The following is a 57,671-nucleotide window of genomic DNA, read 5'->3' on the forward strand; positions in this document are numbered from 1 at the left end:
GTTTATACCCATTAAACCCGTCGGCTTTTCAGGAAACGAACTCACTATCGAGGTTCCCAGTCAGTTTTTTTACGAATGGATAGAAGAAAACTACTCATCGTACCTTAAACAGGCCCTCAAGGATGTCATCGGTCCTGATGCCAAGCGCATGTACTCGATCGTGATGGACAAGTCACAGGGCCAGCCGGTCACTATTGAACTGCCTCACCAGAATTCCGTTCCGGAACAATGTCTCCCGATAAAACAGGAATCTGCCTCTACAGCGGCAGCCCGCCAGGATTTCGAAAGAAACCTTATGCGTTTCGAAACTCACCTGAACACAAAATACACCTTCGATACGCTCATTAGAGGCGATTGCAACTCTCTGGCTTTCGCAGCATCCAAATCCGTTGCCAAGCATCCGGGCGAAAATGCTTTTAACCCGCTTGTTATCTATGGCGGCGTCGGTCTTGGAAAAACACATATGATCCAGGCAATCGGAAACAGCGTCAGATCCAACTGCCTCTCGGAAAAGGTACTGTATGTATCAAGTGAAAAATTTGCAATCGATTTTGTCAATGCCATTCAGAACGGAAAAATTCAGGAGTTTTCAGCGTTTTACCGTACCATCGACGTATTGATAATCGACGATATCCAGTTTTTTGCCGGTAAAGAGAAAACACAGGAGGAGATATTTCACATCTTCAATACGCTTCACCAATCAAACAAGCAGATTATTCTTTCTGCGGATCGACCGATCAAGGAAATAAAAGGAATTGAGGATCGATTGATATCTCGCTTCAACTGGGGACTGTCAGCAGACATACAACCGCCGGATTATGAAACGCGTAAGGCCATCATTCTCAGCAAATTACACCAGAGTGGAGTAAATCTGGATGATACGGTCATTGAGTTCATAGCAACAAATGTAACTGAAAACGTCAGGGAACTTGAAGGATGTATCGTCAAACTTCTTGCCGCTCAATCTCTCGACCATCAGGAAATCGATCTGCAGTTCACTAAATCGACCCTTAAAGACATTATCCGGCATACTACCAAACAACTGACTCTCGATACGATAGAAAAGGCTGTATGCTCTTTCTATAATATTACTCCAAATGATCTGAAAGGTAAATCGAAAAAGAAGGAGATAGCCGCAGGAAGACAGATGGCCATGTATCTGGCAAAACTCCTTACAGACTCTTCACTGAAAACGATCGGACTTCATTTCGGAGGCCGGGACCACTCAACGGTCATTCATGCGCTCAATACCATTGAAAAACGCGCCGAAGGCGTAAGCGATGAAAGAAAAAAAATTGAAGAACTGAAAAAAAGGATTGAGATTCTCTCCATGTAATCCACCGAGACCGTGTATAACCTGTTGAAAACATGTTAAGCGCACCTTGGCAAACCGCCACTTATCAACACACTATTGAAACGTCCTACAACCATTCACAATCGACGAACAGAAACCATCCATTCAATACACAGGTTACCAACAGCGATTTCAATCTGATTTATTCCGATAAATCCATAAAATATAATATAATAACGGATCCGGACAGTGACTTGTCAAGAAATCCACAGGACATACAACAACAACAACACATTTTAAATAAAAAATAGATAAAGAGTAAGATGATGCAATTCACCTCAACAATACGTCACCTGCAGGATGGCGTCGGAAAGGTATCCCTGGCAATTCCCGCAAAGACAATCGATCCAAGGTATGACAATGTCCATTTAAGCATCGAAAACGGTAAGCTAACACTTTTCGCTACGGACGGTGAAATTTCTGTAACCGCAATGTGCGGTGTAGAAACGACCGATTCCGGCAATATCGGAATAAAGGCAAAAACACTTCAGGAATTTCTCAGGAGCATGTATGATACCCCTGTAACATTTACGATAAATCGTCAGGAGATCAGCGATCATGGAATGGTTTCAATTAAGACCGATAAGGGACGTTATACAATACCATGCATGTTTGAGAACAAACAGGAAAAAAACGAAAAGGCATATGACATAACGCTTGAGCTGAAAACGTCGGAATTACTTGACCTTATTCATAAAACGATATTCGCCTGCAGTGTCGACGGCATGAGGCCAGCAATGATGGGCGTGCTCTTCGAAATAGAAGAAAACAGAATTACGGGCGTGGCAACAGACGGGCACAGACTCGTACGCTGCAGAAAACCTATTGATACTCAGGTGCAGGAAAAACAGAAAATTGTCGTACCAGCACGAGTTCTTTCAATTCTTCAGAAACTTGCACAATCAGATATCGTGACGATGTCCATCGATGAAGAACGACGTTCTGTCAGATTCAGCATGGAAAACGTAGTACTCGACGCTGCCCTTATCGTTGAGCCCTATCCCAATTATGAAGCCGTCATACCTGTTGAACATGACAAGAAAATGCTGGCCGAAAGGACAGATATTTACGATTCTGTTCGAAGAGTGGGGAGATTTTCAAGCATCGGTGATATAAAAGTTGAAGTCGAGGGAGAAAAAACAATAATTATGGCTGAAAATACCAATGAGGGGGAATCAGCTCAGGAGGAAATCAGCTGTAATTTTACAGGTGATCCTATCATTATAGGATTCAATGCCAAATTCATAGAAGCGGCGTTATCACATATTGACGAAAAGGAGATTGTTATAGAGATGAAAAGTCCTACAACTGCAGTAATTTTCAAACCCTCAGAACAAAAGGAACAGGAAGACCTGATCATTCTTGTCATGCCTGTTCGCATCAATAATTGACAGGAGATCGTCGTTCTTGATAATACGGCAGATACAGTTTGTACAATTCAGGAATCATACCGCCCTCGCATTCGAACCGGAAAATGGCATTAATCTGGTTTTCGGTTCGAATGGTACCGGTAAAACATCTATTCTCGAAGGTATTCATTACTGCTGTCTTACAAAAGGCTTTATAAGTAGTTACGACATGGAATGCGTAACATCCGGGTCATCTTTTTTTCTTGTTCGCGGGAAATTTGAAGCTGATAACAAATCCGAAATAAGCGTAAAAATTACTTACAGCAAGGATTACGGCAAGCAAGTGAGTGTCAATGGTACGAATATATCTTCTTTTTCAGATCATATAGGTACCTTACCCTGCCTGACGTTTTCTCCTGCAGATACCTCTATCGTTAACGGTGCTCCATCAGAAAGAAGACGAATGCTCGATAACGCAATTTGTCAGACAGATTCAATATACCTCGATTCCCTCATTCATTACCGACGTCTGCTGCAGCAGAGAAACGCACTATTAACAACAAGAGACAATCAACTGAAGGATTATTCGATGCTCGATGTTCTGACGGAACAGCTCGCCGAGAAAGCCGTTCTTATAGTTCAGAAAAGGCAGGCTTTTCTGCTGAGTATCATGCCTGAACTGCTAAGGATGCATGGTATAATATCAGGTGGAGAATATCCGTCGATAACATACAGGTGTTCTTTTTATAATGGTGATACCGCTGATTTGATGAAAGAAAAGATGTATTATCAATTTCTGAAGTACCTTAAAGAAAGAAGAAATGAGGAAATAACAAGGGGTCAGACAGCAGCAGGACCTCACAGAGACGATATTCACTTTTTCATGAAAGAAAAAGACGTAAAAAAGTATGCTTCGCAGGGACAGAAAAGAACGTTTATTATTTCGTTGAAACTGGCTCTTTACGAGTACTTTAAAGAAAAAAAAGAAGAAAAACCAATTTGCCTCTTCGATGATATTTTCAGCGAACTTGATAAAGAACGGGCTGGGGCATTATTATCCATTATGAAACAGTGCGGACAGACTATTATTACATCAACTGAAAGGCTGAAGGATTCATGTATTAATGCTGTAAATATTCATGACCTTTCACCGAGGGAAAAACTTCGTGAAGAGTAAATCACCAAGAAGGCTCGATGCCATAGTCAATGAGGTATGCAGAGGACTTGGTATGGAAGATGAAAGGACACAGTACAGGGTATTGAAAATATGGAGTGAAATTGCAGGAGACATTATAGATGACATAACAGTGGCAGAGAGACTCACTGAAGGCCGATTATATATACGGGTTAAAAATTCCGCATGGAGAATGGAATTGAATTTCAGAAAAAAAGAACTCGCAGAAAAAATGAATAAAATTCTGGGCAAGGAAAAGATACAGGATATTATTTTCAGATGAAGTTTCCGGCGCCGTCTGAACCAGGTTACTTCATGGAAATCAACAGCGCCGGAAAAAAAGAAAAGCAGATTGACTAAATGTTACAGCTCAACTGATACATCTCTATCATTCTGTCTGCAAACGATTTACCAAATGTTATGCATTCTTCAAATTCAGGCTCATGAGGCTGGAATTTGATTCTCACGTTTTTATCGAAAACATTCAGTTTAAGAAGAGAAAAGTTTGTTTCGATCATCTTCACACCCTCACCGCTCCAACCGAAAGAACCGAATGCAGCAGCAAGTTTGCCTTTGTCGCGTATGGGGTTGATAGCAGCGAACAGCTGGTAGATCTGCGGCAATATGTTCTGATTGATAGTTGGAGAACCAACGATGATTCCTGAACAATGGGCTATCTTATCTTCGAGTTTTGAAAAATGAATATTTTCAACGTCACATATATCTATCGTGAAATCACACGACTGTCGAAGTCCATCGGCAATTTTGTGGGCAAGTAGAGCTGTGTTTTCATAAGCAGATACGTACGCTATGAGAATATTCTTCTCGTTCGGAAGAGCGATTGCATTAGATGCGTAACGATGAGAAAGATCAACGTATTTTTTCCAGTGAGTGCGAAGAATCGGCCCATGACCAGGACAGATCACCTGTATATCAAGAGGTTTGATCTTATCGATGGCCTGCAGCATATATTTACTGAATGGCCTTAGAATTGCATCGAAATAATAGGTGAAAGCGTCATCGAAATCACCTACAAGATCGTCGTACATCTCCTCATGGGAGAAATGAGAACCGAAAGAATCGCAGGTGAACAGAACACGGTCTTCTTCAAGCCAGGTATATATGGTATCGGGCCAATGAAGGTTTGGAGCGCCGATGAAATGCAGAGTCTTGTTGCCCAGGTCAAGGGAATCGCCATTTTTGACCACAAGATGCCTGAAGTCATGACCAGTCTGATCGCGCAGGAACTTGATTGCATTTCCACTACCCACCACAGTAGCATTCGGAGCAACGCTCAGAAGGTTATGAACGTTGCCTGAATGATCTGGTTCCGTATGATCAACAATAATGTAATCGATTTCTGAAGGATCTGTAACCTGTTTTAATTTATCAAGATAAGATGGCCAGAACTTGGCTTTTGTCGTTTCGACTACGGTCTTTTTATCAGCATTTATGAAATAGGAGTTGTATGTTGTTCCATACTTCGTTTCCATGACAATGTCGAAAGTGATAAGACCCGGATCAAGTACACCAATCCATGTTACGTCATCCGTAACAGCAAGTATTCTATTATCGCTCATAAAGTAGTATTTGAATGTTTTGAAAAAGTCAAAATATCATAAACAAAATACATAATACACCTGCACATAGTTCCATAAAATGAAAAAGAGCATTCAGGTTATCAAATCATTATTGAATACGTCTGATGAGGTAATACGCGTTTCCTTTATCAGTTCAATACCTTCAGGAGAAAAAGCAAAAAGAGTGTCGGCAGAAAAGATCGTACTGAAATCCTGGGGTTTGAAAAACGGAAGAAACTTCTGACAGTATTCATCGAGTCTTTTAAGATAAAAAGCTGTATTGTCGTCCGGTTTTTCTGGATCCCAATCAGAAGCAAGGCGTCCTTTGTCGATAAATGAAGATGAATTGCCGGAACCGCTTATATAGTAGGTGATCCTGTCGCCCTTCGAAAAAGGATTGCCCGATTTAAGAGCAAGTTCATATGTAACAGATTTTGAACGTTTTCCGGTTCTGACATCTTCAAGATACTGTTCAAGCGATGATTTCAGGGTTTCGGTTCTCGAAAACTCTGTGATGTCCAATCTGTGATCCTGTATTTTATGACGATATTCCATAAACAGATCATGAATACCACTGATATCTTCAGAAAGAAGTTTCTTGAAACCCTGTTTAATGAAATCCCTTCCGAATTTTTCACCGCTTCTGCTCGTAAGGGAAGATCCTTTAATGGTCATGACGCCATCATAATCAAGAAGAGCATAATTTTTCTTCAGGTACGAAATCATTTTTTTAAATCTTCCGTCATAACCGATATTGATGCCTTCAGGCATATGTGAAGATACTTCGCTGACCAGTTTTCTCTCTTCCTCTTCGCTGCATATAAGTGCCGGAGGAATAAAAAGAATACCGTCTGTATCAACTTCAATGACACGACTCCCGCGAGATTCGAACTCGGCAATCATTTTTTTCGCGATACTCTGCCCTGTAGAGGTTACCCTGTCTGCTTCTGAATAATCATTGAATATTCCGCCCTGAAAGCCAAGGTAACCGTACATGGCGTTGATAAGAATTTTGAAAGAAGATTGCATAGCATCATAATTTCCACAAAGAGCGGAGCTGCCATTATTTTTGTGCAACACGCTGAGTTCTTTTGCTCTGAAGCGGAGGTCTTTAAGATCATGAAGAACTACGGGAAAAACCCGAAGAGAGTCGCTTTTAGGGCATATATTGAAAGATAGCATGATAGAAGGATAAAGGGACTCAACGTCAGCATACACAACTGGTCCGAGAATACCCTTGAGAAAAACTTCCGTATATCCTCCCATGAACTGCTGCCCGGATGAGGGTTTAGGAATGGAATGTTTCTGACGTAGATATTCACGAACGAACAGCGATTCGATTTTTGCTGCCGGTCCGATCCGCGATGTCATTCCATACGTGTAGGGAATCATCTGAGTTGTATAGAAATTGCTTCCCGAAAGTATACCGGAAAGATCTCGCGTTTCGATTACATCGTCAAGCGCATAGTCAAGCAGTTTTTCATAGTCATTATCCCAGGTGGATGCGATATCCTTGTAATCTATATAGGTTCTTTCCTGAGCGGCAATACCGAAATGTCTGGCAACTGCTTTCAGTCCGTAACTCTGCATGGAACGTCTCGATACGTCAAAATTCTGAACAAGAAAAAGAGTATCGACAACATGACGTCCAGGAATATCGAAATAAGGAAAATCGATTGTACGTTCAGCAAAACGGATGCTTGATGGATAGCTTCTCGGAATCATGCCATCCCTTCCTATGGAGAACGATACTCCATGATGCTCGCAACGACGCTGCAGATAGGGAAGATCGAAACTGAAGATATTATGACCTTCTATGACATCAGGATTCCTGAGGGTAATTGTTTTGACGACACGCTCCAGAAGATCTTTTTCTGAACTTGTTTTTGAATGCAGCGCCTCTTTCCAGCCAAAGTTGTCAGAAAGGGATACAATGATGATTTCATCGGAATATCTATCCTGCTTGTCATTGCCGCGGTTATCAGGCCTGTAATATGTTTCAATATCAAGCTGAAGTCGATGCAGATCTTCGAAGAGCATCCCCTTGAAAAGGGTTTTGCCTGTCTGTAGTAAATATTGTGATACACCGTCACCTTTATTGTATGTAAGAGGGCTGTTTCCTGAAAGATCTGTTCCGGCTCTGTCTTTTGATTCCGAGTCTGATTTCGTATTGATGAAGTCGAGAGCGGAACGATACATTTTCCAGCTGTCGAAAATAGCGAGATATTGATAGAAGTTGGAGCCATGAAGTTTCACAAGCCAGAACTTCTTCTGGTTTTCCGGAACAAAGCCGTCAAGAACGGCGCCATCAGAAAGAAAGAAGAATGGATAAAATGGATCGTCGCGAAAATGCACGGAATCACCGTTACGGAAAAACAGTCTGATATGGCTGTCCGAGCGCTGATAAGCGCCAACTATGCACTCCTCTTTATCTTTCCCGAAAAGGAGCGTGTTATCGATGATGTCATGAATTAGATTGTCCATGAACAAATACAGATGAAAATGAAATGATAACTGCGATGTTTCACGTGAAACATAACAGATGGGTCAGCGACCAAGTTTTACCATCAGCACTGAAATATCGGCGGGTGAAACGCCAAGTATTCTTGATGCCTGGCCAATAGTTTCAGGACGGTGTTTCAACAACTTTTCCCTGCCTTCGCTTGAAAGGCCGTGAACGGATTCGAAAGGAAATGCCGGTGGTATATGCAGGGACTCCATGCGGGATATTCTTTCGGAAAGAAGCATGTCCCGTTTCAGGTAACCCTCGTATTTAATATCGATCTCAACCTGTTCGAATACAAGCGGATCAGAAGAAAAACAAAACATCATTTCTTTGAACAGCGGAGAGCATCCGAAAAGAAGACAGAAGTTTATTCCGTGTCTTTTCAGGAGCGTTGAGGCGGAAAGTGAAGAATTAATTGTCTGAATGCCATGCTTGGCAAGATGATCGTTTATGATATCAGGAGAAAAAGAGAACGATGAGGCGGCTTTTTTTACTTGTTCGATTGCATCGGATTTTCTTGAGCAGGCATACATGGCAGAATCCGAAACAAGACCGGCGTCATGGCCTAACTTGCTGAGACGGAGATCCGCATTATCGTGTCGGAGATGGAGGCGATGCTCCGCAGATGAGGTGAACATTCTGTACGGTTCATCCGTTTCCTTGGTGATCAGATCATCTATAAGCACACCTATATATGCATCAGAACGTTTAAGAAGCAGCGGGTCGCGGTTTCTGAGTTTAAGTGATGCGTTGATTCCGGCCATAAGACCTTGAGCAGCTGCTTCCTCATAGCCCGAAGTGCCGTTTATCTGTCCGGCGAAATAAAGATTTTCAACAATTTTCGTTTCAAGCGTTCTTCCGATCTGATAGGGGAAGAAATAATCATATTCTATTGCATAGCCCGGACGTATAATTCTGACTTCTTCAAGACCGGGGATGGTCTGCAGCGCATTCTTCTGAATATCTTCAGGAAGAGATGTGGAAAAGCCGTTAACATACATTTCATTGGTATCGTATCCTTCCGGTTCAAGAAAGATGTGATGATTGTCCTTGTGTGAAAAACGGTTGATTTTGTCCTCTATGGACGGACAGTAACGAGGACCTGTGCCCTGAACCTTTCCGGTAAAGAGTGGTGATCGGTCGAAACCTGTCCTGAGTATGGCGTGCGTTTCGGGAGTTGTTCTGGTAAGATAACAGCTGAGCTGATTGATTGAGGAAAGCGACCCGGTAGAAAAAGAAAATGGAACGGGATCTGAATCTCCGTATTGTTCTTCAACGCGCGAATAATCGACGCTTCTTTTATCGATACGGGGAGGAGTGCCTGTTTTAAGACGCCCATATCTGAACCCCATATCGGAAAGATTTTCAGTAAGACCATGGACAGGCGGTTCTGCAATGGTTCTGCCGCCAGGATAATGAGTCATTCCAATGTGGATAAGACCATTGAGAAAAGTACCGCAGGTAAGAATAACTGCTTTCGAACGGATACATGTACCTGTTGAAATATATACACCTTCAGCTTTCCCTCGGATGGCGTGAATCGCCGTAACAGTGTCCTGAAGAAGGTCGATATTTCGTTCAAGTTCGATGACCTTTCGCATATAGAGCGAGTAGCGTGTTCGATCTGCCTGGGCTCTGGGTGATCGCATCGCAGGGCCTTTGCTCGTATTGAGCATGCGAAACTGGATTCCTGTATTATCGATAGCTTTACCCATTTCTCCCCCCAGAGCATCGATTTCTCTCGTTATCTGGCCTTTGGCAACACCACCGATAGCGGGGTTGCATGACATTCTTGCCAGTGCGGTAAGATCGGAACTGACGAGCAGGCAAGACAATCCTGATCTTGCCGCCGCAAGTGCGGCTTCGCAGCCGGCATGTCCTCCGCCTGCAATAATAATATCATACATGAAGAGTGCCTTTGTGTTTCACGTGAAACATAACTGGTTTATGCAATAAGCTGATAGTTCTCCGTTTGAAAGAAATCAGGCGCATTCCTGCTGAGTAAATAATATGATGGCGTATATATATAGTAATGAGTACTGTTCGTGCCATTGTTTATTGAACAGTATACGCTGATTGTCTCAATACACGGAGGGAATTGTTATTATTAAAGTACAATAACGATTTCGGATCAATCAGATCGGATTTGCGGCAATAAAAATATTTGCATCGATGCAGAGAATTTTATATAATCATATAGTTATATAAATGTAAGGCTTCCGGATTAGATGGAATAAATTAACCTGATTTTTTTGATCATTCTATGAATAGAAGAGCGTTTCTCGAACGAACCGCAGCGGTTGCTTTGCTCGCCTTCTTGCGGCCAGCTGATGTCATGGCAACATGGAACGTCAGGAATTTTCAGCAGGTTCCCCTTGAAAAGGCTTTGATGGATGTTCTTGGCACGAAAGATCTGGTGCGGACTGGAAGAATCACTATTACAGCTCCTGCTGCAGCCTCAGATGCATCGGCGGTGCCTGTTGAAATAGATTCCGATATAAAAGGTGATGCGATCTATCTTTTTGTGGAAAAGAATATAACTCCTCTTGTTTTCAGTTGTTCGCTGCATGAAGGAGCTCTTGCTTATTTCTCTCTTAATGTGAAAATGAAAGAAAGTTCACTGCTTTATGCGGTGGTAAGGGAAAGCGGCAAATACTATATGGCTTCGGTGCAAGTAAATGTATCGGCGGAAGCCTGCTGAAGTCTTGTTATCAACAATACGTGGTACAGCAATATGAGAGTTCTCGCAACAGAAAGTGCCGGAATCGTTTCGGTAAAAATGATCATTCCTCACCCGAACGAGTCCGGTACTCGAAAGGATGATTCTGGTAACGTAGTTCCTGCCTATTTCGTAAAAGAGGGCAGTGTAATGCTCAACGGAAAGCCTCTGCTTGATCTGCAGCTCGGCCCGTCAGTTTCTAAAGATCCATTTATTCAGTTCAGATTTGCGGGGAAAAAGGGAGATAAACTCGCACTCCGCTTTATTGACAGCAGCAATCAGGAGTTTTCGTCTGAAGTCTCCGTTGTCTGATTTTCAGATGCACGATTGCCTTCATGCTGCCGGATATTCAAGCAGTACCTTTTCCAATTCTATCAATAAGGAGAATATTATCATGCAGGTTACCATCAGATCGTTGCTGACCGCCTGTCTTGTATTTTCAGTCCTGCTCTTTGCGGGAACTGATGCCTCTGCTGCGGCAAAAAAGGTTCAGAAGAAGAAAACGGCCGAAGTTTGTGTCGTCGATCCCCGGGGAGAGATTCTGGCGTTATCGTGCGCATCATGTCACGGAACAGATGGAAAAAGCGTCGGCATAATACCATCATTTTACGGCAAATCGCCTGAGTACCTTGAAGCTGCACTAAAAGATTTCAAATCGGGAACCCGCTATTCAACCGTAATGATCAGGCATGCGAAGGGGTATACCGATGAGGAGATCAGGCTTATAGCAGAATATTTCGGAACAGTATGGCAGAACAACAAATAACGGGGGAACAGGAAAATGAATCATAACATTTCGCGCAGAGACTTCAATAAACTGCTTGTTTCCGGCGTTGCCGGTTCTGCTCTGGGAATTTTCGGCATGGCAAAGCCTGCATTCGCTGCCCAGACCCGTATTGTTGTTATTGGCGGCGGATTCGGTGGGGCATCGGCTGCAAAATATCTTAAAAAGCTGGATCCTTCGCTTTCAGTCACACTTATCGAGCCAAAAGCGACCTTCTACACCTGTCCATTCAGCAATTGGGTACTCGGCGGGCTGAAAAATATGGAGGATATCGGTCAGACATACGCGCTGCTCAGGAGCAAATACGGCGTCAATGTGATTGCCGATCTGGCTACCGGCATCGATGCGGTAAAAAGCACCGTTACGCTCAAGAGCGGGAAGGTTATCAATTACGACCGTCTGATAGTATCTCCCGGTATCGATTTCAAATACGGAGCAATAGAGGGTTACAGCGAAAGCGTTGCGAACTCTTCAATGCCGCATGCCTATGAAGCCGGACCTCAGACGGTTCTTCTCCAAAAACAGCTGCTTGCCATGAAGGACGGCGGCAGGGTGCTTATATGTCCACCGGGAAATCCGTTCAGATGTCCTCCCGGACCCTATGAGAGGGCAAGCCTCATTGCGCATTACCTGAAAGAGAAAAAACCGAAATCCAAGATCCTGATCCTTGACGCAAAAGACAAATTTTCGAAGCAGGGGCTTTTCAAGAAAGGATGGGACAGGCTCTATCCCGGAATGATCGAGTGGCGTTCTTCTGTTACAGGAGGCAAGATCACCAAAGTAGATGCGGCTTCGAAAAGCGTTACGACCGATTTCGGTGTCGAGAAAGGCGACGTCATCAATCTCATTCCTCCGCAGCAGGCAGGCAAAATCGCATTCGATGCAGGTTTGACCGATGCTTCCGGATGGTGTCCCGTTAATCCGATAACGTTCGAGTCAACCATTCATCCGGGAATTCACGTTATCGGCGATGCCGTTATTGCGGGCGCAATGCCGAAATCCGGTTTTGCCGCAAGCAGTCAGGGAAAAGTGGTTGCCGCCTCGATTATCCGGTTATGCCAGGGTAAGGTTCCTGCGCCGCCTTCGCTCGTCAATACCTGCTACAGCCTTATCGGTCCCGGTTACGGCGTTTCGGTAGCCGGCGTGTACAAGCTGACATCTGCAGGTATAGTGGAAATCCCCGGATCCGGTGGTCTTACTCCCATGGACGCCGATGACGATCATCTCAATGAGGAAGCGATGTTTGCTCGCGGCTGGTACAATAATATCGTTCAGGACATCTGGGGATAGCGTTCGTTTTATCCTGAAAAAGCCCGGCTCGCACCGGGCTTTTTTATTGCCTGCTGCGTAATGTGCATTCAATGGTGAAGGGTGCGGGAGGGACGATTGTTAATCACTACCCCGTTTTATATATTGGCTGAATTATTTACATCGCGCGAAAAGATATATCTCATAATGAAAAACAAGCCCTTCAATCTTTTTCTGATTGTTCTGGTAACCGTTGTTTCTCTATGGTCGCTCTGGCCGACCTGGAAAGACTACTCGCTCTCAAAACAGCTCGACAGCTATGCCTCGGCCGAAGACAGCCTGAAATTCAGTCTGAGCCACCGCGAAGAAATTGAAAATGCCCGTAAAAAAAGCCTCAAGCTCGGTCTTGATCTCAAAGGAGGCATGCATCTGGTTATGGAAGTCGACCAGGTAGATCTATTCGAGCAGAAGGCATGGAACAAGGATGCGAAATTCAATGAAATAATGGAGAGGGTTCGTCGGGGAGCCGCATCGAGCAATGCAAATGTTATCGATCTGATCGTCTCGGAATTCAGGAAAGAAAATATCCGCCTGAGCCGTTATTTTTACGATATACGGAACAGTGACAGCGAAATAACCGACAAACTCCGCAAAGAATCGGAAGATGCTCTGACAAGAGCAAGGGAGATTATCCGTAACCGTATCGATCAGTACGGCGTTGCGGAGCCGGTCATCACGACACAGGGCAACCGGAGGCTCATTATCGAGCTTGCAGGTATCGCCGACGAAAACAGAGTCAGAAACCTGCTTAAGGGGACAGCAAAACTTGAATTCAAGCTCTTGCGCGAACCTGACGTGCTCATCAGGGTGCTTGACAAGCTGAATTCATCGCTCGTTGCCCAACGGGCGCTTTCTTCCGATGTGCCCGATACCTCGGGGGCCGCACCTCAGGCGGTTTCGCAGAACGGATCGGGAGGACCGCTTAACGACGTGCTGACGGTCATGGACAATGGCAGCGTTTACGTTCGTGAAGATTCACGAGATTTCGTCACAAAGCTATTCAGGCGGAGCGATATCAAGGCTCTTGTGCCTCAGGACAGCGAACTGCTGCTTGCCGCCAGGCCCGATCAGCTGCAGGACGGACAGAACTACTATCCGGTCTTTCTTCTCAGGAAAACTGCTGAACTGACCGGCGGCGTCATTACCGAGGCCAAAGCCACCTTCAGCGCCGAGGGCGCTCAGCCTGAGGTGCTCATGGAGATGAACTCGGAGGGAACGGCCAAGTGGGCGCGTATTACCGGAGCCAATATCGGCAAACGCATCGCTATCGTTCTTGATGGCGCGGTCTACAGCGCTCCTGTGGTACAGTCGAAAATTCCGAACGGCAATTCGGTAATCAACGGAATCGAGAGCGTCGAAGAGGCAAAAGACCTTGAAATCGTTCTTAAGGCAGGAGCATTGCCCGCTCCTGTCCGTATCATCGAGGAGCGGACGGTAGGCCCTTCGCTCGGAGCCGATTACATCAGGGCCGGAATGTTTTCTCTGATATCGGGTTTTCTTGCCGTGTCCATGTTCATGCTTGTCTATTACAGGATGGCCGGTGTTGCCGCTAATGCGGCCGTTGTGCTCAATATTCTCGTTGTGCTGTCGGTGCTTGCCGGATTCAGTGCGTCGCTTTCTTTACCGGGTATTGCCGGCATCGTCCTGACCATCGGTATGGCTGTCGATGCCAACGTGCTTATCTACGAACGTATCAGAGAGGAACTCGCAGAAGGCAAATCTATCGTTTCGGCAGTGACTGCCGGTTACGACAAGGCGTTCTCGTCAATACTCGACTCGCATGTCACCACGCTGGCGTCGGCATATCTGCTCTATACCTTCGGTATCGGCCCCATACAGGGTTTTGCCGTTACGCTGATGATCGGTACTGCAGCCAGTCTCTTCACTGCCATAGTGGTGACAAAGGAGATTTTCTTTTTCATGCTTTCGAAAAACATGCTTTCTGCCAGAAGTTTCGGTTAAACAATCAATGTTTCGCTATTCATGAGGATTTTTCACAAAACGACTATCGACTTCCTTAAATACCGTAAGATCGCCTATGGTATATCCGTCGTTCTAATTGTCGCCGGTATGGTATCGCTTCTTTTCAAGGGACTCAACTACGGCATCGATTTCCGGGGCGGTTCGGAAGTTGTCGTAAGGTTTGAAAAAGACATCGACGTAAGCAGGGTAAGGGGGGTGCTCAAGGAGGCTGGCGTTTCAGGAACGCTGAAACAGTACGGCATGGATCGTTCGTTTTTGCTCAGCACCGTCTTCAGCGGCGAAACCAACGAGCTGAAGTCGCTGATCGACAACGCAGTAAGGGACAGATTGCCTGACAACGCGCATGAAATCGTGCGTATTGAATCCGTCGGACCCACTATCGCATCCGATCTTAAGTGGGCGGCGCTCAAGGCGCTGCTTGCAGCTCTTGCGGCCATTCTGCTCTATGTAGGCATCCGGTTCGAGTTTAAGTTCGCGACGGCGGGCGTCATAGCGATTTTTCATGACGTGCTCATAGTACTGGGACTGTTCAGTATTCTGGGAGGCATATTTTCGTTTATGCCCCTCGAAATGGATCAGAGCATCATTGCCGCGTTCCTGACGGTTGCCGGTTATTCCATCACCGATACGGTTGTCGTTTACGACCGTATCAGGGAGCGTATCCGTGGCCGCAAGCCTTCGGAGTATGAGGAAATTATCAACCAGAGCCTGAACCAGACGCTCAGCAGAACGATCATCACCTCCGGAACAACGTTGCTGACGGTTCTCGTTCTTTTCATATTTGCCGGTCCTGCAATCCGGGGATTCGCTTTCGCTGTTTTTGCCGGTATTCTGATTGGTACCTACTCGTCCGTTTTTGTGGCGGCTCCGATCGTCTACGACTGGCTGCGAGTGACGAAATCGACGGTGAAGCTCAGAGGCGGCAGCGCTTCGTAGGAAAGGCGCACAGACAAGAAAACAATATCAAGCAAGAGGAGTGTTCAGCATGAAAAAAGTGATGGTGTCGGTTTATACATTTTTGTTCTTATGCGCGGTCGGTCTTTCCCCTGTATCGGCAAAAACTGTCGATCGCATTGTTGCCGTTGTAGGCAGCGAGGTCGTTTTCAGTTCCGAACTCGACGAAAGGGTTATGATGACCCGTATGCAGTTTCCTGAACTGAAAGACGACGGAAGCCTGCGCGGGAAAGTGCTGAATTCCATTATAGACCAGAAAGTCATCCTTGCGAAAGCGAGGATAGACAGCACCGGCATCGACGAAAGCGCGCTCGATGGCCTTGTTGCCGAGAGGATGAAGCTGCTTGCATCCCGATTTTCTTCAAAAGAGGAAATGGAGTCTAGATTCGGCAAGAGTTCTCTCATGATCCGTAAGGAACTTCGCCAGGAAATCAAAAACCAGCAGCTAGTCGAATCGCTCCGAAGAAAGAAACTCTCCGGCGTTTCCGTGACCCATGAGGAAACGATTGCGTTTTATGATGCCAATAAAGAAAGGCTTCCGATCGTTCCCGAAGGCGTTTCCGTATCGCAGATTTTAAGGTACCCGGATGTTACTGCGGAGAGCAGGGCTCGATCGAAAGCGTTGATCGAAAACGTGCAGGCTGAACTGAAAGGAGGCGCGGATTTCGCCGCCCTTGCAAAAAAATATTCCCAGGACCCTGGTTCAGCGCCTCTTGGCGGCGATCTCGGGTTCGTTCAGAGGGGAGAGTTGATCCAGAGTTTTGAGGATGCTGCATATGCGCTGAAGGAGGGCCAGGTGTCGGGGATTGTCGAAACCCGTTACGGATTTCATCTTATACAGCTGCTGGACCGCGAGGTCAATTCCCTGCATGTTCGTCATATCCTCATCGGATTCGACCGTTCGAAGAGCGATGAGGCCGGAACGATCTCCCTGCTGCGTTCGATCAGGTCCGACGTGCTTTCAGGCAAAGCTCCGTTTGCCGACATGGCCAGAAAGTATTCAGAGGATCCGGTTTCGGCGAAGCTTGGGGGAGCCGTTCTTTCGTCAGCTTCAATGAAAACCGTATTTCCTCTTTCTACGCTCCGTTCGCCGCTAAAGGAGATTATCGGTACTCTTAAAAAGAGCGGAGACATCAGTGAGCCGGTAAAGATCGAGCCTCCTCAGGGAGAGCCGTTTTATGCGATATTCCAGCTGAACGACAAAATTTCAGCACACCGGCTCAATCCTGCGCAGGACTATGTCCAGCTTGAATCGCTGGCGCTCGAAAGCAAGAAACAGCAGGTTTACGAGGCCTGGGTACAGGAGTTGCGCAGGGAGATAACCATCCGGAAATCAGACATCTAATCTCCGGACGTATCTCGCGTTTTTTTCAATGAATTCTCTTCTGGGCTCTACCTTGTCGCCCATCAGCGTGGAAAATATCTGATCCGCTTCGCGGGCATTTTCCACGCTGACCTGCAGAAGCGATCGATGGGCTGGATCCATTGTCGTGCTCCAGAGCTGTTCGGGGTTCATTTCTCCGAGGCCTTTGTAGCGCTGAATATTCACATTGGCTTTTCCCTTCTGCATTTTCTTCATCGCTTCGATTATGCCGTTCCGTTCGTCGTCATCCCACGCATATTGCTGGTCCTTGCCGGATTTGACGAGGTAGAGCGGTGGCTGTGCGATGAATACTTTTCCGGCTTCAATCAGCGAACGCATATAGCGGAAGAAAAATGTCAGCAGCAGCGTTCTTATATGGGCGCCGTCAACATCTGCATCGGTCATGATGATGATTTTTCCGTAACGCAGCTTTTCGGCGGAGAACTCCTCCTCTCCGAAACTTGTGCCGAGGGCGAGGATAATAGTCTTTATCTCCTCGTTTTCCAGCATTTTATGCAGACGCGCCTTCTCGACATTGAGGATTTTTCCCTTGAGCGGCAGGATGGCCTGGAAACTGCGGTCCCTGCCCTGCTTTGCGCTGCCGCCTGCTGAATCGCCTTCGACGATGTAAAGCTCGCAGTGCTCTGGATCGTTTATCGAGCAGTCTGCAAGTTTTCCTGGTAGGCCGGAGCTCTCAAGAACCGACTTGCGCCGGGTGAGTTCCTTTGCTTTTCTGGCGGCTTCGCGAGAGAGAGCTGCCCCCTTGACTTTCTCGATAATGAGCTTCAGTACGTTGGGATTGCTTTCAATGAACTCTGCGAGCTGTTCGTTGACGATGCTCTCCACGATGCTCTGAGTTTCGGAATTGCCGAGTTTCGTTTTTGTCTGTCCCTCGAACTGCGGTTCTGCAACCTTGACAGAGATAACAGCGGTCAGACCCTCCTTGAAATCGTCGCCGGTAAGGGTGATTTTCAGGTTTTTCAGGAGATCGTTCTTCTGGGCGTAAGCATTAAGGGTACGGGTCAACGCCTTCCTGAAGCCGGTCACGTGCGTGCCGCCTTCGTGGGTATTGATGTTGTTGACGTAGCTGAAGACGTTTTCCTGATAGGAGTCGTTGTACTGCAGCGCTATCTCGACGATTGTCGAATCCCTCTCTCCGTAGACGTAAACAGGCTCTTTCAGAAGGTTTACCCTGTTGTGATCGGTAAACTGCACGAATTCCTTGAGGCCGCCTTCATAATGAAATTCCTCCTGCGATCCTTCGGCGTCCTGAACGACGATCCGGAGGTTTTTGTTCAGGAATGCGAGCTCCCGCATACGGTCGATAATGATATCCTTCCGGAACTCCGTGGTTTTGAATATCTGATGATCCGGCTTGAACGTGGTTTTCGTGCCGCACTGGTCGGAAGTGCCGGTTTCCCTGACATCTCCCTGAGGAACGCCTCGTTCATACCTCTGGAAGAACGTTTTGCCGTTCCGGTATACTTCGACCTCGCACCATTCCGAAAGGGCGTTTACGACCGAGGCGCCGACTCCGTGAAGGCCTCCCGAGACTTTATATGCCCCCTTGTCGAATTTTCCTCCTGCTCCGATGAGGGTCATCACCAGTTCGAGAGCGGATTTCTTCTTTTCCGGATGGATATCGACGGGAATGCCCCGTCCGCGGTCTATCACCGTGACCGAGCCGTCGGTATTGAGAGAAACGAAGATATAATCGTTATAGCCGCCGAGGGTTTCGTCGATCGAGTTGTCGACTATTTCGTAGATAAGATGGTGCAACCCCCTGCTGTGTATATCGCCGATATACATGGCAGGTCTCATGCGTACGTGTTCGATGCCGTCAAGGATCTGGATGTTCGTTGCTGCGTAGGAAGACGGGGTCTGTGTACCGGTATCAGGCATAATTCACCAAAAATAACTGAGTGGACAAAATAAACCTCAAGATAACAAAATAAGGGAATTTGAGCGCCATTCAGAGCGCATGCGCTCTCAACGGGTTTCTTCCCAGAACGCATCGATGAAATGTTCTATGGAAACCGCTGCCGGGTGCATGTCGTCAAACGGTCCTGCCAGAACGGCAATGACATCGAACCGGCAATCCGGTTCCCTGTTCTCGACCGTAAGCAGGTATGATTTTGCCGCTTTGATGATCTCCTTCTGTTTTTGAGGAGTTACCGCTTCTAACGGATGACCCTTTTCAAGTGAGCCTCTGGTTTTTACTTCGATGAAACAGAGCGTGCCTCTGTCGATGGCAATGATGTCGATTTCATTGCGTCGGGCGCGGTAATTCCTCTCAACGATGCGGTATCCCTTTCTGATCAGGTACTCCGCTGCAAGCTGCTCGCCCTGCCGCCCAAGCGAATGTGGATCGAAATTCCCTGTCATGGAATGGGTTATTTTTCGCCGAGTTGTTTCAACCGGAAGCTGTTGCGGTGAATACTGCTTCTGCCGAATGCGGCAATAGCTTCGATATGCTGGCCGGTAGGGTATCCGAAATGGCGGTCGAATCCGTATTGCGGGAATTGCAGGCTGTATTCCCTCATGATGGCGTCCCTGCATGTTTTTGCAAGTACCGATGCCGCCGCTATCGAATAGACCTTCGAATCCCCTTTGACGATGGTTTCGAAAGGAATCGGCAGCGCCGGTCTGAACCGGTTGCCGTCGACGAGCAGAATATCAGGAAGTGATGGGAGTTGTTCGACCGCTCTGTTCATTGCCAGCATGGTCGCCTGGAAGATATTAATGCTGTCGATGATATCGGATCCGATAACGGCAACGGCCCAGCATTCCGCAGTGGCTTTGATTTCGGATGCAAGGGTTTCCCGGAGAGAATGAGAGAGTTTTTTCGAGTCGTCGAGCCGCGAAAGGATTCCGTCTTCAGGAATGAACCATCGCGGAAATACTACAGCGGCAGCTACGACGGGTCCTGCAAGCGGGCCTCTTCCGGCTTCGTCGATGCCGCAAATCCTGAACGCGTTCTGCCACAACTGAAGTTCGTAATCTGTTGTCATGGTTCGCGGGATTGCTCCGTTATTGTTGTATCTCCTGAAATATAGCGTAAATCCTCAAGAACCCGGCAGGCTGAGGCTCTTGCCGGCCCGAAAGGATCTCAATTACCGTTTCCTGCTAATATTTCTTATCTTGTTTGTTGGCCTGTAAACCGGTTGTGCCGGCGTGTCCGCATTGAAAAATGCGTGGTTGATGCATGGAAGGCTTTGGCCACTGCATACCGCAGGTTTTCCCGGCTTCCATGGCTGTGCATGAGAAATCGGGGTGATTCCTCATACGGTCTTCAGGAAAAAGAATTGAAACCCGTGGGCCGCACAATATGCGCGTACTTCCGGAAATGCGCTGCAGTCCGACAGGGCGTGCGGCACATAAGGAAACTGTAAATAAGGGGAAGGAAATACCCCTGTTTTTGCCATTTATAACAGAGTTTACGCATGAAGAAGAGTATGAACAAACAGCTCCTCATGAACAAGATCGGCGATGAGATACAGGTTGCGCTTGTCGAAGAAGGCCGACTTGCGGAGCTGACTATCGAGCGTCCCGAAAGCCGGCGAAGTATCGGCGACATCTACCTCGGCCGGGTGCACAAGGTTGTCGAGGGACTGAAGGCCGCCTTCGTCGATATCGGCCAGAAATCTGACGGGTTTCTTCATTTTTCCGATGTCGGCACGACCAGCGAGGATTATCGGGCCCTGATAGAGGATGATGACGACGACGAAAACGGCGGAGGGGATGATGCAGAGGATGGTGACGACGCGGTTCCTGCTGCCGGCAGCGCAGAAGGAGCGGGATCTGTCCAGTCTGCCAGAGCCCAGCAGCGGACAGCGGGAAAAAAGGCCCCGGCGACCGAAGAGGAAAAGGCGGCAAAAAGACAGTCCTATACCCAGATGATAGCTGGAAAGCTCAAGCCGAACGATTCCATACTGGTTCAGGTCATCAAGGAGCCTATCAGCAACAAGGGCTCCCGGCTTACCTCCGATATCACCATAGCGGGACGCTTCATGGTGCTTCTTCCTTTCGGAGGAGGTCAGGTAGCGGTTTCCCGCAGGGTTGTCGTGAGAAAAGAGCGTGCCCGGCTGAAAAAACTTGTGCGTTCCATGCTGCCCGAAGGTTTCGGAGCTATCATCCGCACCGTTGCCGAACACCAGGAGGAGTCTCTCCTTAAGCAGGATCTTGAAAAACTCCTCGCCAAGTGGGTGCAGATCGAGGAAAAACTCAAGGACGCGACGCCGCCCCAGCTCATTTTCAAGGAGGATACCATTATTTCCAGCGTGCTCCGCGATTCTCTCACTTCCGACGTGACCGAGATTGTAGCCAACTCGCCGGGCATCTACAAAGAGACGCTGAACTACATCCAGTGGGCGGCGCCGGAGATGGAAAAAAACGTCTCGCTCTATCAGGGCAAGCTGCCGCTGTTCGAAGGCTACAATATCGCCAAGGATGTAGAATCCATTTTTTCACGCAAGGTGTGGCTGAAATCCGGAGGTTACATAATCATCGAGCATACCGAAGCCATGGTGGTCGTAGACGTCAACAGCGGCCGCTATGCAGCCAAACGGGAGCAGGAAGAGAACTCCCTGAAAACCAATCTTGAAGCCGCTCGGGAAATTGTGCGCCAGCTCAGGCTTCGCGACATAGGCGGCATTATCGTGGTGGATTTTATCGATATGCTCGACCAGAAGAATGCGAAAAAAGTCTATGATTCCATGCGTACTGAACTGCGAAACGACCGGGCGAAATCCAACATTCTGCCGATGTCCGATTTCGGCATCATGCAGATCACCCGCGAGCGCATCAGGCCGAGCCTCATGCAGCGCATGGGCGACCAGTGCCCCGCTTGCGGCGGCACAGGCGTCGTGCAGGCGCGTTTCACCACGATCAACCAGATAGAACGCTGGCTGCGCAAGTACGCGCTGCAGCAGAATATGAAATTTCAGCAGCTCGACCTCTATGTCAGCCCAACGGTTGCCGAACCGCTGAAGAATACCGATATGAAAACCGAACTGAAATGGTTCCTGCAGCATATGGTTTTTGTCCGGGTGAAGCCTGACGAGAGCCTGCGAAGCGACGATTTCCGTTTTTACAACCGCAGGAACAATAAAGATATTACGGCCGAATACGGCGATCTCTAACCTATAGAGCCATCAAGCAATGTCAGCATACGAACAGTTGAAAAAAGATATTATTTCGCTTTCATCGGCAAATGCAGCTGAGCTTGCCCTGAATCCCGATGCCCGAAGAGTTTTCGGAGAGTTCAAGCAGATGCTCAATAACGGCAGCATCAGAGCCGCAGAGAAGTCAGGAGGAGCGTGGACGGTCAATGCGTGGGTCAAGCAGGGTATACTTGTCGGCATGCGTCTTGGCAAGCTTACAGCGGGAAGCGTTCAGCCGGAGGGTAAACTCGGAGGCTTTGCCTATATCGACAAGGATACCTGGCCGCTTAAATCGATTACTCTCGAAGACAACGTACGTATCGTTCCCGGAGGCTCGTCGGTACGGGACGGTTCCTATCTGGCACCATCGGTGGTGATGATGCCTCCTGCCTATGTCAACGTCGGCGCTTATGTCGATGCCGGCACCATGATAGATTCACACGCTCTTGTCGGCAGCTGCGCTCAGATCGGGAGGAATGTGCATCTCTCTGCGGGCGTACAGGTCGGGGGGGTGCTCGAACCGGTAGGGGCCATGCCGGTCATAATCGAGGACGATGTGATGGTCGGGGGCAATTGCGGTATCTATGAAGGCACTATCGTTCAGGAGCGCGCCGTCATCGGCACCGGGGTTATCCTGAACGGTTCAACGCCGGTATACGATCTTGTCCACGGCACGATTCACCGCAAAAGCGCGGACGTTCCGCTCGTCATTCCGTCAGGCGCTGTCGTCATCGCCGGATCGAGAGCACTTAAAGGCGCATTCGCCTCCGAGCACGGGCTTTCGCTCTATACGCCTGTCATCGTCAAATATCGCGATGAAAAAACCGACAGCGCCACTGCGCTCGAACAGGCGCTTCGTTAGTTTTTACAGCATCCGCAAGGATGCCTCCCAGGCCGCGCGGCCGATATCGACCGCGTGCGCCTGTAACGGTAAGCGTCGATTATAACAAGATGTTGCGCAATGAACATACAGCCATTTATCAAGCGGGTTTCAGCAGCTCTTTTCACAGTCGTCCTTGCCGGTTCGCTCTCGGTAGCATCCCTTTCCCTGCTTGCCGCTTCCAGAGGCACGCCCGGCAATGATTTCTCTGAAATAGCCGAAAGCATAGATCTGTTCGGCGATATCTACCGCGAACTGTCCGAGAACTATGTCGAGCCGCTTGATGTGAGAGCCCTGATGTATGCGGCTATTGACGGTATGCTCGGAGTTCTTGACCCCTATACCGTATTTCTTGACGAAACCCAGTCCGAAGAGCTTGGTGAAATAACCAGCGGTAAGTATACCGGAATAGGGCTTAGTATGACCAGGTTCGAAGACGCCGTCTATGTCACCTCGGTGCTCGAAGGCTATCCTGCCTGGAAGGCGGGCATACGTACCGGCGACAGGATCACGCGCGTTGACGGAAAACCGCTTGCCGGCAGAAACATTGATCAGGTGCGGGAGCTTATGAAAGGCGCTACCGGAAGCCGTTTTTCCATGAATATAGAACGCGAAGGCGGCAGAGGTCCGGGGACGGTATCGCTCGTGCGCGAAGAGGTGAGAGTGAGTACCGTCAGCTATTCGGAAATTATCGGACGTACCGGTTATCTTCAGCTGGGAAGTTTCTCCAGCCACTCGTCCGGCGATATGCGTCAGGCCGTCGAGAAGCTTCTTCGCGAAGCCGCAGATCGATCCCTTCCCCTGAACGGTCTTATTATCGATCTGCGCGGTAATCCGGGCGGTTTGCTGACAGCGGCGGTGGATATTTCATCCTTGTTTGTCGGAAAAGGCAGCACCGTGGTGACCATTCGGGGAAAAAAGCCCGAATCCGAAAAGATCTACCGCACAGAACAGCCTCCTCTGGTTCCGGCATTGCCAGTTGCGGTGCTCATCGACAAAGAGAGCGCTTCCGCATCCGAAATCGTATCCGGCGCCATTCAGGATCTCGATCGCGGAATCGTGCTTGGAGAACGTTCTTTCGGCAAAGGCCTTGTACAGTCGGTACTCAGGCTGCCCTACGACAACACCCTGAAACTTACTACGGCTAAATACTATACCCCATCGGGACGTCTCATACAGAAACCGCATGGCGACACTCGCGCATCGAGGAGCGTGCTGAAAAAGAACGGAGAGAGAAAGCCTCTGCCGGTTTATTACACCGCAGGGAAACGCAAGGTATACGGCGGAGGCGGCATTACCCCCGATGTGATCGTGGCTGCTCCGGAACGCTCGGCTTATGAGCAGGAACTTCTCCGGAAAGGGATGATATTTCTTTTTGCCTCGCGATATCGTGCCTCGCATGCAGGTTCTTCAGCCGATTCATCAGATAGCGCGGGTCTGCTGAAATCGTTCAGCGAATTTCTCGGCGAAAAGCGGTTTTCTTACACTTCCGCATCCGAACGAAATTTTCAGGAGCTTGAAAAACAGATTGCCGAAGAACTGAATGGTCAAAAGGCGGGTACTCCCGGAAGTCTTGAAGGACTGAAACGGGAACTGCTGCAGATGAAAAACAACCTGACCGCCCTGCAGAGCGACCGGATTTTCCGATTGATCACTATCGAAATCATGCGGCACGGCAACGAAACCATTTCGAGAAAAGCCGAACTCGACGACGATCCTGTCGTGCAGAAGGCGCTTGCCCTCTTTGCCGACCCGAAAGCCTATTCAGGAATGCTTCGTCCCTGAACCCCGGAACCGGATTTCAATAGTCCTTCATATTGGCGGGTCTGGCGGTGGATGCCGATTACGATCATGAGATTACTGATGGTGAGCAGGCTCTCGGCCGATCCGTGAAGCAGGTCGTCATGCGACAGAGAGTGAAATTCTCGAATCTCTGTAGCCATGTACATGAAGAATACCGTCACGGATATAAATACCAGAACGAACCAGAATCCGGCAACGGTGAGCCCCGAAAAAACCGATGGGTCTTTTTTTCGCACCTTCAGGAGCAGTACCAGGAATGTCAGATATACCACGCTTGAAATCTGCAGGATAGCGTCGAAAACGTCTTCTCCCATGTAAGACTGGGGTTTGCCGGCGATCATCAGAGTTCCGAATCCGGCCATCATGCCCGATGCGAGGTTTGAGGTTCCGCTGGTTTTCAGGATCTGCATCGTTGCCCAGAGCAGCGAGATGCTGCCGAACAGATTGATGGTTTCAGACATGTCCAGAAGCAGCGGAACGCTGTCCGTTGTGACATGATAGGCAAGCACGAAAAAACTGCCGATCCAGTGCGGAAGCATCGAGAGTCCGAAAAGGCGGATATCCTTTCTTCCCGTTATTCTCCCATAGCGATACATCATGAACGCTGCAACACCCCATTCAAGAGAGGAAGAAATATGGATGAACCAGTTCGGCAGCGAAAGCAGCCCGAGCAGGTCAAGATTCATTTGCTATTCCTGAAAAGCTCTCCTCCTGATGGTCAGCTGCCCTTGATCAGGTGGTAGATATTCTTTGAAAAAATCTTCATCTGCACGCTCCACGGAGCCGGCACCATTTTTTTATAGAGGTATGAGTCGAAGGTGATTCGCTGCACGTCGTCGTCGGCGCAGATCGCCACAAAACTCTCTCTGAGTCTGTCGTTGCGGTAATAGACACTTTGCAGCACCTCGAGACCGAAAAAAATCGGAGCATAGAGCTTGCGGAATCCTTTCTCGTAAAGGTCGAGCGGATCGCCGTTCCTGATATGGCCGATCATTGCCTGAGCTGCCAGTTTTCCCGAGCGCATGGCGAAAAAGATTCCCTCTCCGTTTGCCGGCGTAACCAGTCCCGCGGCGTCTCCGACAAGTATTGCCCGATCCCCTGTGAAAGAACGCCTCGGTTTCATGGGAATTTTCGCGGCTTCGTCGAGATAGGGACTTTCGATAATGCCGATTTTCTCGATGAAGCGCCTTTGCAGAGCCCGGATGTTATGCTTTCTGTCTTCCGTACCGGTGCCTATAGCGAGGTGGTCCGCTTTTGGAAATATCCAGCCGTAAAAATCGGGAGAGACTTCACCGTCAAACCATATTTCCACGATATCGCTGAACTTCTCGATTGCCGGCGTGTACCGGAACCGCTGCTGCATGGCGATCACCTTCAGTTCGTTGGGGGGAAAGCGCAGTTCGTCGGCGGTTTTCGAGTTCGCTCCATCGGCTCCGATGATGTAGTCGGCCTCAAAAGGAGGCAGTTTGTCGCCGAGGGTATGGATCACGAATCTGTTCCCCCTCCGCTCAATGGAACTCATCAGCCCCTCGAGAACGTCGCTGCCGGCCTTGCGGGCTTCATGGCGAAGATAGCTGTCGAACCGTTCACGGCATACCATGCCGACATAACCGTTCGGCATATGCATGCCGATCACCCTGCCTTTAGGGGAGCGAGCGCGCATGTGCGAAAGCTTTTTTTCCACAAGTTCGGACGGCAGGCCGAACTCTTCGATAAGCCCGAGAGGGATTGCTCCCCCGCATGGTTTGACATTATCGAGGTTCCGTTCCAGGAGAACCGTGCCGAGTCCGGCTTCTGCCAGTATTCTCGATGCAACGGCTCCAGACGGGCCTCCTCCTATTACTGCGACGTCGTAACGCATGGTTTCACATTGAACAGTATTCGTTAACTGATGACTGTCAGACAAGTTTTTCTGCAAGGAACATCCTGGCTCTCTCCATCGGGATCCGTTCCTGCTCCGCGCTGTTCCGGTAGCGCACGGTAACGGTCTGATCTTCGAGGCTCTGGTGGTCTACGGTAAAGCAGAACGGGGTGCCTATCTCGTCCTGGCGGCGGTAACGCTTTCCGATCGATGCTGCATCGTCATACTGCACCATGAAGGCAGCAGACAGATCGCTGCGGAACCTTTCGGCTTTTTCGCCCATGTCTCCTTTCTTCATGAGCGGCAGCACTGCTGCTTTCACCGGGGCGACTTTCGGCGAAAGCTTCAGCATGACCCGGGGCTCGCCGTCCACCACATCCTCGTTGTACGCATCTGAAAGCAGTGCCAGGAAAAGCCGGTCGCAACCCGACGATGTTTCAACCACATAGGGGAGGTAGCGCTCGCCGGTGGTCTGGTCGATATACTCCATGTTTTTGCCGGAATACTGCTGGTGCTGGCTCAGGTCGAAATCGGTTCGCGAATGGATCCCCTCGATCTCCTCAATGCCGAACGGGAACTCGAACTTGATATCGTATGCGAGGTCCGCATAGTGAGCCAGTTTGTCGTGCTTGTACCAGTGCAGTTTTCCGGGGGTAATGCCGAGCTCGGAGATATACCAGTTGAAACGCTCCTCGCGCCAGGCCTCGAATGCTTCGATCTGCGTGCCGGGCTTCACGAAGTACTGCATCTCCATCTGTTCGAATTCCACCATGCGGAAAATGAAGTTGCCCTTCACGATCTCGTTGCGGAACGCCTTGCCTATCTGCGCGATGCCGAACGGCACCTTCATGCGCGACGATTCCCGGACGTTGTGGAAGTTGACGAAAATGCCTTGTGCTGTTTCTGGGCGAAGGTAGACGATGCCCGACGTGTCGGCGACGGCTCCCATGTTGCACTGAAACATCAGGTTGAACTGGCGCACTTCGGTCCAGTCGCCTGAGCCGGTGTCCGGAGCCTTGATCGCTTCGGCAACGATCAGTTCGTAAAGCGCCCTGTTCGGGTCAGGCGCGCCGGAGGCGGCTTCATAGACGGTCTGAACCTGTTCGGCTCTCTCGCTTTTCCCTTCTTTTCGAAGTTTTTCGATATGGTTTTCGATAAGGTGATCCGCCCGATAGCGTCGCTTGGTCGTGCGGTCGTCGATCATCGGATCGTTGAAGCTTGCTACATGGCCGGATGCTTCCCATACGGTCGGATTCATCATGATCGACGCATCGATACCCACGATGTTCGCATGGCTGCGGGTCATCGAGTTCCACCAGAGATCCTTGATATTCTTTTTCATTTCGCTGCCGAGAGGGCCGTAATCGAAGCAGGAGGAGAGTCCCCCGTAAATTTCCGATGACGGGAAGATGAATCCGCGTCGTTTGGCCAGCGAAACCAGTTTATGCATCACTTTATCGGGCGGCAGGTTCACGTTCTGCACGCGTGTCTCCTCGGAATTGCTCATGGTCGTTCGTGAAAAGTGGTAAAATTCATCCGGTGCCCCGGTTTCAGGTAAATAAAACAAAGAATATAACAAACAAAGGGGGATTAATCAGTGGGCGACATTCCCCGGCTCCTGAAGCCGGAAGCTGTCGTATCTGCGGCAGGTATGTTATATTATACGCATAACGGTATCATACGAAGTATCGAGCGCATTTGCGGCGTCAAATTCATAAGTTCGCCCCATGATTGACAGGCATCGAAATTCCATTATCGAAGCGGGGCTCAGGAGCGCCGACGCGATGATGATGGACGAGGACAAAATCTGGTCGATATACAGCGACGATAAGGTCGATATCGGCGAGCGGCTCGCAAAAATCATAAGAACGCTCAGCGTTGCCAATCCGCTGAATAAACCGCTGAGGGCGCTCTCCATAGGTTCCAGTACGGAACCGCAGTTCCGCATCCTCGAGACGGCTTTTCGCGGGGGTCTCTACCTGTTCGATATAGACACGGAGGCCATGGCCATAGTCAGTGATAGGGCCATCAGGCAGCATACCGCTCATGTCAGGGCGATTACCGGGAATTACATGGAGGTTTTTTCGGATCCTGTGGAGGTCGAGCGCTTTTTTAACGATACCCTTAAGAGGAGGAAACTCGATCTGATAGCCCTTCATCATTCGCTCTACTATTGCGAGGCCGCGGCCTGGACGAAGCTGTTCGAATACATCTGCGGAAGCCTGCTCGCCCGTAAAAGCGCACTGCATGCGGTTCTCATGGCCGCTTCAAGCAGCAACAGGATGACGACGACATGGCTCTACAACCACTTTGCGGGTAAGTATTTCGGAGTGCACAACGATCAGAGCCTGACGACGCTTAAAAAGCACATCGAGAAGCTGCCTTCATTTCGTAACGACCAGATTCTTATCGATACAAGCCGGGTGCGATTTTTCGTTGACGACTTCGGGAAATTCATGAAAGTCGTCTGGATGATCATGCTCTATCCAGGCGTTCACCGGTACGACGCCCGACAGAAAGAGGAGATCGTGGAATTTGTCTACGACACATTCTGGAGCGCACGGCAACCGCTTATACAGATGCAGCATCATCTTGTCGTATACCGGGGCATCGGTTTCAGAGGCCTGATCTGAAAGAGGGGGGGGTTATCCGGTCTGGATTTCGGTTGTAAGGGATATTTCCTCCAGTACAGCGCTGACATAGATGCATCGTTCGATACTGCCTGTAAATACGATGGCCAATCCTCTTGAGTGAACTTCCCACGTGATTTTTTCGGCTTTCGACCGGCTGCAGTTAATCGCTTTTATGATCTGAAAGATCACTTCGTCGAATGAGTGGTCTTCATCATTGAAGAGTACGACCCGGTAAGCATCGAGCGGGGACGTTCCGGCAGTTATTTCATCCCTGAGCGTTTCGGGAGTTTCTGATGCTTCGATCCAGTGACTGAACATGGCTCTGGTAAGTAATCTTCGATCTGTTTCGTCGTTCTGATACTATACGATTTTGCCGGTTATCCGCCAACTGCAGGCTCGATTGCCATAAGATTGAATGATGCGCCGGAAACCTCCATCCGGCAACGGACCCCGACAGGGAGGGTCATGAGATTACTGATATGTCCGTATGAGAGTCCGCGCATAACGGGAACGCAGCTTTCCGTATGCGCAGTGTAGTAGTTGAAAACTTTCTCAAGACGGGCATCGTCCGCGCTTGCTCCCGGTTCATGACTGAACTGTCCGAACAGGATTCCCCGGCAGTCGGCAAGCAATCCGGCATTTGCAAGGTGGGACAGCATCCGGTCTATTCTGTATGCCGGTTCGTTGATATCTTCAACAAAAAGCAGGGTATCGCCGAACGGAGGCATGTAGGGAGTGCCGATCATTGATGAAAGCACGGAGAGGTTGCCGCCGATTAGCCGTCCTTCGGCCGCCCCACCTCTGATACAGGTAACTGCGTGGCTTTCATGGTTCCTGAACGTCCGGGCATACGACGGCGATGTCAGCACTCCCCAGAAATGTTCTTCGGTATATGGCGAAGGGCCGTGCAGTTCGGTGGCAAGCATCGGTCCGGAAAAACTGATCAGGCCTGTTTGCGAAAAGACGGCCAGAGAGAGGGCCGTGATATCGGAATAGCCGACAAGAATTTTAGGATTTTCGGCAATGAGACGGTAGTCGATTTTTTTAAGCAATCTCGATGCTCCGGCGCCGCCGCGCAGACAGATGATCGCCCTGACCTCAGGATCCTTGAACATCCCGTGCAGATCATGCAGCTTTTCTTCGTCGGCAATTGCCGGATCTGTATCTATACGGTTCAGGTGAACGGAGGGTTTGACCCGGTAACCGTTTTTTTCAATATAGGTTACCGCCTGCTGGATTTTTTCGGGGTAAGCGCTGTGTGAAGATGGAGAGATGAGCCCGATGGTGTCTCCCCTGCGCAGGGCTTTCGGTACAAGCGTTCTCATTTGAAGTGAAAAAAAATCAGCAGCGCAGCGGCTGCTGATTTCTTCAGGAAAGGTATTGAATCAGGCGATATTCTCTGTAAGAAGAATCGCCTTGTTTCCGCTTACTTCAAAAAATCCGTCTCTGATAGCAAAGCTTTTCTCGCTTTTATCGGCAAGTACGAGCCTGACTTTGCCTTGTTTCAGCGCGGCAAGCAGCGGGGCATGATTTTTCATGACCTGAAAAAGACCGTCAAGTCCCGGTGCCGTAACGCTGGAAATCTCTCCGGAAAAGAAGAGCTGCTGGGGCGTTACGATGTCAATATCAAACCCTTTGTCGGAATTCGCCATGGTTAATCAGTGGTTATTACAGGGTTTTAGCTTTCTCGACAGCTTCTTCGATCGTGCCTACCAGGTAAAATGCGGCTTCCGGCAGATTGTCGTGTTTTCCGGCGATGATCTCCTTGAAGGCTTTGATTGTATCTTCAAGCTTTACATACTTGCCGGAAAGACCGGTGAATGCTTCCGCAACGAAAAACGGCTGCGAAAGGAAACGCTGAACTTTTCTCGCCCTTGAAACCACCAGTTTGTCTTCGTCGCTGAGTTCGTCCATACCGAGAATCGCGATAATGTCCTGAAGATCCTTATAGCGCTGCAGGATCTGTTTGACTGCCTGTGCGGTATTGTAATGATCGGCGCCGACGATATTCGGGTCGAGAATTCGGGAAGTCGAATCAAGAGGATCCACCGCAGGGTAGATGCCGAGTTCGGCAATGGAGCGCGAAAGCACGGTCGTTGCGTCGAGGTGCGTGAATGCCGTTGCCGGAGCCGGGTCGGTAAGGTCATCGGCAGGCACATAGATAGCCTGAACCGAAGTGACGGAGCCTTTCTTTGTCGAGGTAATCCTGTCCTGAAGTTCGCCCATTTCCGTAGCAAGCGTAGGCTGGTATCCTACGGCGCTCGGCATGCGTCCGAGAAGAGCCGATACTTCGGAACCTGCCTGAGTGAAGCGGAAAATGTTGTCGATGAAGAGCAGCACGTCGCGGTTCTCCTCGTCGCGGAAGTACTCTGCGATGCTCAGGCCTGTCAGGGCAACTCGCTGACGGGCGCCGGGAGGTTCGTTCATCTGTCCGAACACCAGTGCGGTTTTATCGATAACACCGGACTCCATCATCTCATGCCAGAGATCGTTTCCTTCGCGGGTCCGCTCGCCGACGCCGGCAAAAACGCTGTAGCCGGACTGCTGCTTGGCGATATTGTTGATGAGCTCCATGATGAGCACTGTCTTGCCCACACCCGCGCCGCCGAAAAGGCCGGTTTTGCCGCCTCGCGAGTAAGGCTCGAGAAGGTCGATCACCTTGATGCCGGTTTCGAACATCTCGGCTCTGGTCGACAGTTCGTCGAATTTAGGTGCCGTGCGGTGGATCGAATAGGTTTTAACGCAGTTGACCGCTCCTTTGCCGTCGATGGGATCGCCGACCACGTTGAGCATCCGTCCGAGCACTTCAGGGCCGACAGGAGCCTGGATTGGCCTTCCGGTGTTGACGACGCTCAGTCCTCTGACGAGGCCGTCTGTGCTCTCCATCGCGACGGTACGAACGCGCTCTTCTCCGAGATGCTGCTGGGTTTCGAGCACAAGCTTGGAGCCGTCGGGCCGGGTAATGGTCAGGGCATCTAAAATCGACGGAAGTTGTCCCTCGGGAAAATCTACGTCAACGACAGGGCCGATGATCTGGGAAATCTTACCTTCTTGCATAGTGACAGTGTGGATAGGATTTTTATGGTGAAATCAAACGTTACGTTTATCCGGATCTTTATTCGGCAGCGTATCTGTCGCTTGTATTGCAGCTTCGCTTCTGAAGTTTCACGCTTAACCGGATGCGAGCCACCTGCGGGACTCGAACCCACGACCTACTATTTACGAAACAGTTGCTCTACCAACTGAGCTAAGGTGGCGTTAGCTTGCCAAAAATAAAGCCGAAATATAGTTGATTCGCCGATGAATAGCAAAGATATAATAAGGGATGCCGATAGTCTTTTAAAAACGCGCAGGAATAGTATGTTAAAAGGCGTCCGATACCTATATTTGCATTTTTAACGGATTACAAACGATACGATGATGATGAAAAGCTTGAACTACTCTGTCGGAAAAGCGGTCGCAGGCAAAGCTCTTGCCGTGGCAGCCCTTATGGTTCTGGTAACTGTCGGCGCGGCATATGCAGTTCCTTCAGCAATTGCCCCGTCATTCTCCGGAACCGGTCTTGACGGTCGTCAGATTTCTTCCCGGCAACTTTCCGGAAAAGCCTATATCGTGAATTTTTTCGCTTCCTGGTGTCCTCCCTGCAGAGCGGAAATCCCGGACATGGTGGAGCTGCAGAAAGCTTATAATGCCAAAGGCTTCACATTCGTCGGCGTAGCGGTCAACGAAAACGACGAGTCGATGAGGAAATTCATGAAGATGAACGGAATAACCTATCCCGTCATGATGGCCGACCAGCAACTCGTGAGCGCATATGGCCGGTTTATCGAAGGTGGCCTTCGATCAATTCCGACATCCTTCGTCGTCAACAGGTCAGGGAAAATTATCCGGGTGGTTCCGGGAGCAAGAAGCCGGGCCGATTTCGAGAAAATGATCATCGAGGCTCTGAAGCCGGCAGCCAAAACCCTCAAATAACCTGACGGGAATGATCCCCACCAATCCGGATCCCGGTAAAGCACAACAGCGCTTAAAGCCGGTTTTACATAGATGTTATCATGCATGTCCGCAGTACGGGTCGACTGCGGACTTTTTTTTTAATTCTCTATAATAAGGACGATCATGAGCACAGTGCAGATTAATCCCCCGGATTTTGTGAAAAATCCCAAACTGCTCCAGTGGGTACAGGAAACGGCAGATCTCTGCAGGCCGGATTCCGTTTACTGGTGCGACGGGAGTCAGGAAGAGTACGACAGGCTCTGCCAGCAGATGGTAGAGAGCGGCACCTTCATCAGGCTTTCCGACGAAAAGCGTCCGAACAGTTTCCTCTGTCGTTCGGATCCGAGCGATGTGGCGCGCGTAGAGGACAGAACCTACATCTGCAGCATCCGTCGTCAGGATGCGGGACCGACCAACAACTGGGTGGCCCCCAAAGAGATGAAAGAGACCCTGCGCGGACTTTTCGACGGATGCATGCAGGGCCGCACCATGTACATCATTCCCTTCAGCATGGGTCCTCTTGGATCGCCTATTGCACACATCGGTATCGAGATAACCGATTCGCCCTATGTTGTTACGAACATGCGCATCATGACCCGAATGGGTAGCAAGGTGCTTGAAATCCTCGGCGACAGCACAGATTACGTTCCCTGCCTGCACTCGGTTGGCGCTCCGCTTCAGCCCGGACAGCAGGATGTTCCCTGGCCATGCAACGACAGGAAATATATCGTGCACTTTCCTGAAGAACGATCCATTATTTCTTTCGGAAGCGGTTACGGCGGCAATGCACTGCTCGGCAAAAAGTGCTTTGCGCTTCGTATCGCTTCTTCGATGGCTCGCGATGAAGGATGGCTTGCCGAACACATGCTTATCCTCGGTGTGGAATCTCCCGAAGGCGAGAAGACCTATGTTGCGGCGGCGTTCCCGAGCGCCTGCGGCAAAACCAATTTCGCCATGCTGATTCCTCCGCAGGGTTTCGAAGGCTGGAAAGTTACAACAATCGGTGACGACATCGCCTGGATCAAGCGTGCGGAAGACGGACGTCTCTACGCCATCAACCCCGAGTACGGCTTTTTCGGCGTTGCTCCCGGAACATCGGAGAAATCGAATCCCAATGCTATGGCAACGCTGGAGCGGAACTGCATCTTCACCAATGTCGCGATGACGCTTGACGGTGACGTATGGTGGGAAGAGATGACCGATACGCCTCCATCGGAGCTGATCGACTGGCAGGGCAATCCCTGGTCTCCGGGTTGCGGCCGTCCGGCAGCGCATCCCAATGCCAGGTTCACCTCTCCGGCGAGCCAGTGTCCTTCACTCGATGCGGACTGGGAAAATCCTGCCGGAGTGCCTGTCAGTGCCTTCATTTTCGGCGGCCGTCGTGGCGATACCGTACCGCTTGTTTATCAGTCTGCCAACTGGAACTCAGGTGTTTATCTCGCAGCAACCATGGGCTCCGAAAAAACTGCGGCCGCGGCCGGCAAGATCGGCGACGTTCGTCGCGATCCTTTTGCCATGCTTCCTTTCTGCGGCTACCATATGGGTGATTATTTCAATCACTGGCTGCATGTCGGCAGAACACTTTCCGAGTTGCCGAGGATATTCGGTGTCAACTGGTTCCGCAAAGACGAGAACGGCAAGTTCCTCTGGCCGGGATTCGGCGAGAACATGCGGGTGCTCAAATGGATCGTGGACCGAGTTCATGGCAGGGCCGGCGCCGTCGAGAGCCCTCTGGGCTGGATGCCGAAGTACGAGGCGCTCGAATGGGAAGGGCTGGAATCGATGACTCCCGAGAAGTTTTCGAAGCTCATGTCGGTTGACCGTGAGGCATGGAAACGGGAACTGCTCTCTCACGAGGAGCTTTTCGAAAAGATCTACGATCGCCTTCCGAAAGAGTTTTCCCATATTCGCGAACTCATGCTTTCAACGCTCTGGATGTCGCCGGAGCACTGGTCGCTGGCTCCCGAGCGATACTCTGCGGAACACTGAGGCGTCTGGCGTTCCATAGCTGATTCGTCATATGCGCAGGAGATCTTTCTCCTGCGCATTTTTTTTCGTTTTACTTTCTTCAGCCTGCCGTTATCAGACAGATCGTCCTTTGCGGCGGCATTTTTGCCTGGGTTTCCGAAGTGAGCGCTGCCAATAGGGATGGTCTCGATATCAGCCATGGTCAGTTAAACAGGTCGCTGAACTTCACGCATGAACTGTAATACCGGGCAGGACAGGGTGCACGAAATGTTATTCAGGCGGAATAAATAATCAAGGCGATAGAGGAAATAATGACGGAATGCGTCGATGCAAAGAACCGTTGTCGGCGTGAGGGTTGAGTTTAGAAGCAGAGAACAGGCGCGCTTGCATCAATAGGGTTATCGTTGACAATCATCGACAGAAAGGGCTCCGCTGAGGAGCCCTTTCTGTCGTATGCGGGGAATGAACGTTTCAGTTATCGTCAAGCGTGAAGCCGATTTTGACGGTAACCTGCCAGTAAGCGATTTTCTGATCTTCGACATGGCATCGTGTTTCGACGATTTCCACCCACCGGATATGTCGGATGCTTTCTGCGGCTTTTGCGACCGCATTGTTGACGGCATCCTCGATGCTGGTCTGCGATGATCCGACGATCTCGATTTTTTTATAGATGTGAGCGCTCATGCTTGCTATGGTTTACATGGTTGTTGATCGTATCGTGCGATTTGCGCCGAAGGCGCATAACCCGCAATGATACAGGAAAATAGGTATCTGCATGGGAAAAATTCCCGTTCCCGCCGTTTTTTTTGAGCAGCGACGATCCGAAAACGGTTGTTATTACGGATTAAGATTATGATATAAAGTCAGTTAACGGATATCCCCCCGGGAATAAAAAAAGTTCCCTGACTGCAGATATAATTTGGGAGTCTGCTCGTCATGTGTTATTATATAACCATTCAGTTATATAATAATATACTTGTTTCGGGATTTCTTGTGAAAAGATCCGGAGCGGTACGCAGGTCCCCGCGCTTTCAGTCGATTCGCGATGATGCCGTAAGGCGTCGATACCGTTGAGGAAAGGCTGCCGATGCAGTGCCGGGGAATGGATTTCTGCATATGGGGTGTTTTTTCGCTCCAAATGCAATTCGGTCGGGATGGATTCCTGCCGGAGATGCAGGCGTTTGATTCTTCGGGTTTCGAGCCTTGAGAGGAGAAGGTTTGATGCCCGATCGTAATCGGATTATCCAGCATTCCCATCCCGACCTTGATATTCAGAGATGGCGGAGCTTCCTTCAGGAGGCTTGCCGCCGTTTGTTTTCTCAATCAGATCGGATCAGTTCATGAACTACGGTTTCGTTATCGATGCCCGGAAATGTATCGGATGCCATGCTTGCACGGTTGCCTGCAAATCCGAAAACGAGGTGCCTCTCGGAGTGAACCGCACCTGGGTGAAGTATGTGGAGAAAGGCACGTTCCCCGATACACGGCGCTATTTCACCGTACTGCGATGCAACCACTGCGCGGAGCCTCCCTGTGTGGATATCTGTCCCGTCGAGGCGCTGCAGAAGCGCCCGGACGGCATCGTGGACTTCGACGGTCGCCGCTGCATTGGCTGCAAGGCATGTGCCCAGGCCTGTCCTTATAACGCGCTGTACATCGATCCGGATACCCATACCTCAGCCAAATGCAATTACTGCGCGCATCGCAAGGAGGTAGGTCTTCAGCCTGCGTGCGTAACGGTATGTCCCCAGCAGGCTATCGTTTCGGGAGATCTCGACGACCCGTCAGGCAAGATTGCCGCGCTGGTCGCCGGCGAACAGACCGTTGTGCGCAAGCCCGAGAAAGGGACATCGCCGAAGCTCTACTACATCAACGGAGACGGGGCCTCGCTGGATCCTCTGCAGGCTCCTCTTCAGGAGGAATATCACTGGAGCGCGCAGTCCAGAGGCGTGGGCCATTTCGCCGGAAAGGGCAAAGGCGCTCCGGGCATTGAAAAACCGGCGCATGCGGCTCCGAAAGCCGGACCGAAAGTCCGCCGGGTATACGATATCCCCTCGAAAGGAGCGGTCTGGGGCTGGGAAGTTCCTGCCTATGTAACCGCAAAGGCGGTTTCGTCGGGCGTATTCCTTGTCTTCTTTGCATTGCTCGCGATTTTCCGGCAGCAGCTTCCGGCTTCCCTCGAATGGGGCGCATGGTCGTTGTCTCTCGTGTTTCTCGCTCTGACAGGCGGGTTCCTTATCAAGGATCTCGATCGTCCCGACCGTTTTTCTTCAGTCATGCTGCGACCGCAGTTCGGTTCCTGGCTGGTACGAGGCGGCCTTACCATAACCGGATACGGCGCGTTTCTCGCGCTCTGGGGCGGCGCGAAGTTTCTGCAGCTTCCCCTGATTGAAACCGTCGCGCTTTGGGGCGGCGCGCTCTTCGCTCTTGTGACGGCCATCTATACGGCATTCCTTTTCGGCGCGGCCAAGGGTCGCGATTTCTGGCAGAGCCCCATGCTGCTCCTGCACATGCTTCTTAACTCCCTGCTCGCCGGCGGTTCTGCCCTGCTGCTGCTCGGGCTTGGAACCGGAGTCTCTCCGGAGCTTTCGGGCCTGCTTCGCCAGATGCTCGTCGTCGGTTTCGGTCTGCATATCGCAGTCATGCTGATCGAGCTGTACGGCAAACACCCTTCGGTAGCTGCTGAGCGCGCAGCCGAAATCATTCGCGAGGGAAGCCTGAAAAACCAGTTCTGGGCAGGCAGTTTTATTGCCGGAAACCTGCTGCCGCTTATTCTGACGATCACGGCGTCGGATCCTGCGATGCTTGCCCTTGCCGCGCTTCTCGGGCTCTCGGGCGTGTTCTATACAGAAAAAGTCTGGGTTCAGGCCCCTCAGAGAATTCCCTTAAGCTAACCATGTGCCGGAGTACGTTATGAGCTATACCCACAAACCGACAGTTATAGAAGCAATTGCTGAAAAACTTCATCTTGTTCCCGATCTGCACAAGGAGGGAGATGGCCGAAAGGCTATGCGCGCCGCCGAAGATGGCGCCGAAATAAGCTGCCCGCCTCCGTCTCAATGGGACAACTGGGTCGAGTACGATTCGAAAAGCTGGCCGGAACGAAAGGCGAAAGAGTATATGCTGGTGCCGACCGCATGCTTCAACTGTGAAGCCGGCTGCGGTCTGCTGGCCTATGTCGACAAGGAGACCATGGAGATAAGAAAGCTGATGGGCAATCCGCACCATCCGGCAAGTCGCGGAAGGAACTGTGCGAAAGGTCCGGCAACGCTGAACCAGATTCAGGATACCGACCGCGTGCTCTACCCGATGAAGAGGGCCGGCAAGCGAGGAGACGGCAAATGGGAGCGGGTCAGCTGGGACAGTGTACTCGACGATATTGCCGGGCGTATGCGAAAAGCGATCATGGAAGGCCGCAACAACGAAATATCCTACCATGTCGGACGTCCGGGCAATGACGGCTTCATGGAGTGGATCCTTCGGGCATGGAACGTGGACGGGCACAACAGTCACACCAACGTCTGTTCGTCAGGCGCGCGTTTCGGTTACGCCATTTGGGAAGGATTCGATCGTCCCTCTCCCGACCACGCCAACGCGAAATTCATTCTGCTGGTAAGCGCGCATCTTGAATCGGGTCACTATTTCAACCCGCATGCGCAGCGTATCATAGAGGCCCGCATGAAAGGCGCAAAGCTCGCCGTACTCGATCCGCGCCTTTCCAACACGGCAAGCATGTCCGACTACTGGATGCCGAGCTATCCCGGCAGCGAGCCGGCCGTACTGCTCGCCATGGCGAAAGTGATCATCGACGAGGGGCTCTACAATCGAGATTATCTGGAAAACTGGGTGAACTGGCAGGCCTACCTGCAGGAGGAATATCCCGGAACGCCGGCGACCTTCGAAAACTTCATCGAAGGACTGAAGAAGGAGTACGCGCACTACACTCCCGAGTACGCATCGAAAGAGAGCGGCGTAGACGCAGCCATGATCGTCGATGTCGCCCGTAAAATCGGCGCGGCAGGAACGCAGTTTTCCACGCACGTCTGGCGCAGCGCAAGCAGCGGCAATCTCGGAGGCTGGGCGGTATCGCGTACGCTGCACTTCCTGAACGTGCTGACCGGCAGCGTCGGTACGCCGGGAGGCACATCGCCAAGCGCATGGAACAAGTTCAAACCGCACGTGCATGCCGAGCCGAAGCCCCAGACCTTCTGGAATCCGCTTCACATGCCGAACGAATATCCGCTCGCGCACTTTGAAATGAGCTTCCTGCTTCCCCACTTTCTGAAAGAAGGCCGGGGCAAACTCGACGTCTACTTTACCAGGGTTTTCAACCCTGTCTGGACCTACCCCGACGGTTTCTCGTGGATCGAAGCGCTGGAGGACGAATCGAAAATCGGCCTGCACGCGGCGCTTACCCCCACCTGGAGCGAAACAGCATACTTCGCTGACTACGTGCTGCCGATGGGCCATTCCGCCGAAAGGCACGACATAATCAGTTATGAAACCCATGCGGGCAAGTGGATCGCATTCCGCCAGCCTGTGCTGCGCACAGCCTTGAGGCGGATGGGCAAACCGGTCAGATATACATGGGAAGCCAATCCCGGCGAAGTTTGGGAAGAGGACGAGTTCTGGATCGAACTGACCTGGCGCATCGACCCCGACGGAAGTCTCGGCATCCGCCAGTACTGCATGTCTCCGTATCGCCCCGGAGAGAAGATCACCATCGAGGAGTACTACCGCTACATTTTCGAGCATACCGCAGGCCTGCCCGAAGCCGCAGCCGCCGAGGGGCTCACCGCTTTCGACTACATGCAGAAGTACGGCGCTTTCGAAGTCGAGAGCAACGTTTATAACGTTCATGAGAAAGCTGTTCCCTCCGCCGACCTCGAAGGCGCTTCGGTAGATCCCGAGAACGGGCTGATCGTCAAAAACGGCAAAGGCGTCGGCGTCGAAGTCGGCGGCAAGGCATGCTCCGGTTTTCCGACCCCTTCGAAGAAGCAGGAGTTCTGGTCGAAAACCATGGTGGAGTGGAAATGGCCCGAATACCGCATGCCGGCATACATCAAGAGCCACATTCACCAGGAGACCATGAATCGCAGTAACGGCGAGTTCGTGCTGGTGCCGACCTTCCGGCTTCCTGTACTGATTCATTCCCGTTCGGGCAACGCCAAATGGCTGGCCGAAATCGCTCATCGCAATCCGGTCTGGATCAATGCCGCGGATGCTGCTTCGCTTGGAATCGAAAACGGCGAGCTGATAAGGGTTAACACCGACATAGGCTTTTTCGTCAACCAGGCCTGGGTGACAGAAGGGATACGACCCGGCGTGTTAGCCTGTTCGCACCATATCGGGCGCTGGCGCAGGCAGCAGGACCCGGAGGCCAACCGCTGGGCGGCCAATCGGGTCAACATCTCCAAAGAGGGCAAAGGAAAATGGAAGATGCGCGTCGAAGAGAATATTCAGCCCTACGAAAGCAGCGATGCCGATTCGTCGAGGATTTTCTGGTCGGATGGCGGCGTGCACCAGAACATAACCTTTCCGGTCCATCCCGACCCGATAAGCGGAATGCACTGCTGGCACCAGAAGGTACGTATCGGGAAAGCCCGGGAGGGAGACCGTTACGGCGACGTCTTCGTCGATACCGACCGCTCTTTCGAGATCTACAAGGAGTGGCTCGCCATGACGAGGCCTGCGCCCGGTCCCAACGGCCTGCGTCGTCCGCTATGGCTTAACCGCCCATTCAGGCCCGACGAGAAGACCTATTATATTGCATAGTAACGATAGAATGCGGCCGCCGGAATTTCCGTCCGGCGGCCGAGGCTGATATGACCCTGACAACCTTTTGACAGTATGGCCGATGACAAAAGCGGACGGTAATAATATTCGGTGGTTCATTGCCGCCGTTCTGCTGACAGCCATACCTTTTTTTCTTTCTCCTGAAGCTGTCGCCGCTCCGTTACAGGCAGGCGCCGAAACCGCATGGTGGATCTGGGTGCTGCTGCTCTTCGTTTTTTCGTTTTTTCTCGGAATCGTCTCCGTACTTGCCGGCGTCGGAGGCGGAGTGCTTTTCGTGCCGATCGTCGGCAGTTTCTTTCCCTTCCATCTCGATTTTGTCCGCGGAGCGGGTCTGCTTGTCGCGCTTTCAGGCGCGCTTTCGGCAGGACCCTCCCTTCTCAGAAAAGGACTTGCGGATCTCAAGCTCAGCCTGCCACTTTCGCTGATCGGTTCGATAAGCTCAATCGCCGGAGCGATCGTCGGTCTTACGATGTCGGCAGACAGCGTGCAGCTGCTTCTTGGCATTGCCATCATCGCTATTGCGGCGATCATGATGAAAGGCGGTAAATCGGGATATCCTGAAGTCGCTAAACAGGATAGTATATCAAGGGCTCTGGGCATCTCGGGCAGTTACTACGAACCGACAATCGAAAAGATCGTCGACTGGAAGGTGCATCGTACTCCGCTGGGTCTTGTGCTGTTTTTTTTTATCGGCTTCATCGGCGGCATGTTCGGCATGGGTGCCGGATGGGCCAATGTGCCGGTGCTCAACCTGCTTATGGGAGCGCCTCTGAAGATTGCCGTCGCAACGAGCGGTCTGGTTCTTTCGATGAACGGAGCGGCAGCCGCATGGATCTATATCTATAAGGGGGCCGTGCTTCCCCTGATAGCCGTTCCCGCGGTAGGCGGCGTGATGCTCGGTTCGAAGATAGGCGCAAGAATACTCTCGAAAGTCAACACCGGTTCTGTCCGCATCGTTGTGATCATCATGATGGTTATCGCCGGACTTCGTTCCATAACAAAAGGACTGGGATTATGAACAGCAATGCAGGTCAGCAGAAACCGGAGATAAACAGGGTTCAGCTTGTCTACGCATCGGTACTCGACATCGTTTCGCATGCAGGTATGACGCTGATAGCCGCAGGATTTCTTGCCTATGTTTTCAGGCTGCTGCCGCTGACGGTATCAATCGAAGACATCGCTTCTCACTGGCATCTCAGGGCAAGCGACATGAACAATATCCTGTCGGTGCCCACGGGGTGGGCATGGACGCAGGATCCGATGCACGGCGATGTGCTCAGTTTCATATCGATCGTGTTTCTTGCCATGGCAGCAATGATCTGTCTTGTTGCCGTCATTCCTGTTTTTCTCGGCGAGAAGAACCGTACGTATGCCCTGATTGCCTTGCTTCAGGTTATTGTTCTTGCCGCTGCGGTTCTCGGTATCGTTTCCTGACAAATATTCCGTCGATCGATGGGAAAAACGACAGGAAATGCTTGCTTCTTTCCTTTCTTGTTATTATAATTATATAATTGATTGGTTATATAGTTTAGTTTCGCGGCTTCGTCGCGACATCTTACCCAGAAAAATAACATTTAAACACAACAGGAGGCTCCATGTCAGAAATTACTGCCAACCGTACGCTCGACTGCTCCGGAATGAACTGTCCGCTGCCTATTCTCAAGACAAAGAAAGAGATCGACCAGATGCAGAGCGGAGAAGTGCTGAAAATGATATCGACCGATTCCGGTTCGGCAAACGACATGTCTTCATGGTCGAACAGAACCGGGCACAAGATCGTCGGCAGCTCTGTCGAAGGCGGTTCCTACACATTCTATATCCAGAAATCCTGAACGGAGACACCACGATGGCAGATACCAAGAAACTTGCGATCATCGCATCCAAAGGCACGCTCGACTGGGCGTACCCGCCATTCATCCTTGCCTCCGCGGCGGCCGCCATGGATATGGACGCCATGGTGTTCTTCACCTTTTACGGCCTTCCCTTGCTGAAAAAGGATCTCGACCTTAAGGTCACTCCGGTAGGCAATCCTGCCATGCCGATGAAGATGCCTTTCGGCAGCAAGGATTTCCAGAACATCAACTGGTCGATTCCCAACCTGATTTCCGGCAACGTGCCCGGTTTCGACAGCATGGCCACCATGCTCATGAAGGAGACCTTCAAAAAGAAAGGTGTAGCCACCATCGAAGAGCTCCGCGAAATGTGCATCGAGAGCGGCGTGCGCTTCGTCGCTTGCCAGATGACCATGGAGGTGTTCGGTTTCGAAAGGAAGGACTTCATAGACGGAGTGGAATATGCCGGTGCGGCCATGTATCTCGAACATGCGGCAGAAGCCGATATCTCGCTTTTCATCTGAATCGCTGAAAATTGCCGGTACCGGCCGTTACGCCGGCTTATTATTCCTGCCAATCAATCATCCTGCATGATAAGGAGTTTCTGTCATGAAAATCGCAGTCAGCGGAAAAGGCGGCGTAGGCAAAACCACGATCAGTTCCATGATCGTTTGCGCTCTTGCTGCTCGAGGCAAGCCGGTGCTTGCAATCGATGCCGATCCGAACGGCAGTCTTGCCGAAGCTCTCGGTTACGATCAGGAAAAAGAGGGGCGGATCATACCGCTCATCGAGCGGAAACAGCTGATCGAAGAGCGTACCGGATCCGTACCCGGCAATATGGGCGGTTATTTCGTGCTCAATCCGAGAGCTGATGATCTTGTCGAAAAATTTTCGGTGGAAGTCAACGGAACGAGAGTCATGGTGATGGGCGGCCTGAAAGAGGCGCTCACAGGATGTTACTGTTCCGAGAACGCGCTTCTCCGATCGTTTCTGAGGCATCTCATGGTCGAAAGAGACGAGTGGGTGATTCTCGATATGGAAGCCGGATTCGAGCATCTGACCAGAGGTACGGCCCAGTCGGTCGATATTCTGCTTGTCGTTGTCGAGCCCGGAGCCCGTTCGATAAACACGGCAAAAAAAATAACAGCCCTTGCCCGCCAGGCAGGCATACCGCAAATCGGCTATATCGTCAACAAAGTATATGACGTTGACCGGATCGGTGATATAGCAGCCCTGCTCGGTTCGGATGATATACTTGCGGAGATTCCCTTTGACGCTCAGGCAATTGATGCTGATCTGAAAGGAGCTGTCCCGTATGCCGCATGTCCCGTAATGACCTTTCATATCAACATGCTCATTGATGGTTTCGGTTGTTAACAATTGTTATTTTTCTTTTGTTTTTAATTTATTCTTCAGTTAAATTATATGAGCTGATGTTTATATAGTTTATCTCTCCCGTTTCTCGGGATCTCCTCCTTATACAATCGGTTTTCGCCTTTTCGTCATGCATACCCAGGATATTCGTCGTGAGGCGAGTGTTTGCCGTCCGGTATAGTGTCCGGCCATATTTTCGTCAGACAGAACAATTGTCAGCGCAGCGCTCTCTACCATTCAGATGCCGGTTTGCCATCCACGTTGCATCTCTTTTCGAAAAAGCCCGTAACCACATGTAACCGAAAATAAAGGAGGTCGTCATGAGCCAGGAGAAAAACGCGCCTACCCGCAGGGATTTTCTTAAAACTTCCGCAGTAGGACTCAGCGCCATGCTTGCCGGATACCCGCTGCTTCAGGGTTGTTCAAAAGACCCGGAACAAGGCGGCAGCACCTCAGCCGGAAAATCCGCATCAAAAAAAGTCACCAGCTGTTATCTGCCTATTACCGATGCCACCCCGATTGTCCTTGCGCATGAACTTGGCTACTACAAGGAGCTTGGCCTTGAGTCCGAGAAGCCGGTACTGATCCGGGGGTGGGCTCCGATGGCCGAAGCGTTCATGGCCGGGCGGTTCAATCTCACCCACCTTCTCGCGCCGATCCCGATCTACATGCGCTACAGCAAGAAATTTCCGGTCAAGGTCGTTGCCTGGGATCACATCAACGGCTCGGCAATAACGGTTGGCAAGGATAGCGGCATCAACTCCTATGCCGACCTTGGCGGCAAGCAGATAGCCATTCCTTACTGGTACTCCATGCATAACATCATCATACAGATGATAGCCCGCGAATACGGTATCGAGACCGTCATCCAGAGCAAGAGTGCCCCTCTTTCCAATAAGCAGATGAATCTCTTCGTCATGGCGCCTCCGGACATGCCGACGGCAATGGCATCCAGGGCCATCGACGGCTATATCGTTGCCGAGCCGTTCAATGCGGCAGGAGAACTCCTTGCAAACGGAAAAATCGTCCGCTTTACCGGCGACGTATGGAAAGACCATCCCTGCTGCGTAGCTGTTATGAATGAAAAGGACCTCGAAGATCGCGAGTGGTCGCACAAGGTTATTCAGGCCCTTGTCAAAGCCGAACTCTGGGCCTTGAACAATCCCGAGCAGGCCGCGCACATTCTTTCGAAAGACGGAGCGCAGTACCTTCCGCTTCCGGAGAAAATCGTCAAGCGGGCAATGATGAAGTACGATCTTGAAACCTATGGCGCGAGCGGCGGCACGGGCGCTATCCAGCATCCCGAATGGCAGGCAAAACGCCTATCCTACGCGCCATATCAGTTCGAGTCTGCCACGCGGCATATCGTGGAAATGATGAAGCTGACGAAAATGGAAGGCGACGTCAGTTTTCTGCAGTCTCTTGATCCTCTGAAGGTGCACAAAGAGCTGATGTATACCGCAGGAGTCGAGGCTGCGGCAGCGGAACTCGGCGGCCTCGCCCTGTTTGCCGGCGTCGATGCGAAGATGCCGACTGTCAGGGAAGAACTCATCAAGGTATAAGAAGAGGCGGCTCTTCGCTTCGCTCCGGCGATTTGCCTCTCCCGGCGCAGATTTCCGCAATCGAAAGGATCATCTCCGGCACGTTTCGGCGCGCCGGCGGGATTCGTGCTGCTTTTTCCCGGCATTTACCCGAAAACCATTTTTCCCGAGGTTATGGCAAAACAAAACGACACCCGTCAAAAAAACAGTAACGGGCTCATGGCCCTTGTCGCCGACAGAAGCTTTTATGTGCTCGGCGTTATCCTTTTCATGATCGTATGGCAGATCGCCGCCTCGCTCAAGCTTTTCGGCGCCGATTTCAGCGAGGCGTTTTCCCCTCTGGCGGCAATTCTGGCTCTCATCGAGATGATTAAAAACGGCGAACTCATCCACCACGCGCTGCCGAGCCTGCGCCGGGTGCTCGTGAGCCTGTCGCTTGCCGTCGTGGTCGCCCTTCCCATAGGGGTGCTGGTGGGCTATTTCAGGAGAATCGAGCAGCTGACCTACGTTGTTTTCCAGTTCATGCGCATGATTTCGCCTCTTGCGTGGATGCCGATAGCCATTATCATATTCGGCGTCGGCGACGTATCCGTCGTCTTTCTGCTCTGGCTTGTAGCCATCTGGCCGCTGATCCTCAACACTTCGCATGGCGCCGGCAGGGTCAGCCCGCTCTGGGTTAACATGGCAAAAACCATGGGCGCGCTCGACATGGGTATTCTGCGCAAGGTCATCATACCGGCCGCTGTTCCCGATATGTTGACCGGCCTGCGGCTTGCCGTAGGCGTGAGCTGGATCATTCTCGTACCGGCTGAAATGCTCGGGGTGTCTGACGGACTGGGGTATTTCATTCTCGATACCCGCGACCGTTTCCGTTACGACCAGCTCATGGCGACCATCATGGTCATCGGCATGATCGGCTATCTGCTCGATTCTGCAAACAGATGGCTTATCAGCAAGTTTTCGTGGAAGATCTAACCTGCCGGGAGACAACTATGACAACAGAAAGTCCAGTACTCATCAGCCTCAGGCAGGTGAGTAAAACCTACAGAAAAAACGGCAGGGAGTTTCATGCACTCCGGGACTGCTCATTCGACGTCATGAAAAATGAATTCCTTGTTATCGTAGGCCCGACCGGATGCGGAAAATCAACCCTGCTGAACCTTATGGCCGGGCTTGATTTTCCCACCTCGGGAACGATACTGCTCGAAGGGGAACCCGTTACCGGTCCCGGCGCTGACCGCGGAGTGATATTTCAGGAGTATGCCCTGCTTCCATGGCGAAGCGTGCTGAAGAACGTCGAACTTGGTTTCGAATTCAGGAAGAACGGAATGAACCAAAGGGAGAGAGAGGACGAAGCCATGAAGTACCTCGATATGGTCGGGCTCGGCTATGCGGTGAAAAAGCATCCTGGCGAACTGTCGGGCGGCATGAAGCGCAGAGCTTCGCTTGCCATGATCCTTGCCATAAAGCCGGTGATTCTGCTCATGGACGGAGCGTTCAACGCGCTGGACTCGAAAACGAAAATGACCATGCATCAGGAGATAACCCGCATATGGGAGACAGAAAAAAACACGGTTGTTTTCGTTACCTCCGATCTGGACGAGGCGGTCAAACTGGCAGACAGGATTGTCGTGCTTAACCGCGATGGGTCGATAGCGTCCGTTCTCCGGAACGAACTGCCCCGGCCCCGTCTCGGCAGCGCCGCCCGCGATCTCGATTTCCACCATCGTTTCATCGGGTTCCGCGAAACGGTCATGAATGTCATTAAAAAGGATGCGGGTCTTAGAACCTGCGCAATCAGTTAACATCCAGGACTATCAGGACATGATCACATCAATGAACGGCACAGATCAGGCGGGGAAACCGCTGCTTGAACTTCGGGATGTCTCGAAAACCTTCATGAAGGACGGCGCAGAATTCCGGGTGCTCGAAAAAGTCAACCTCAGCATCAGCGAAGGCGAGTTCGTCTGCATCCTCGGACCGACCGGATGCGGTAAGTCGGTAACGCTGCAGATCGTTGCCGGACTTCTCGAACAGTCTTCGGGCAGCGTTATTCTCGACGGAAAAGAAGAGCACGGTCCCGGACCGCACAAGGGGATGGTCTTTCAGGAGTATGCGCTTCTTCCCTGGAGGAGCGTTGTCGAAAATGTCGAACTCGGTCTTGAACTGAAAGGAATCGGCAAACAAGAGCGGAGGAAGATTGCCGAGGAACAGCTTGAGCTTGTGGGCCTTAAAGGATCCGAAGCAAGAATGGTGCACGAAATATCAGGAGGGATGCGTCAGCGAGCTGCCATCGCAAGAGCATTGGCAAACCGACCGAAAATTCTTCTGATGGACGAGCCGTTCGAGGCGCTCGACGCGCTCACCAAGGAGGAGATGCAGATCCAGATTCTCAAGGCATGGGAAAAAACCCGCACCACCATCTTTTTCGTAACCCACGATGTGGACGAAGCGATTTTTCTCTCTGACAAGCTCTGCGTCATGGATATCAACCCCGGCAGGGTGAAGAAAATCATTACCAACACCCTGCCACGTCCCCGACATGAACTGGTCTGCCGCACCGACCGGGAGTTCGGTGCGATTCGCGATCAGATTATCCAGCTCTATTCGTCGCTCAAGGACGAGGATCTCGATCTGGTATTTTAACGGATAACGTCACCCATACTGCCATGAGAATACATACTGAGAGGAACCGCCGCTTGACAGCCGCTTTTCTGGGCGGCGCGCTCATGCTCTCCGCAGCCCTTTCCGGCTGTTCCGGGAACACCCCCTCTGAGAGCCCGACAGAAAAAACCCGAGAACGGCAGGCCTCTGCCGCAGAACATCAGCTCGACGGCCTGCGCCTCTATCTCGGGTACTGCTTCATCTGTCACGGCCAGACCGGAAGAGGCGACGGACCTTATGCCGCATCTCTTTCGGCACTTCCTGCGGACCTTACCGACAAGGGATATTTCGACAGGAAAACCGACAGGGAAATCTATGACTTTATCAGCAAGGGAGGAATTGCTCATGGCAAATCCATCCATATGCGTCCTTTCGGCATGCAGCTGACGCGACAGCAGATCATGGATATTGTGGCCTATGTCCGTGTGCTGAACGAGGAGCGCCCTGTCGAGCTTGAGAAAAAATCCGGGAATACCGCTGACGATATCTACGGGATGTCCTGCATCATGTGCCACGGTCGTGACGGAGAGGGTGACGGCGAAATATCGAGAAAGCTCGGTATCGCAATCCGTCCTCTCGGCAGCGATGCCGTACAGGCCATGAGCGACAAGGAGATGAACGCCATAATCTCAGGAGGCATAACCGATACCTCGAGACAGAGCGCCCGGTATATGCCCGCCTGGAGCAACAGTCTTACCGATGAACAGATCCGGCAGCTTGTCGCTTATATCCGGGCTCTGGCGAAACCCTGAATTTCCCGGGGTACAATGAGGATCTGCCGATCTGCACTGAATCATTAAAACAGCAAGGTATCATGACCGACGAAAAAAACTATCGTTACGATGACGAACTGACCGGTTCCCGCAACGCCCCACACTATGAACCGGGCATGCCGATGAAAGACCGGATCAGGCTGGTGCACAGGCTCAACTACAGCAAGGAAGAGGTTATAAAGCATACCGCCAACAAAGCTGTCGCGGAGATGGTGGAGCATATGGATCGTGCCGGAATCAGCAACACCTTTGACCGCTTTCTGCAGCAGCATCCTCAGTGCGGTTACGGCCTGACCGGCGCTTGCTGCGCGTTCTGTTCCTACGGTCCTTGCCGGGTGACGGAAAAAGCCCCTCTCTCGGTCTGCGGCAAGGATGTCGATCTTATAGTGGCAGGCAATGCCGTGCGCCGCCTTGCCTCCGGCATGGCGGCGCACGGCGCGCATGCCCGGGAGGTTTTTATCGCGCTGAAAGCTGCGGGAGAAGGGACGGCGCCGATTCCGGTCAGGTGCCCGGAGAAGGCGTTGGCAGTTGCCAGGACGCTCGGCTTCGATATCGAAGAAAAAAGTGTGGAGCAGCTCTGCGTCGAGATCGCAGACCGTTTCATAGACGATCTGCAGCGTTCGCTGCCGAAGCGGCACGACACCATTTTTTCCCTTGCCCAGAAGGAGCGTTCGTCGCTCTGGGAGAAGCTCGGCGTCATTCCCATAAGCGCCTATCACGAATGTTTCGAGGTGAACAATCTCACAAGCCACGGGACCGATTCCGATTTCGAGAGCCACATGCAGGCCTTCATGCGGGCGGTAGTGGCCTATGCGATGACGACCGTAGTATCGACTTCGCTTGCAACCGATATCGTGTACGGGTTGCCGCAGCGCTCGAAGCTCAACGTGAACCTTGGCAGTATACAGCAAGAGGGGTGCATCAACATCGGCATCAATGGCCATGCGCCCATGGTGGCATTCGCCATCTGCGATATCGTCGGTACGCCGAAAATCATGGAAAAGGTCAAAGCTGCCGGTGCCGGGGATATAAAACTCTACGGGATGTGCTGTACCGGCGGAGAGTTCGTCGAACGTGACCTCGGCATTCCGCTCGTAGCCATGGCTTCGTCGGCAGAGATGGCTGTGGCAACCGGCGCGTTCGAGGCTATTGTAGTCGATCAGCAGGATGTGCTTCCTGGCATGATGCCTGTCGCCAGGCGCTTCCATACCAAGGTGATCACCACCTCCCCTTCAGGACGGAAGGAAGGGGCCATTGTGCTGGAACTTGACTACTATCTGAAGAATCTCGATAAAATCTATGAACTTGCCGAACAGATTCTCGACATCGCCATCGACAACTATCGCAACAGGGATGCCCAAAAGGTACACATACCGGATATCAGGGCCAAGGTAGAGCTCGGGTTCAGTGTCGAGGAGGTTGCCCGGTTGTTCGACGGATCGATGCCGGAAAAAAAGATTCATGGCCTGGCGCGCCTCCTCCGGGAGGGAAAGCTCAGGGGCGTCGTCAATTTCGGCTCCTGCGGCAATGTTCGGGGTGCGGTATTCGAGCGAAACCAGGTCATCATTGCCCGCCAGCTCATCAAGAACGATGTATTGGTCACAGCTCACGGATGTTCCGGCATGGGGCTTCTGTTCGCGGGTCTGGCACATCCTGATGCTTCGAAGCTCTGCGGTCCCGGGTTGCGGGAGGTGGTCGAAAGCCTTGATATTCCCCCCGCGCTGCATGTCGGGGCGTGCACCGACAGCACGCGGGCAAGCCAGATCATGGCCTATACCGCCAACGCTGCCGGTCAGGCGAACCCTGCCATGCCTTTTGCCATGGTGGCCGCCGATCCTGCAGCCGAAAAAACCATGGGCGCTCGCTTCGCTTTCGTGATGAACGGCATCGAAACCTATTCATGCGTGCAGGATAACACCCTTGCGTCCGACCGTTTTATCGACTACGTCAGCAACCGGATGCGCTGCATGGTTGGCGCTGCGCTTAACTGGAACCCCGATCCTTACCGTACCGCCGAGGATATACTGCGGATGCTCGACGCTAAAAGGAGTGCGCTTGGCTGGCCTGTGCGGGATTACCTGATCGGCACCAGAGAAGAGATCGAGGATCGGATTCCCGATACCGTCGAAATTGGTAAATCCTTCTGTAAAAACAACTGAACATGGTTTAAGGAAAGGCCGGCAGATTGAACGATACATCGTAAAGCCGTTCGCTTGCCTTTAGAAGAATCTTCAGCATGCATGCTTCCTCGGAAGAACAGCATGACCCCCGAAATCACCGGGATGCGGTGTATGCTTCTAACGAACATGAGCGGTTGAGCTGGTATGAGGAGCGACCGCAGGCCTCGCTCGACATGATAGATGCGGCAGGGTATCGGCCCGGACAGCCCGATAACAGATGTCGGCGGCGGAGCCTTGCTGCCTTGAGAATCTCTGCGGCATGCAGGGACCGCCGACATTACCGTACTCGATTTTTCCCGGAAAGCGCCTGCTGGGCGGAATTCCATTTCTTTGTAGATCATATTAACTGATTGCCGGATTTTTTTCTTTGTGTATCAGTTATATAGTTATATAATGCGGGTGAGGGGGTGTGTTTTCGAAAGGAAGTTCGGAAACAAGTTCGGCTGTCAGTATTTATTCTGGTTCAGTATGGTGTAGTGAGGTATAGGGCGTACAGCAGCGTGTAACGATATAATTGGAATAAGCCATGAGAGGCAAATGCAGCAGTTTGGAGCAAGCTGAGTCGGGTTGCCGACGTGTGTGGTCTGGAGAGAGCGTGAACCGGAGGGATTATGGCGCCTGATAACAAATCGCCTTTTTTTTACCGGTGCGCTCTCAATAAAGCTCATCCGGGGAGCGAAGAACGGGACCAGATTCATGAAGCGGGGCGTGACGATAGCGTTGGTCCCCTTTCGGGAGATTGTTGCGAAGAATGCATGAGATCTGCATCAGGCAAAGGATTGCAGGGTGCTTCGCACGACGGGAGCAGCTCGCTGAACCCCTGAGGCACATAATAAGTTTTCGCCGCGAGGCGCGTTTTCATCGATCATCTGAAAATCTGCCGTTTTTTTTGCTGGCAGATAACATGAACGGCCAAATTATTCTTCGTTTTTCTTCCCGTTCCCTCCATAATTCCGAAAGTTCTTCTGCTGCCGGAGAGACAGGATCGATACCGTTTTTCCCGATATATCGCGTGACGGCAGACCAGGTACGCATATGGCCGACCAGTTCGCCGAGCGTCCAGTCGGCAGTCATGGCCAGTTCCGGAACTTCCAGTTTTTCGAAAGGAAGCGGTATCGTTTTTCTTCCGGCAGCGGTACGGTTCCACTCTTCTGGCCACCATTCGGCGAGCGTCATCGAGGCGAACTTCCTGACAAGAGCGTTAATCTGTTCGTCCTCAATCGAAAGAGGACCGTATGTCCATACGGCAAGGACGCCTCCGGGCACGAGAATCCGTTCCGCTTCGCTGAAAAAATGCTCTATATCGAACCAGTGCAATGCCTGCGCAACCGTTATCAGGTCAACCGATCCGTCGTCGAGTCCCGATTTTTCGGCAGGCGCGGCAGAGTAGGTTATGCCGGGATGCGGTATTGCTGCAGCGATCTGTTCAGGGCTGGCATCGGTAGCAATGACTTGTTTGAAGCGGGAGGCAAGTCCGATTGCTGCATGGCCTGTTCCAGTCGCGCAGTCCCATGCGAGGTTTCGTCCGGGAGCGACTGATGCCAGCCAGTCGAACAGATCTGCCGGGTAAGCCGGGCGGTACCGGGCATACTGTTTCGATACGCTCGAAAAATGATCGTGAAAGGATGCCCGCTCGCTCGCCGTCATGGCGTTCTTCCGTTATGGCCGGCATCGCACCAGCGTATGATGCAGGATATGAACTGTCTGCCGTAACGCTGCAGTTTGACCTCTCCGACGCCGGTAACCGCAAGCATGGACTCCTCATCCTTTGGAAGCAGCGAAGCCATATCTCGAAGAGACCGGTCGGAAAATACCACGTAAGGGGGGACGCCCTGCTCGTCGGCTATCTGTTTGCGCAGCGAACGCAGCAATTCGAAAAGTTCTTCGTTTTCCTGCGGCGCTGCGAACGCAAGGGCGCTTTTCTGCCGTTTGGTTTCAACGACCTCCGCCATTTCGATTTCCGTTTCGTTCTTCAGCACGCGCGAAGCTTCCGGCAGAAGATAGAGAGCCGGGTAGAGCCCATCTGCCCTCGATACGATTTTTCGCGCAAGCAGTTCGTCAACGAGCCGCTTCCAGAACGTCTTCGATTTTCCCTTTCCTGCGCCATAGGTTTTCAGCCGGTCGTGGCCGAAATCGAGCACTTTTCTGTTTGTGCTGCCGGTAACGATATCGATGATATGCGATGCTCCGAACCGTTGGTCGGTTCGCACTATCGCCGAAAGCAGCATCTGCGCCTCTCGGGTGCAATTAATGGTTTTATGCGATCCTGTGCAGACGTCGCAGTTGCCGCAGTTCTCTTCCGGATAGGTTTCCCCGAAATAGTCCAGAAGGCTTCTGCGACGGCATACCGACGAGGATGCGAACGAAACCACTTTCGAAAACGCAGCGAGTGCTCTTGCATGCTCCGCTTCGTCTGCGACGCTGTCAATGAAGAATCGTACTTTAGGGATGTCTCCGTGCGAAAAGAGCATGATGCACTGGGCCGGTTCGCCGTCGCGGCCCGCCCGGCCTGTCTCCTGATAGTAGTTTTCCATGCTTTTCGGCAAGTCTGCATGAACGACGAACCGGATATTCGATTTATCTATGCCCATACCGAAGGCGATGGTTGCCACGATCACATCGACCTCGTCGCGGATGAACGCCTCCTGGTTGCGTATCCGTTCCTCGTCGCCAAGGCCGGCATGATAAGGAAGGGCCCGGAACCCTTTCGAGCGGAGCATCGCAGCGGTGTCGCTGACGCTTTTGCGGCTGGTGCGATAGATGATGCCGGCCTTGCCGCGATTGGCTTTGAGGATCGAGACGAGCTGTTCTGCCGCATTTTCCTTGAAGCGGATATCGTAGAACAGGTTTGTCCGGTCGAACGAAGCCCGCACGACAAGCGGATCGCGAAGGCCGAGCCGCCTCTGTATGTCGTCCTGAACCCTGTGGGTAGCCGTAGCCGTAAATGCGGCAACCGGGACATTCGGGAACATGGCGACCAGCCTTGAAAGCGAGAGATAATCCGGTCGGAAATCGTGTCCCCATTCCGAAATGCAATGTGCCTCGTCGATCACCGCCAGAGATATACGTGCCCTGGCGGCAATATCCCGGAACCGTTCGAGCGCGAAACGCTCCGGGGCGACATAGAGCAGGTCGAGCGCATCCGAATGCAGCTGCCTCTGAACATCGTCCTGTTCGGCCGGAGAAAGCGAGCTGTTCAGGAATGCGGCGCGGATGCCGTTTGAGCGCGCGCCGTCAACCTGATCCTTCATCAGCGCGATCAGGGGGCTGACCACAAGGCAGGTCCCCGGCAGCATCACGGCCGGAAGCTGGTAGCAGAGAGATTTTCCCCCTCCGGTAGGCATGATGGCGAAAACATCCCTGTTTTCAAGGATTGCCCTGACGATCCGTTCCTGGTCGCGGCGAAACCCGCCGAAGCCGAAAACCCGCCGGAGGGTTTCTGTGAGCATGGGGGCTGAAAAGGCTGGTTCTTTCGCGTTTTTCACTATGTCTGCCTGTCGGAGTTGTTTTGTGTGTATTCCTGAAAAATACCTTAATTTGATGGTGAAGATGGTCAAGAAAAATATCATAAACAATAATGGAGGCGGCAATGAAACACAGCATATTCCTGAGGAACGCTCTGACAGGGCTGTTGTTCTTTTTCAGCGTTACATCCCTGGCATCCGCCGAGACATTTACGTTTCTGGGTCCATCCGGGGGACAGGGAGGCAACTATTTCTCCGATAAGCAGACCGGGGGATTACGGGTAACAGAGGTGAGGGTTCGGTCAGGGGCGTTCATCGATGCCATCCAGTTTGTCTATAAAAATGTCATTGACCAGGAGATTGCCGGTCAGCAGCATGGCGGCAATGGAGGAAATCCCAGTGTGTTCAAACTTCAGCAGGGAGAGTATATTACCAGAATTACCGGAAAACACGGGGATTTTATCGATTCCTTTCAGCTTGTCACTAATTACGGCCGTATAAAAGGGTGGGGCGGAACCGGCGGTTCTTCGCACTATACCTACAGCGCGCCTCCCGGATCCTCCATTTTCGGCCTGTTCGGCCGTTCCGGGGTTTATGTTGACGCTGTGGGTGTTATTCTTTCAACGAAATAAAAACGATGTCGGGTTTTATTTCCCGAAAAACTGTCTGAACGTTGCGACAAGCGGGATGATATAGAGCTCCGCGATGATCAGGTTCAGAAGGGCGTTCTGCCAGAGGCCGTATGCCAGCGAGACGGATGTGTCGAGCGAAAACCACAATGCGACCGAATAAGCGACGGAACGCCATCCCTCCGGATTTCCGCTCCGGAACGGTCCGTACAGCACGCCGAGCAGCGCGACGCCCCAGCCGGCCATCACCGAACCAAGCACGCCGTGCGTAAAGGTTATGTAGCCCGATGCGCTTTCCCCGAACGACGTGTAATGGTCCGTTACGTTATAAAAGAGCAGGCTGAAAAACCTGTTCATCACATCCGGCAGAACGACCATGGCGATACCGGCGACGATGACGCCCCAGCTCGAAACGACCATCCACTTCCACCAGAAAAGCTTGACGCCCGGACGGCGCCGGGTTGTGCCCTGACGAGGTTTCATCGATAACCATTTTACGAAGTGTTCAGGCAAAACATTCATTCCGTAAAAGGTACGATGAAAAAACGGCAATGCCAGAGCGCCTTTTGTCTATGCGTCGGAGGGTTATGCCCATGATGCTGAATTCTTTTTGATTTTCGGATTTACAGTGTAAATTTACACTGTAAACTAAAATTGATCCTATGGCCAGACCTTCCAGAGCATCGCAGCAGCCCAATCTCGGCGAGTCGATCAAGGAAGCCGCATGGCGGCAGATAACCGAATCCGGCGCGTCGTCCCTCTCTCTTCGCAGCATCGCCCGAGAGCTCGGCATCACGGCGCCGGCAATCTACAACTATTTTTCAGACCGCGATGCGCTGGTGACGGCGCTGATCGTCGACGCCTATGCATCCTTCGGCGACTGCCAGCACGAAGCCCGCGAATCGCATGCCGGACCGGGCAGAGAGCTCCACCGGCTGCGGGCTACCGGTATAGCTTACCGCAAGTGGGCGATCGATCATCCGCACCGCTACCTGCTCATTTTCGGCAATCCCGTGCCGGGATACGAGCCACCCATGCAGGAACTTCTGCCGGTCATGATGCGCTCTCTCGACGCGCTTCTGGAAACCGTTGGAGAGCTGCATGCCCTCGGGCGGCTCGATGTCGAAGGCGTACCGCTTCCTTCGCTCGAACCGGGCCACCGTTTTTCCGTGCTCATGGAAACCGCAGACGAAGCCATGCTCTCCGTTTACGCCGTCGCCATGGCCATCTGGAGCCGGGTTCACGGGCTTGTATCGCTCGAAATAACCGGTCAGCTGCCCCCGTTCGCCGAGGGCGGGGCGGCGCTCTATCTTTTCGAGCTCGATGCCGTCTGCCGTCAATTCGTCCTGCCGACGGACGTGACTGCTGATGCCGCTCGATTTTCCAGCAACGATTAACCGGAGAATGCCATGAAAAAAACCATTATCGCGGGTCTTGCAGGAGGCATGGCCATGAATGCCGCCATGCTGCTGACCTTCCGTACGCTCGGATTCGGGTGGGACGGCAAAGGGATACTGCTTGCCTCGCCCATGCAGAGCCATAAGCTTATCGCTGTCTGGACCGAGATTGAACCCCTTCCGCTTGTCGTCACTTCGCCCCTGCCCATCATTCTCGGGCTGTTGCTTTTCGCCGTCGGCCATGCGTTCATCTACCGCTCGATAGCCGTCGCCTGGCCGGCGGGGTTCCTGCCGAGAGCGATAAGAATGTCGGGCCTGATCTTTTTCATGACCTATCTTTTCTGGGAGTTCTTCACGCCCTTCAATCAGTTCGGAGAACCGCTGCCGCTCATCGCTCTCGAACTCTCCTTCTGGGCCGTCATTGCGGCAGCCGAAGGAGCGGCCATCGCATGGGTAATGGAAAGGAGCCCGTTATGAAGGCGCTGATTTTCGACGGTTCGCCCGAAGGCGATCCGTCGGGTGGCAGGATTGCCGGAGAACTGGTTCCGATTCTTGAGGCAAAAGGATACGAAACCGAACACATCATTCTCAGAGAGAAATCAATCGGCAACTGCAACGGATGTTTCGGGTGCTGGCTGAAAACC

51 protein-coding genes and 1 tRNA gene (2 of these 52 cut by a window edge) are annotated in these 57,671 nt (G+C 51.5%); 34 read left to right on the forward strand and 18 right to left on the reverse strand.

Features of this window, described 5'->3' with window-relative positions; translation table 11 throughout:
- From dnaA to K4305_RS01215, 4 genes are all read left to right on the forward strand, one after another.
- Positions 1–1,336 carry the 3' portion of a chromosomal replication initiator protein DnaA gene (gene dnaA, locus K4305_RS01200; RefSeq protein WP_331560491.1) on the forward strand. It extends 140 nt beyond the left edge of the window, so 1,336 of the gene's 1,476 nt are visible here — the last part of the coding sequence; the start codon falls outside the window, past its left edge; its stop codon occupies positions 1,334–1,336.
- 284 nt (positions 1,337–1,620) lie between these two features.
- A complete protein-coding gene (gene dnaN, locus K4305_RS01205; RefSeq protein ID WP_331560583.1) occupies positions 1,621–2,745 on the forward strand; it encodes a DNA polymerase III subunit beta in 1,125 nt (374 codons plus the stop codon).
- Between the two features lie 16 nt (positions 2,746–2,761).
- Positions 2,762–3,880, forward strand: a complete 1,119-nt coding sequence (gene recF, locus K4305_RS01210) for a DNA replication/repair protein RecF (RefSeq protein ID WP_331560492.1) — start codon at positions 2,762–2,764, stop codon at positions 3,878–3,880.
- Complete coding sequence (locus K4305_RS01215) at positions 3,870–4,160, forward strand: DUF721 domain-containing protein (protein WP_331560493.1); 291 nt, start codon at positions 3,870–3,872, stop codon at positions 4,158–4,160. Before recF ends, K4305_RS01215 begins: the two co-directional genes overlap by 11 nt.
- Positions 4,161–4,233: 73 nt before the next feature.
- On the opposite strand, the gene K4305_RS01220 is transcribed toward K4305_RS01215, so the two are convergent.
- The 3 genes from K4305_RS01220 to mnmG all read right to left on the reverse strand — a co-directional run bounded on the left by K4305_RS01220 (position 4,234) and on the right by mnmG (position 9,870).
- Positions 4,234–5,457 (reverse strand): FprA family A-type flavoprotein, encoded by a 1,224-nt coding sequence (locus tag K4305_RS01220; protein ID WP_331560494.1) that lies wholly within the window; start codon positions 5,455–5,457, stop codon positions 4,234–4,236.
- Positions 5,458–5,550: 93 nt separating this feature from the next.
- The gene (locus K4305_RS01225) at positions 5,551–7,941 is read right to left on the reverse strand and encodes a DNA polymerase domain-containing protein (protein ID WP_331560495.1); all 2,391 of its coding nucleotides are present in this window, start codon (positions 7,939–7,941) and stop codon (positions 5,551–5,553) included.
- Positions 7,942–8,004: 63 nt separating this feature from the next.
- Positions 8,005–9,870 (reverse strand): tRNA uridine-5-carboxymethylaminomethyl(34) synthesis enzyme MnmG, encoded by a 1,866-nt coding sequence (gene mnmG, locus K4305_RS01230; protein ID WP_331560496.1) that lies wholly within the window; start codon positions 9,868–9,870, stop codon positions 8,005–8,007.
- Between the two features lie 482 nt (positions 9,871–10,352).
- Here mnmG and K4305_RS01235 point away from each other — a divergent pair, with 482 nt between their 5' ends.
- From K4305_RS01235 to K4305_RS01265, 7 genes are all read left to right on the forward strand, one after another.
- Entirely contained in the window at positions 10,353–10,664 is a 312-nt protein-coding gene (locus K4305_RS01235; protein WP_331560497.1) for a thiosulfate oxidation carrier protein SoxY, read from the forward strand.
- A 33-nt stretch (positions 10,665–10,697) separates the two neighbouring features.
- Positions 10,698–10,994, forward strand: a complete 297-nt coding sequence (soxZ, locus tag K4305_RS01240; RefSeq protein ID WP_331560498.1) for a thiosulfate oxidation carrier complex protein SoxZ — start codon at positions 10,698–10,700, stop codon at positions 10,992–10,994.
- Positions 10,995–11,076: 82 nt separating this feature from the next.
- A complete protein-coding gene (locus K4305_RS01245) occupies positions 11,077–11,448 on the forward strand; it encodes a c-type cytochrome (RefSeq protein ID WP_331560499.1) in 372 nt (123 codons plus the stop codon).
- A 15-nt stretch (positions 11,449–11,463) separates the two neighbouring features.
- On the forward strand, positions 11,464–12,756 hold the full coding sequence (locus K4305_RS01250) for an FCSD flavin-binding domain-containing protein (protein ID WP_331560500.1): 1,293 nt from the start codon (positions 11,464–11,466) through the stop codon (positions 12,754–12,756).
- Between the two features lie 165 nt (positions 12,757–12,921).
- A complete protein-coding gene (secD, locus tag K4305_RS01255) occupies positions 12,922–14,736 on the forward strand; it encodes a protein translocase subunit SecD (RefSeq protein ID WP_331560501.1) in 1,815 nt (604 codons plus the stop codon).
- 21 nt (positions 14,737–14,757) lie between these two features.
- A complete protein-coding gene (gene secF, locus K4305_RS01260; protein ID WP_331560502.1) occupies positions 14,758–15,693 on the forward strand; it encodes a protein translocase subunit SecF in 936 nt (311 codons plus the stop codon).
- 49 nt (positions 15,694–15,742) lie between these two features.
- Entirely contained in the window at positions 15,743–17,056 is a 1,314-nt protein-coding gene (locus tag K4305_RS01265; protein WP_331560503.1) for a peptidylprolyl isomerase, read from the forward strand.
- Here K4305_RS01265 and gyrB read toward each other — a convergent pair.
- From gyrB to K4305_RS01280, 3 genes are all read right to left on the reverse strand, one after another.
- Positions 17,045–18,976 (reverse strand): DNA topoisomerase (ATP-hydrolyzing) subunit B, encoded by a 1,932-nt coding sequence (gene gyrB / locus K4305_RS01270; RefSeq protein WP_331560504.1) that lies wholly within the window; start codon positions 18,974–18,976, stop codon positions 17,045–17,047. The two genes, K4305_RS01265 and gyrB, sit on opposite strands and share 12 nt — an antisense overlap.
- A gap of 87 nt (positions 18,977–19,063) precedes the next feature.
- Complete coding sequence (locus K4305_RS01275) at positions 19,064–19,459, reverse strand: YraN family protein (RefSeq protein WP_331560505.1); 396 nt, start codon at positions 19,457–19,459, stop codon at positions 19,064–19,066.
- A gap of 8 nt (positions 19,460–19,467) precedes the next feature.
- A complete protein-coding gene (locus K4305_RS01280) occupies positions 19,468–20,085 on the reverse strand; it encodes a ribonuclease HII (RefSeq protein ID WP_331560506.1) in 618 nt (205 codons plus the stop codon).
- Between the two features lie 432 nt (positions 20,086–20,517).
- On the opposite strand from K4305_RS01280, the gene K4305_RS01285 reads away from it, so the two are divergent.
- The 3 genes from K4305_RS01285 (at position 20,518) to K4305_RS01295 (ending at position 24,901) form a co-directional block, all read left to right on the forward strand.
- Complete coding sequence (locus K4305_RS01285) at positions 20,518–22,215, forward strand: Rne/Rng family ribonuclease (RefSeq protein WP_331560507.1); 1,698 nt, start codon at positions 20,518–20,520, stop codon at positions 22,213–22,215.
- 19 nt (positions 22,216–22,234) lie between these two features.
- Positions 22,235–23,098 (forward strand): 2,3,4,5-tetrahydropyridine-2,6-dicarboxylate N-succinyltransferase, encoded by an 864-nt coding sequence (locus K4305_RS01290; protein ID WP_331560508.1) that lies wholly within the window; start codon positions 22,235–22,237, stop codon positions 23,096–23,098.
- Between the two features lie 99 nt (positions 23,099–23,197).
- Positions 23,198–24,901, forward strand: a complete 1,704-nt coding sequence (locus K4305_RS01295) for a S41 family peptidase (RefSeq protein WP_331560509.1) — start codon at positions 23,198–23,200, stop codon at positions 24,899–24,901.
- Here K4305_RS01295 and K4305_RS01300 read toward each other — a convergent pair.
- Genes K4305_RS01300 through K4305_RS01310 form a run of 3 tightly spaced genes read right to left on the reverse strand, consistent with a single transcriptional unit; the run spans position 24,877 to position 28,287 of the window.
- The gene (locus tag K4305_RS01300) at positions 24,877–25,605 is read right to left on the reverse strand and encodes a DUF3593 domain-containing protein (protein WP_331560510.1); all 729 of its coding nucleotides are present in this window, start codon (positions 25,603–25,605) and stop codon (positions 24,877–24,879) included. The genes K4305_RS01295 and K4305_RS01300 overlap by 25 nt on opposite strands.
- Positions 25,606–25,637: 32 nt before the next feature.
- The gene (locus K4305_RS01305; protein ID WP_331560511.1) at positions 25,638–26,780 is read right to left on the reverse strand and encodes a geranylgeranyl diphosphate reductase; all 1,143 of its coding nucleotides are present in this window, start codon (positions 26,778–26,780) and stop codon (positions 25,638–25,640) included.
- A 37-nt stretch (positions 26,781–26,817) separates the two neighbouring features.
- On the reverse strand, positions 26,818–28,287 hold the full coding sequence (locus tag K4305_RS01310) for a glycine--tRNA ligase (protein ID WP_331560512.1): 1,470 nt from the start codon (positions 28,285–28,287) through the stop codon (positions 26,818–26,820).
- A 220-nt stretch (positions 28,288–28,507) separates the two neighbouring features.
- Between K4305_RS01310 and K4305_RS01315 the strand changes: the two genes are divergently transcribed.
- Complete coding sequence (locus tag K4305_RS01315) at positions 28,508–29,413, forward strand: class I SAM-dependent methyltransferase (protein ID WP_331560513.1); 906 nt, start codon at positions 28,508–28,510, stop codon at positions 29,411–29,413.
- Positions 29,414–29,425: 12 nt separating this feature from the next.
- Here the strand turns inward: K4305_RS01315 and K4305_RS01320 are convergent, their stop codons facing one another.
- The 5 genes from K4305_RS01320 to K4305_RS01340 all read right to left on the reverse strand — a co-directional run bounded on the left by K4305_RS01320 (position 29,426) and on the right by K4305_RS01340 (position 32,670).
- The gene (locus K4305_RS01320) at positions 29,426–29,731 is read right to left on the reverse strand and encodes an ATP-dependent Clp protease adaptor ClpS (RefSeq protein WP_331560514.1); all 306 of its coding nucleotides are present in this window, start codon (positions 29,729–29,731) and stop codon (positions 29,426–29,428) included.
- 59 nt (positions 29,732–29,790) lie between these two features.
- The gene (locus tag K4305_RS01325; protein ID WP_331560515.1) at positions 29,791–30,738 is read right to left on the reverse strand and encodes a S66 peptidase family protein; all 948 of its coding nucleotides are present in this window, start codon (positions 30,736–30,738) and stop codon (positions 29,791–29,793) included.
- 60 nt (positions 30,739–30,798) lie between these two features.
- Entirely contained in the window at positions 30,799–31,065 is a 267-nt protein-coding gene (locus K4305_RS01330; protein ID WP_331560516.1) for a hypothetical protein, read from the reverse strand.
- Between the two features lie 16 nt (positions 31,066–31,081).
- On the reverse strand, positions 31,082–32,470 hold the full coding sequence (atpD, locus tag K4305_RS01335; RefSeq protein ID WP_331560517.1) for a F0F1 ATP synthase subunit beta: 1,389 nt from the start codon (positions 32,468–32,470) through the stop codon (positions 31,082–31,084).
- Positions 32,471–32,597: 127 nt separating this feature from the next.
- Positions 32,598–32,670, reverse strand: a tRNA-Thr gene (locus K4305_RS01340).
- Between the two features lie 166 nt (positions 32,671–32,836).
- Between K4305_RS01340 and K4305_RS01345 the strand changes: the two genes are divergently transcribed.
- Positions 32,837–33,388, forward strand: a complete 552-nt coding sequence (locus K4305_RS01345; protein WP_442880407.1) for a TlpA family protein disulfide reductase — start codon at positions 32,837–32,839, stop codon at positions 33,386–33,388.
- Between the two features lie 144 nt (positions 33,389–33,532).
- Positions 33,533–35,398 carry a phosphoenolpyruvate carboxykinase (GTP) gene (locus tag K4305_RS01350; protein WP_331560519.1) on the forward strand — a complete coding sequence of 622 codons (1,866 nt, stop codon included), beginning with the start codon at positions 33,533–33,535 and terminating at the stop codon, positions 35,396–35,398.
- A 450-nt stretch (positions 35,399–35,848) separates the two neighbouring features.
- Here the strand turns inward: K4305_RS01350 and K4305_RS01355 are convergent, their stop codons facing one another.
- Positions 35,849–36,061 (reverse strand): dodecin, encoded by a 213-nt coding sequence (locus tag K4305_RS01355; protein ID WP_331560520.1) that lies wholly within the window; start codon positions 36,059–36,061, stop codon positions 35,849–35,851.
- A 656-nt stretch (positions 36,062–36,717) separates the two neighbouring features.
- Here K4305_RS01355 and K4305_RS01360 point away from each other — a divergent pair.
- From K4305_RS01360 to K4305_RS01420, 13 genes are all read left to right on the forward strand, one after another.
- Positions 36,718–38,271, forward strand: a complete 1,554-nt coding sequence (locus K4305_RS01360; RefSeq protein WP_331560521.1) for a 4Fe-4S dicluster domain-containing protein — start codon at positions 36,718–36,720, stop codon at positions 38,269–38,271.
- Positions 38,272–38,290: 19 nt separating this feature from the next.
- Positions 38,291–41,152, forward strand: a complete 2,862-nt coding sequence (locus tag K4305_RS01365) for a molybdopterin-dependent oxidoreductase (RefSeq protein WP_331560522.1) — start codon at positions 38,291–38,293, stop codon at positions 41,150–41,152.
- An 82-nt stretch (positions 41,153–41,234) separates the two neighbouring features.
- Positions 41,235–42,191, forward strand: coding sequence for a sulfite exporter TauE/SafE family protein (locus K4305_RS01370; protein WP_331560523.1), 957 nt, complete (start codon positions 41,235–41,237; stop codon positions 42,189–42,191).
- The gene (locus K4305_RS01375) at positions 42,188–42,607 is read left to right on the forward strand and encodes a DUF1634 domain-containing protein (protein WP_331560524.1); all 420 of its coding nucleotides are present in this window, start codon (positions 42,188–42,190) and stop codon (positions 42,605–42,607) included. The genes K4305_RS01370 and K4305_RS01375 overlap by 4 nt, the downstream gene beginning before the upstream one ends.
- Positions 42,608–42,768: 161 nt before the next feature.
- Positions 42,769–43,005 (forward strand): sulfurtransferase TusA family protein, encoded by a 237-nt coding sequence (locus tag K4305_RS01380; RefSeq protein WP_331560525.1) that lies wholly within the window; start codon positions 42,769–42,771, stop codon positions 43,003–43,005.
- 14 nt (positions 43,006–43,019) lie between these two features.
- A complete protein-coding gene (dsrE2, locus tag K4305_RS01385; RefSeq protein WP_331560526.1) occupies positions 43,020–43,529 on the forward strand; it encodes a sulfur carrier protein DsrE2 in 510 nt (169 codons plus the stop codon).
- A gap of 85 nt (positions 43,530–43,614) precedes the next feature.
- The gene (locus K4305_RS01390) at positions 43,615–44,382 is read left to right on the forward strand and encodes an ATP-binding protein (protein WP_331560528.1); all 768 of its coding nucleotides are present in this window, start codon (positions 43,615–43,617) and stop codon (positions 44,380–44,382) included.
- 317 nt (positions 44,383–44,699) lie between these two features.
- Positions 44,700–45,941 carry an ABC transporter substrate-binding protein gene (locus K4305_RS01395; protein ID WP_331560529.1) on the forward strand — a complete coding sequence of 414 codons (1,242 nt, stop codon included), beginning with the start codon at positions 44,700–44,702 and terminating at the stop codon, positions 45,939–45,941.
- 153 nt (positions 45,942–46,094) lie between these two features.
- Positions 46,095–46,895 (forward strand): ABC transporter permease, encoded by an 801-nt coding sequence (locus tag K4305_RS01400; protein ID WP_331560531.1) that lies wholly within the window; start codon positions 46,095–46,097, stop codon positions 46,893–46,895.
- A gap of 17 nt (positions 46,896–46,912) precedes the next feature.
- Positions 46,913–47,725 carry an ABC transporter ATP-binding protein gene (locus K4305_RS01405; RefSeq protein WP_331560532.1) on the forward strand — a complete coding sequence of 271 codons (813 nt, stop codon included), beginning with the start codon at positions 46,913–46,915 and terminating at the stop codon, positions 47,723–47,725.
- A gap of 19 nt (positions 47,726–47,744) precedes the next feature.
- Positions 47,745–48,566, forward strand: coding sequence for an ABC transporter ATP-binding protein (locus K4305_RS01410; RefSeq protein ID WP_331560533.1), 822 nt, complete (start codon positions 47,745–47,747; stop codon positions 48,564–48,566).
- 23 nt (positions 48,567–48,589) lie between these two features.
- Entirely contained in the window at positions 48,590–49,336 is a 747-nt protein-coding gene (locus tag K4305_RS01415) for a cytochrome c (RefSeq protein ID WP_331560534.1), read from the forward strand.
- Between the two features lie 62 nt (positions 49,337–49,398).
- Entirely contained in the window at positions 49,399–51,516 is a 2,118-nt protein-coding gene (locus K4305_RS01420; protein ID WP_331560536.1) for a carbon monoxide dehydrogenase, read from the forward strand.
- 879 nt (positions 51,517–52,395) lie between these two features.
- Here the strand turns inward: K4305_RS01420 and K4305_RS01425 are convergent.
- Together K4305_RS01425 and recQ are read right to left on the reverse strand one after the other, a co-directional pair.
- Positions 52,396–53,184, reverse strand: coding sequence for a class I SAM-dependent methyltransferase (locus K4305_RS01425; protein ID WP_331560537.1), 789 nt, complete (start codon positions 53,182–53,184; stop codon positions 52,396–52,398).
- Positions 53,181–54,986, reverse strand: a complete 1,806-nt coding sequence (gene recQ, locus K4305_RS01430) for a DNA helicase RecQ (protein ID WP_331560538.1) — start codon at positions 54,984–54,986, stop codon at positions 53,181–53,183. The genes K4305_RS01425 and recQ overlap by 4 nt, the downstream gene beginning before the upstream one ends.
- Positions 54,987–55,126: 140 nt before the next feature.
- On the opposite strand from recQ, the gene K4305_RS01435 reads away from it, so the two are divergent.
- Complete coding sequence (locus tag K4305_RS01435; protein ID WP_331560539.1) at positions 55,127–55,633, forward strand: jacalin-like lectin; 507 nt, start codon at positions 55,127–55,129, stop codon at positions 55,631–55,633.
- Between the two features lie 15 nt (positions 55,634–55,648).
- Here the strand turns inward: K4305_RS01435 and K4305_RS01440 are convergent, their stop codons facing one another.
- Positions 55,649–56,113, reverse strand: a complete 465-nt coding sequence (locus tag K4305_RS01440) for a hypothetical protein (protein ID WP_331560540.1) — start codon at positions 56,111–56,113, stop codon at positions 55,649–55,651.
- A gap of 179 nt (positions 56,114–56,292) precedes the next feature.
- Between K4305_RS01440 and K4305_RS01445 the strand changes: the two genes are divergently transcribed.
- The 3 genes in view from K4305_RS01445 to K4305_RS01455 are tightly spaced (at most 12 nt apart) and all read left to right on the forward strand, a layout consistent with a single transcriptional unit that may run on beyond the window.
- On the forward strand, positions 56,293–57,027 hold the full coding sequence (locus tag K4305_RS01445) for a TetR/AcrR family transcriptional regulator (RefSeq protein ID WP_331560541.1): 735 nt from the start codon (positions 56,293–56,295) through the stop codon (positions 57,025–57,027).
- Between the two features lie 12 nt (positions 57,028–57,039).
- Positions 57,040–57,504, forward strand: a complete 465-nt coding sequence (locus K4305_RS01450) for a hypothetical protein (protein ID WP_331560542.1) — start codon at positions 57,040–57,042, stop codon at positions 57,502–57,504.
- On the forward strand, positions 57,501–57,671 hold the beginning of the coding sequence (locus K4305_RS01455) for a flavodoxin family protein (RefSeq protein WP_331560543.1). 1,128 nt of this gene lie beyond the right edge of the window; 171 of the gene's 1,299 nt are visible here — the first part of the coding sequence; its start codon is at positions 57,501–57,503; its stop codon lies beyond the right edge, outside the window. The genes K4305_RS01450 and K4305_RS01455 overlap by 4 nt, the downstream gene beginning before the upstream one ends.

Origin of the sequence: Chlorobium sp., from assembly GCF_036528655.1 — a bacterium.
Taxonomy (GTDB): Bacteria; Bacteroidota; Chlorobiia; order Chlorobiales; family Chlorobiaceae; genus Chlorobium.

Bases quoted from the DNA above. Each gene is read 5' to 3' on its own strand.
- dnaN (WP_331560583.1), top strand. From the start codon at position 1,621: ATGCAATTCACCTCAACAATACGTCACCTGCAGGATGGCGTCGGAAAG.
- K4305_RS01220 (WP_331560494.1), bottom strand. From the start codon at position 5,457: ATGAGCGATAATAGAATACTTGCTGTTACGGATGACGTAACATGGATT.
- K4305_RS01225 (WP_331560495.1), bottom strand. From the start codon at position 7,941: ATGGACAATCTAATTCATGACATCATCGATAACACGCTCCTTTTCGGG.
- mnmG (WP_331560496.1), bottom strand. From the start codon at position 9,870: ATGTATGATATTATTATTGCAGGCGGAGGACATGCCGGCTGCGAAGCC.
- K4305_RS01235 (WP_331560497.1), top strand. From the start codon at position 10,353: ATGGATGTTCTTGGCACGAAAGATCTGGTGCGGACTGGAAGAATCACT.
- soxZ (WP_331560498.1), top strand. From the start codon at position 10,698: ATGAGAGTTCTCGCAACAGAAAGTGCCGGAATCGTTTCGGTAAAAATG.
- K4305_RS01245 (WP_331560499.1), top strand. From the start codon at position 11,077: ATGCAGGTTACCATCAGATCGTTGCTGACCGCCTGTCTTGTATTTTCA.
- K4305_RS01250 (WP_331560500.1), top strand. From the start codon at position 11,464: ATGAATCATAACATTTCGCGCAGAGACTTCAATAAACTGCTTGTTTCC.
- secD (WP_331560501.1), top strand. From the start codon at position 12,922: ATGAAAAACAAGCCCTTCAATCTTTTTCTGATTGTTCTGGTAACCGTT.
- secF (WP_331560502.1), top strand. From the start codon at position 14,758: ATGAGGATTTTTCACAAAACGACTATCGACTTCCTTAAATACCGTAAG.
- K4305_RS01265 (WP_331560503.1), top strand. From the start codon at position 15,743: ATGAAAAAAGTGATGGTGTCGGTTTATACATTTTTGTTCTTATGCGCG.
- gyrB (WP_331560504.1), bottom strand. From the start codon at position 18,976: ATGCCTGATACCGGTACACAGACCCCGTCTTCCTACGCAGCAACGAAC.
- K4305_RS01275 (WP_331560505.1), bottom strand. From the start codon at position 19,459: ATGACAGGGAATTTCGATCCACATTCGCTTGGGCGGCAGGGCGAGCAG.
- K4305_RS01280 (WP_331560506.1), bottom strand. From the start codon at position 20,085: ATGACAACAGATTACGAACTTCAGTTGTGGCAGAACGCGTTCAGGATT.
- K4305_RS01285 (WP_331560507.1), top strand. From the start codon at position 20,518: ATGAAGAAGAGTATGAACAAACAGCTCCTCATGAACAAGATCGGCGAT.
- K4305_RS01290 (WP_331560508.1), top strand. From the start codon at position 22,235: ATGTCAGCATACGAACAGTTGAAAAAAGATATTATTTCGCTTTCATCG.
- K4305_RS01295 (WP_331560509.1), top strand. From the start codon at position 23,198: ATGAACATACAGCCATTTATCAAGCGGGTTTCAGCAGCTCTTTTCACA.
- K4305_RS01300 (WP_331560510.1), bottom strand. From the start codon at position 25,605: ATGAATCTTGACCTGCTCGGGCTGCTTTCGCTGCCGAACTGGTTCATC.
- K4305_RS01305 (WP_331560511.1), bottom strand. From the start codon at position 26,780: ATGCGTTACGACGTCGCAGTAATAGGAGGAGGCCCGTCTGGAGCCGTT.
- K4305_RS01310 (WP_331560512.1), bottom strand. From the start codon at position 28,287: ATGAGCAATTCCGAGGAGACACGCGTGCAGAACGTGAACCTGCCGCCC.
- K4305_RS01315 (WP_331560513.1), top strand. From the start codon at position 28,508: ATGATTGACAGGCATCGAAATTCCATTATCGAAGCGGGGCTCAGGAGC.
- K4305_RS01320 (WP_331560514.1), bottom strand. From the start codon at position 29,731: ATGTTCAGTCACTGGATCGAAGCATCAGAAACTCCCGAAACGCTCAGG.
- K4305_RS01325 (WP_331560515.1), bottom strand. From the start codon at position 30,738: ATGAGAACGCTTGTACCGAAAGCCCTGCGCAGGGGAGACACCATCGGG.
- K4305_RS01330 (WP_331560516.1), bottom strand. From the start codon at position 31,065: ATGGCGAATTCCGACAAAGGGTTTGATATTGACATCGTAACGCCCCAG.
- atpD (WP_331560517.1), bottom strand. From the start codon at position 32,470: ATGCAAGAAGGTAAGATTTCCCAGATCATCGGCCCTGTCGTTGACGTA.
- K4305_RS01345 (WP_442880407.1), top strand. From the start codon at position 32,837: ATGAAAAGCTTGAACTACTCTGTCGGAAAAGCGGTCGCAGGCAAAGCT.
- K4305_RS01350 (WP_331560519.1), top strand. From the start codon at position 33,533: ATGAGCACAGTGCAGATTAATCCCCCGGATTTTGTGAAAAATCCCAAA.
- K4305_RS01355 (WP_331560520.1), bottom strand. From the start codon at position 36,061: ATGAGCGCTCACATCTATAAAAAAATCGAGATCGTCGGATCATCGCAG.
- K4305_RS01360 (WP_331560521.1), top strand. From the start codon at position 36,718: ATGAACTACGGTTTCGTTATCGATGCCCGGAAATGTATCGGATGCCAT.
- K4305_RS01365 (WP_331560522.1), top strand. From the start codon at position 38,291: ATGAGCTATACCCACAAACCGACAGTTATAGAAGCAATTGCTGAAAAA.
- K4305_RS01370 (WP_331560523.1), top strand. From the start codon at position 41,235: ATGACAAAAGCGGACGGTAATAATATTCGGTGGTTCATTGCCGCCGTT.
- K4305_RS01375 (WP_331560524.1), top strand. From the start codon at position 42,188: ATGAACAGCAATGCAGGTCAGCAGAAACCGGAGATAAACAGGGTTCAG.
- K4305_RS01380 (WP_331560525.1), top strand. From the start codon at position 42,769: ATGTCAGAAATTACTGCCAACCGTACGCTCGACTGCTCCGGAATGAAC.
- dsrE2 (WP_331560526.1), top strand. From the start codon at position 43,020: ATGGCAGATACCAAGAAACTTGCGATCATCGCATCCAAAGGCACGCTC.
- K4305_RS01390 (WP_331560528.1), top strand. From the start codon at position 43,615: ATGAAAATCGCAGTCAGCGGAAAAGGCGGCGTAGGCAAAACCACGATC.
- K4305_RS01395 (WP_331560529.1), top strand. From the start codon at position 44,700: ATGAGCCAGGAGAAAAACGCGCCTACCCGCAGGGATTTTCTTAAAACT.
- K4305_RS01400 (WP_331560531.1), top strand. From the start codon at position 46,095: ATGGCAAAACAAAACGACACCCGTCAAAAAAACAGTAACGGGCTCATG.
- K4305_RS01405 (WP_331560532.1), top strand. From the start codon at position 46,913: ATGACAACAGAAAGTCCAGTACTCATCAGCCTCAGGCAGGTGAGTAAA.
- K4305_RS01410 (WP_331560533.1), top strand. From the start codon at position 47,745: ATGATCACATCAATGAACGGCACAGATCAGGCGGGGAAACCGCTGCTT.
- K4305_RS01415 (WP_331560534.1), top strand. From the start codon at position 48,590: ATGAGAATACATACTGAGAGGAACCGCCGCTTGACAGCCGCTTTTCTG.
- K4305_RS01420 (WP_331560536.1), top strand. From the start codon at position 49,399: ATGACCGACGAAAAAAACTATCGTTACGATGACGAACTGACCGGTTCC.
- K4305_RS01425 (WP_331560537.1), bottom strand. From the start codon at position 53,184: ATGACGGCGAGCGAGCGGGCATCCTTTCACGATCATTTTTCGAGCGTA.
- recQ (WP_331560538.1), bottom strand. From the start codon at position 54,986: ATGCTCACAGAAACCCTCCGGCGGGTTTTCGGCTTCGGCGGGTTTCGC.
- K4305_RS01435 (WP_331560539.1), top strand. From the start codon at position 55,127: ATGAAACACAGCATATTCCTGAGGAACGCTCTGACAGGGCTGTTGTTC.
- K4305_RS01440 (WP_331560540.1), bottom strand. From the start codon at position 56,113: ATGAAACCTCGTCAGGGCACAACCCGGCGCCGTCCGGGCGTCAAGCTT.
- K4305_RS01445 (WP_331560541.1), top strand. From the start codon at position 56,293: ATGGCCAGACCTTCCAGAGCATCGCAGCAGCCCAATCTCGGCGAGTCG.
- K4305_RS01450 (WP_331560542.1), top strand. From the start codon at position 57,040: ATGAAAAAAACCATTATCGCGGGTCTTGCAGGAGGCATGGCCATGAAT.